A 57,671-nucleotide genomic window follows, 5' to 3' on the forward strand; every position below is an offset into this window, starting at 1 on the left:
GTCACGCTGGGGTCCCGCTTCTCGGCGTCGCGGAAATAGTTCCGGCAGAACAGAAGGTCTTCCCGGCTCATGGCAAACCCCATGGACTGATGATACTCAAAAAGCCGCCCTTCGTTCCAGGAGATGAATCCTTCCACACGAACGACATCCTCAGGCGCCTTTGCCTCGGATTCGAGTGTTTCCGGCTTGCTCATGGAAGCAAGGCGGCTTTCAACCGGGTTAATCAGATAATTTTCGATTTTAATCAGGTCCTCGTGGCGCAGACCCTTGACCGCAACGAGCTTTGCAGTGGTAACCTGAGGCCGCTCGCCCTGTGTCAGCAGCTGAACGCACTGGGCGGCGGAATCCGCCCTCTGGTCATACTGTCCCGGCAGATATTCCATCGCGAAAGCTTCGTAGCCTTCGGGCAACGGATATTCCTCTTCATATACGAGGTCCACGTTCGGCTCCGAAAGGATCGTATCCCTCGCCGCGGCGTATTCTTCTCCCTTGATTCCGGAAAGGTCGTAACGGTTGACAATTTTGACGTCCTCCACGGCGGTAAGCCCCAGGTTTTCCATCAAATCCGTCCTGAGCTGCCGTGCTTCCCCGTCAAATCCAGGCCGCTTTTCCACAAAAACACGGATGACTTCTGACATTTTTTCCCCCATTCCGCCGGACAGCCGGCTGAATTTCGATCCGATCCCTGATTCAGATTTCATACAGCTTATTTTAGCATAACCGGCGTGGATAGGAAAGGGCGAAATGCACCAATTTTCGCCTTTCGCCGTGAAAGGGATTGACGTTCCCAAGCCCGGCGGAAAACGGCCTACGAAATTTTTGCCGCCGCCTGCATCAAAGCTGAGGCGAGCTTTCCGGCGGAAGCAATGCTGGAAGATTCATTTTCGACCACGACCGCAAAGGCAAGCGGGGTTTTTGCATCGGAGGAGAAGCCGACCATCCAGCAGTTTGGTTTTTTCCCATTACCGACCTCCGCCGTCCCGGTTTTCGCACAGACCTTCATGCCGGGGAACAGGGAGTCGCCGTATTCCGAAGTGACGTTATAGCGCAGGTAGGCGGTCAGTTTCGAAGCTGTTTCGGCGCTGACCAGCGGTTCGCCCGTCTGCGCCGAACCGGTCTTCGTGTGAATACCGAGGGAATTGCTCACATTCTGGATCAGATACGGCTGTGTATAGGTTCTGCCGTTCGCGATTGCGCCCATCAGAAGCATCATATGGTAAGGGTTGGCGAGGTCTGTGAATTGCCCCACGCCGGACCAGCCGAGTTCCTGCGGCTGTGCGCCGCTTACGCTGTAAGTGCTTTTGGCAGAGGGGATTCCCTCCAGAGAGAAGGAGCGGTTGAAGCCCATTTTATTTGCCATGGCGGTCATCTCATCCGCGCCAAGCTCAATGGCGATCTGGGAAAACGCGACGTTGGAGGACTTTGCGAGCGCTTTCTTGAAGCTGAGCTTCCCGTAGGCCCTGACGTCGGTGATCTTATTCCCGTTGATGGTCACGCTGCCGCTGCAGTTCCAGGTGCGCTCGTCCAGATCCGGAATTTTTTCGATGGCGGCGGCCGAAGTCACCACTTTGAAAATGGAACCGGGCGTCAGGGAGGAGGAGAGGACCTTATTCACAAACACGCCGTTATATTTGCCCGTTTTGTCGGTCGTCAGGTCCTTCGGGGGATTCGCGGGGTCGTAGTCCGGCGTGCTGACCATGCAGAGCAGCTCGCCGGTTTTATAGTTATAAAGGGCGGCCGCGCCGTTCCGGCTGCCCAGCTTCTGCCGGGCCAGCCTGCACAGGCTGCTGTCAAGCGTCAGGCGGATGTCGCTTCCCGCCGTTTTTCCGGTGGGGGTGGCGAGGCCCGTTACGGGATTGTAGCCGGACAGCTCCGCGCGGAAGCTGTACTGCACGCCGGTGGAAATATAGCCCACGGTGTCACCGACCGCGTGCAGCATCGCCCGGCGGACGGTTTCGTCCGAGTTGTAGACGCGCTTGCCGTTTGAGGTTTCGGCGAGGACCGTGCCGTTCCGGTCCAGTACCCGCCCTTCGGCGGATACCGAGCTTTCGCCGGAAATGTGCTTGTTGAACGGCTGAACGGCCCAGTTGCCTCCGTTTACAAAAAGTCCGTAAAGAAACACGCACAGGCCGCCGAGAAAGCCGATGCACAGGAAATACAGAATGAACGAACGCGTTCCGGTCGTCCTCATGATCTTTTCCTCCTTCTCGCCGCGTAGGTGCGTTCATCCCCGGCCTTGATGAACGCGAGCAGCCCCCAGACGGACACCATGCTGGAGCCGCCCATGCTGACGAACGGGAGCGTCACCCCGGTCAGGGGAAGAACGTCGGTCGCGCCGAAGATGTTGAGGCAGGTCTGGAACAGCAGCATGCCCGCCGCCGCGCAGGAGGAGATGGAGTAAAGCGCGGAGCGGCTGCGGGTCGCGTCGGAGCGCGCGTAGAGCAGAAGGCCCGCGATCGACAGCACCACGACCAGCGCCAGGATCAGGCCGAGTTCCTCGCAGAGCATGCCGAAAACCAGGTCGCTCTGGGCGGCAAACACCGATTTCAGGCTGCCGCGCCCCAGCCCGACGCCGAACAGGCCGCCGGAAGCGGAATAGCTCAGCACCCTGGTCTGCTGGTAACCCTCGTCGCCCGCGTGTTCCCACACGTGCCCCCAGACCGCGAACCGCTGCGCGACGTAGGGCCGGAATTTCAGGATCAGAAACGCGCCGAGGCCCGCCACCGCGCAGATCAGCGCGATGGTCCGCAGGCTGCCGGAACGCATGAAAGCGATGATCAGAAACGTCACGAAGAAAATGCAGGCCGTGCCAAAATCCTTCATCAGGAACAGCGCGCCCATGCACACGGCGGAAAAGCCGATGAATCCCGTCAGGTTCTGGGCGGTCTGGAGCCTGTCCAATGTGGAGGCGCCGACAAAGATAAAGGCGATTTTGACCAGCTCCGACGGCTGCAGGGTGACCGGGCCGAGCTCGATCCAGTTTTTCGCGCCGTTATATTCCCTGCCCAGAACCAGATTGGCCGCGAACAGCAGCAGGGCCAGTACGCCGATTGCGGCGCGCCAGCGCATCGCCCGGTCGAGGTCCCCCAAAAACCAGATCATGAGGCAGAACAGCACGATCCCCGCCGCCAGCGCCGCGAGCTGGACCCAGGTGTTTTTCACGCCGGTCCCGCTCAGCAGAAGAATGCCGACGCCGCTGCTGAAAAAGGCGATGGTTTCCAGCTCGAAGCTGACCCGCCCCAGAACCTTGATCGAAAAGAAATAAAGTCCCCATTCCAGGAGCAGAAGGATCCCCAAAGGAATCAGCGGCAGAACGTCCGGCTTTGCGCCGGCAAAACAGGCCTGTCCGCCCAGAAGGAGCTGGGCGACCGTCACCGCGCGCATCAGAGAGGAAGGGGAGGCGGCCGGCCTGCGCGGGCGTTTGGACGGCTTCAGGCCGCTGACGTCCGCGGTGCGTTTGAGCATCAGGGCGGTGGAACCCATCGCGATGGAGTCTCCCGGGAGGACGGACGCGTTCTGACGGACCTTTGTCCCGTTGATGAACGTGCCCGCCTTGGAATTGGTATCGGTTACGAGCCAGCCGCTTTCGCGGCGGAACAGGACCGCGTGCGCGCGGCTGACGGTCGCGTCGTCCAAAATGATGTCGCAGCTGCGGCTGCGTCCGATGGAATTTTCCCAGTACAGGACCGGGATTACCTCATGCGTCGTCATATCTTCCAGAACAACGACGGGGTCCTCGCGCCTGCGCCCGGTCCGCAGGGAAGAAAAGCAGCGGAGCGCCACGACGGTGCCGATCAGCGCGACGGCGACCCGGGCCGCAAACAAAAGGATGGATTCTGCGCTGCCAAGTGCGGATAGAATCGAATTCAAGAAAGGACCTCCTTTCGGTTCATGAAATATTATAGCGATATTCCGCCGCAAAGTAAACGGGGAGCCGCCCGGATGCGGAATCAGAGGACGGCCCCGTGTTTTTACTGCTTCAGCACTCCAAGATGGCTCATCAGCTTGGGAAGGCAGGCTTCAAATTCCAGCCCGAAGCCGCCGTCCCTTCCGCTTTCCCTTGTTCTGCGGATGCAGTCCGCCGTAAAGTCGACGGCAAGCTGCATGGCCGCGCTTTGATGCATCCCCCGAAGCAGCCCGGCGATCATTGCGGCGCCGAACAGGTCCCCGGCACCCGGCCACTCTCCGCCGATGCGGTGTGAAAATGCATAACTGGCGTTTCCGCTTTCGGAGTCATAAACCGCGGAACCCATCAGGTCCGGGCTGAACCAGACCCCTGTCGCGACCGCGCTTTTCGCCCCCAGGGAACACACGCCGCACAGTACGTTTTCCACCGTCTTTCGGTCCCAGGGGCCCCGGTGCTCCCGCTCCCCCAGCAAAGCCGCAGCGTCCCCGACCGGAAGGATCGCAAGGCCGGCCTGCGCGCAGAACCGCCGGGCCAGCTTTGTTTCTTCCGGCGCGGGCCCGGATCTGTTTTCTCTTCCGTTCCACCCGGAAGATCCCAGCAGGACCAGATTATCCTTTTCCCGGAATGCGTTCAGAAAATGAGAAAAAACGCCGGCCTGCTTTTCCGTTTCGGGAAATCCGAAGATCACGGCGTCGAACGAATATCCCAGTTTCTTCCATTGATCCGCACAGGCGGGAAGCTCCCCGCTCAGGTCCCTCCTGAGGTCCTCCGCCGCCGGCGACGGTTCAAAACAGGCCGGAGCCAGACAGACCTCGATCCCGGCGGCGGCAAGGACCGGCAGCGCCGCCGCCATGGAACGCCTCCCTGTCCCGCATACGGTGCCGACCAGCGCCGCGCGTTTCCTTTCGTTCATCATTATCCCTCCAAACCGTAATACTTTTACAATAAACGGAGGGGAGAAGGGATTCAAGGAGAAAAATGCAGATTGACAAAAAGAAAACGGCCACCGAAAAGGTGGCCGCGCTTCATTTCCGCTCCGCAATCTCTCCCGCCCGTTTGTAAATGCTGTGCGGCGGAATCCATCCGCGCACCATCGAAAGGGGATAAACGGTCGTTTCCCTGCCGACGATCGTCCCGGGGTTCAAAACGGAGTTGCATCCGATCTCCACATGGTCGCCCAGCATGGCGCCGATCTTGCGCAGGCCCGTCTCAATCCGCTCGCTGCCCGTGTGGATCCACACGTCGGTTTTGTCGGATTTAATATTGGAGGTGATGGACCCGGCGCCCATATGCGCCTTGTACCCCAGAATGGAGTCTCCGACATAGTTATAATGCGGAACCTGAACGCCGTCGAACAGAATCACGTTTTTCAGCTCCGTGGAGTTGCCGACGACGCAGTCGGCGCCGACCAGCGCGTTTCCCCTGACGAATGCGCATTGGCGCACTTCGGTGCGGGGGCCGATGATCGCGGGCCCGTGCAGATAGGCGGAATCGAACACGGCGGCGGTCCGGTGCACCCAGACGTTCTCCCCCCGGCGTTCGTATGCTTCCGCGGACAGGCTGCCGCCGATCTGGAGGATCAGCTCCCCGATTTTCGGCAGCGCCTCCCACGGGTAGCCCAGCGTGCTCAAAAGAGGCGCCGCGGCGGTATGGGACAGATCAAACAGGCTGCAAATTTCAGCGGGTTCAAACATATTCATGATCTCCTTTGTTTCACGATCCGTCCCTATTATAATACTTTTCCGAGTCCGGTCAATCCTCAGCCGTCCCCGGACACCATCTTTTTCAGTTCCAGCAGGTCGCTGGTGGTGATGCCGCCGTCCCCGTTCAGGTCCGCCGCGCGGCGGAGATCGGATTTCAGCGTGCCGGAGCCCGTCAGGTAGCTGTAAAGCGCCCTGCAGGCCGCGCCGTTCGGGGAACCGCAGCGCGTCAGGTCCCCGGGAATGATGGCCGTGACACGGTTCTGAAGGGTGCCGTCTGGATTTTCAACGGTCAGGACATCTCCCGTGCAGACGGCTCCGCTTTGCCGGGCGCTGCCTGCGGAACTCTGAACCGTCAGCCGGGAGCCGGCTACGCCCTGTTCCGAAAGCTGGTCCTCCAGATCCGACACCGTGACGGGTCCGCTGAATTCGTAATAACCGCCGTTTCCCGGTAAGACCGTCTCCGCGGTTGAAGAAGCGGAGGACTCCGGTAAGCCCTGAGACGATTCCGGCTCGCTTCTTTCTTCTTCGGAAGAGTTTCCGGCGGAAACTTCGGAGGAGCTTCCCGCGGATTCCTCGGAGGATGGCCCCGCCGGGCTTTCCGGATTGACGTTGACGAACGACTGATACAGATTTCCCGCATGATCGTATATTCTGACGATGTCGCCGTCGTCCAGCGGCCCGGATGTTCTGGGATTGCCGTCTTTGTCCGTCACGGTCACGGACACTCCGGGGTCGAAAGCCAGCATTTCTTCCCTGACCGACTCGACCGTTGCGCCGTCCCCGAACCAGTGTTCCGTATATCCGGAGGGAACGTTCTGATTTGCAGTTTGTTGTGCGTGAATTGCAGCGGATGGAATCACGGCCAGAAAAAGGAGGATCACTAAAATGGACAAGAACCCCTTTTTTTCGATCGTTTTCTTCATAATCTCCCATCCTTCCCCGTCTGATCGTACCACTCTTTCGTTTCAGGCATAATGATTTGTGGAATACATTCACTTTGATAAATAACATATGAATTTTTTGAGATTAGATTATGCAAAAATACAGACGGAGTTTCTTATGATGGAAGGGTAAAGACGGCTGGAAGTGCGACCGGCCCTCTTGGCATGAAAGGAACTGGAACTTAATAAATCGATCCACGCGATAGAGGTATTTTGGGGGCGCGCTGTTTCCGGAGGCAGATAAGCCATGTAAAAAAGGCAAAAACCGGCATTCGCCGGTTTTTGCCTTTTTGGGGAGGAGTTGTATTGAAAAGGTGTGGCAGATCCTGCCACGAGACTTGTAATCATAGATTATGGTCGAAATCAGAAAATGAATGTGATAAATTACCATCTTTCATTTCTTCGCTTACAGTATAACGCCATGGTTCTTTGATGTCAACGGCTTTCCCGAATTCGTCAGAAGAATCTACTCTTTGTATAAAACGTAGGAATAAATAAAACATTTTTAGTAATTATTCACTACGCGCCGAATCAGGTCTGCAACGGTTTTCCGCAATCTGCAGGCGTGGCTTGTATTATGCGGCGGGCGATGGTACACTAGACGGATAAAGGAAAGCAGAACGGAGAAAAAAATGGAACTGGAAAAAAATCAGATAATTGAACTTGCGATAACGGGATATACCTCTGAAGGCAACGGCGTCGGACGGTATCGCGGTATCGCCGTTTTTGTTCCGCAGGCGGCCGCCGGGGACCTGCTGTCGGTCAAGATCGTAAAGACTGCCAAAAACTACGCGTTTGGCAGGGTGGAAAAGATCCTTTCCCCTTCCAAGGACCGGATCCCATCGGATTGCCCGCAGTTTTCCCGGTGCGGGGGATGCGCATTCCGCCACATCAGCTACGAGGCGGAGTGCAAAGCCAAGCAGCAGCGCGTTCAGGACGCGGTCGAACGGATCGCCGGATTCCACTTTGCCGTGCTGCAGCCGATTATCTGCGCGGACCGTCCGGACCGTTACCGCAACAAGGCTCAGCTGCCGGTCGGCGGCGGGCCGGGCGGAGAAATCAACCTGGGCTTTTATGCTTCCCGGAGCCACCGAATCATCGACTGCGGCGAATGTCTGCTGCAGCCGGAGGTGTTCGCGGCGGCGGAGGACGCGTTCCGAGAATGGGAAAGACAGACCCGGGAGGATGTCTATGACGAAAAAACCGGCAGGGGGCATCTCAGGCACCTTTTCCTCCGTCTGGCGGAAGCTACCGGAGAAGTGATGGCATGCGTCGTGGTAAATGGAAACGGCGTTCATCGTGAGCCGGAGCTTGTGGAACTGCTGAAAAAGAAGGTCCCGGGCCTGAAGAGCGTTGTCGTCAACAACAACCGCGAGCGCACCAACGTGATTCTCGGCCCGAAGTGCCGCACGGTCTGGGGACAGGATACGATCACGGACGAACTGTGCGGGCTGAGGTTTCGCATTTCGCCGCTGTCCTTTTATCAGGTAAACCGCAGACAAGCGGAACGCCTTTACGGGCTGGCGGCGAAATACGCGGGACTGAGCGGCGGGGAAACCGTGCTGGACCTTTATTGCGGTACGGGGACCATCGGGCTTTCCATGGCGAAGAACGCCGGAAAAGTCGTCGGGGTGGAGATTGTGCCGCAGGCTGTGGAAGATGCGAAACGCAACGCGGCGGAGAACGGGATCGATAACGCCGAATTTGTCTGCATGGATGCCGCAAAGGCCGCGGATATGCTGAAAAACCGCGGGGAAAAACCGGACGTCGTCATTCTCGACCCGCCGCGCAAAGGCTGTGACGAAGCGCTGATCGGCTGCGTGGCGCAGATGGCGCCGCAGCGCGTGGTTTACGTCTCCTGCGATCCTGAAACGCTGGCGCGGGATCTGAAGCGTTTCGCTCTTCTCGGATATAAAACCATGCAGGTTACGCCGGTCGATTTGTTTCCCCGCACCGCGAATTGTGAAGTTTGCTGCCTGCTGACGAAACAGGCGTTATGAGATGATAGACGTCTGTATGGATGAAGAGGCTGAAAGGAGACGGCCGGGTTGAAACAAATAGAAAACAGAAGGAGTATCCGTAAATATCAAAATAGAAAAGTTGAAAAAGAAAAGATTGTTCAAATACTGGAAAGTGCCAGGCTGGCACCCTCCGGAAGCAATACGCAGCCTTGGACATTCATTGTCGTGGAATCGGAGGATACGAAAGAAAAGCTGACCATTGCCGACCATAATCAAACCTGGATGATGACGGCTCCAATCTTTATTGTGTGCGTAGCGGATATTCGGTGCCGCATTTCCGCGGATGCCGGGATCAGGCTGGATGAGAACAGCGCTGAGCCGGAACTTAAGCAGATTATTCGGGATACTGCAATCGCTATCGGGCATCTACTGCTTGAAGCGGAAAATCAGGGACTGGGGGCCTGTTGGACGGCCTGGTTTGAACAGGGCGATGTCAGGCCTATTCTGAACATACCGGAAGATAAATATGTGTGCGGGATCATTACGGTGGGATATGGCGGCGAGACGCCAAAACGGCGGCCGAGAAAAGCAATGGAAGAAATCGTAAGATATGAAACATGGTGATGATACAGTTGGAAGAAGCGGCTGCGCGATTGAGTTGTACAGAAGGTCGAAGCCGCCGTGCCGTCCATGAAAACAGGTCTCCAGACCGAAAGTTCCGAAGATTGGAGAATGAGCATGGAAATTAAAAAATTGATATCCTTTATCGAAGAATCTGAAAAGCTGAAATCTGTTGTTCGGACGGCATGGACAAGCGAAGGGCGCAGAGAAAGCACCGCCGAACACTCCTGGCGTCTTGCCCTTTTTGCCGGCGTTCTGTCTGATTCTTTCCCTGAACTGGATTTGTCAAAAATTTTGATGATGAGCCTGATTCACGATATCGGTGAAATTTATGAAGGTGACATTTCCGCCGCGTCATGTCCCGACAAAAGAGCAAAATATGCGGCGGAATACCAGGCGGCCCAATCCGTTTTTGCAATTCTTCCGGAGCCGCAGGCCAGCCGGCTGATGGATATCTGGATGGAATACAATGACAACTCCACACCGGAGGCGAAGCTGGTGAAGGCTTTGGACAAAGCGGAAACGATCATCCAGCATAACCAGGGGAATAATCCGCCTGATTTTGATTATCAATTCAATCTGGAATATGGCAAGGAATATTTCCAATCCGACGATAGATTAAAGCCGCTTCGGTCAATGATCGATGAAAAGACGAGACAAAGGATGGCGATAGGACGGCCCGGCTTTTGAAAGCCTGGACAAGGTGGAGGCGGGATGAGTGAAAGAATATTCGATCGGGCGGACAAGGTACGTTCTTCGCTATCATGATCTTCCCGGCAAAGAGATGCCGATCCTTTTTATCCACGGACTCGGATGCGCGGGCTCGTTCGATTATCCCGAGGCTGCCGTTCAGGGTTCCCTGAGGGATCACCGCCGTATTCTCGTCGATCTTTTAGGCGCCGGTTACAGCGACAAGCCTGACGACTTCGGCTATGCCGTCGAGGATCATGCGGAATACCTGCTGGAATTCATCGACCATTTGAACCTTGGCCCGTTTATCCTGTTCGGCCATAGCCTGGGCGGGGCGATTGCCATTGCCCTCGCGGACAAATGCAGGGACAGGCTTCATCAGATTATTTTAAGTGAATCGAATTTGGACAAAAGCTCTCAAGGATCGACGAGCGGATACATCGCCGGGTTTAAGATGGAGGACTTTATCGGTCAGGGATTCAGCGGGCTGATAAAGGACAGCCGCGAAAACGGAAACGGAATGTGGGCGGCGTCCATGTCCGCATGGCTTCCTAAGGCGGCCTATTTGATCTCTAAATCGGCTTCCGAGGGAGGAAATCCGTCATGGAGAAGCGTATTATATTCGCTGGGGTGTCAGAAGACTTTTATTTTTGGCGAAAATTCTCTGCCTGACCCGGATGTGCAGGTCCTGAAAGAGCACGGCGTCCAAATTGAAATCGTGAAACAGGCCGGTCATTCCATGGCGTGGGAAAATCCGGGGGGATTGGCCTCCGCCATCAGCCGGGGGATTCAGTCCGCAAAATAGCCGGGTCCCGGCAGCCGCACGCGTTCTTAAATAAAAAGGCGGGCTGAAAATCATGTTTTTCAGCCCGCTTTTTTTGGTGACCGTTGCTCCCCGACGGTCTGGGGATACTGTGCTTGCAAAAGCGGCGGCCATTATCGGACTGTAACCCGATAATGGCCGTTCTTGAGGGGGCTCTTATAAACTTTTCGGGTGGAGACTGGGAGATTAAACGTCCTTGCGCACCATGTGGGTTACGCGAAGAGTGCTTTCGCTGGCGTGGTCGGTGAAAAAGGCCTCGTAGGCTTCCAGGGGCGGCTTCTTTCCGACGGCGATACCGATGGCGGCGGCGATCAGCGAGCAGCCGCAGGAAACGATGAAGACCGGAAGACCCAAAGGCGTCCCTTTAATCATGCAGAATATATAAACCACCATGCCGACGATCATGGAGGCAAAGGCGGCGAGGTTGTTCATGCGCTTCACGTACAGCCCCAGCCAGACGGAGGCGAAGAACATGGTGCCGAATGCGCCGTACACGTAGGTGAATCCGTTTGCGAGAAGGGTAAACTGGCCGATCGCGCAGAGAACGGCCAATACGCCGAGGGAGAGGATCGTGATGCGGAGCTGCTTGGTGGTTTTTTCGTCTTCTTCGCCGGAAGCCTCTTTCCCCTGCAGGACGCGCTTGATGTCGTAGATCAGCGAAGTGGAGCAGTGGAGCAGCATGGAGTTGGCGGTCGATACGGCCGCCGCGCAGATGGCGGTCAGGGCCAGCGCGCCCAGGACCGGGTTGATGTTGCTTTTAATCAGGCGCGGGAACATGTAGTCGCTTGTGATGCCCTGTGGCAGGCTGGGCATGAGCATTTTTCCTCCCATGCCGATCACGACGAGGGGAATAAAGACAAAAACGAGGAGAATCAGAACGATAAACATTTGCTCCGCGGCGGTTTTCGCATTGCGGGGCGCCATAAAACGTGAGACCCAGTGAGGCGCGACCGTGGACCCGAAGCAGTTGGATAAAAAGTAGGAAACCAGGGTGCTGGCACCGAAAGTGCCCCATGAGCTGCCGAGAATTCCCTTTTCGAGCGGAGCGCCGCCTTCCAGGGTCGGGGCGGTGGTGGTGGCGAAATTCTGGATGATATTGCCGATTCCGCCGCAGTTCTGCAGAACCGCAACCATTGCGGCGATGACGCCGATCAGAATGAGCGCGGCGTTGAGGGTATCGGTCGCCGCGACGGATTCAAACCCGCCCATGCAGGTAAAAATCAGAAGGATCATGAAAAACAGGACCGCGAAATTATATGGGATTCCCGTAATAGTTGAAAAGACGATCCCAAACCCCTGGACCTGAATGTAGGAAAAGACAAAATAGCCGATCAGCTCGATCACGGCGGAGAAAATCTGGATGGGGCTTTTTTCGGTATAGGGGTCGTAGCGCAGATGCATATATTCGGGGAAGGTGCGGCACGGAACCTCTGGGCGGCGGATCTTGTAAGCAACCAGCGGCATCAGGGCCGTGGCCAGGAACCAGCCGGCGACCCAGCCGAAAACGGCGCTGACGCCGCGGGAATAAATATTGCCGGGCACGCCCATGACGGACGCCACGGAGAGCCAGGTGGCCATCGTCGTGCCGACTCCGAGCAGAAGGCCCATTTTGTTGCCACCGGTTGTGAAATCGGTCATGGTCTCGACTTTTTTGCTGCTGACCAGGGATGTTACGATAATAAAGGCAAAATATAAAATAAATACCCAAATATAAATACTCATCGGAATTCCTCCCTCATTTTACTACACGAAAGCCTCTGGCTTATTTTTTTGTATCCGGCGCTTTCTTCGCATCCGGATTGCAGGTAAACAAATGGCCGGTTGCGCCCAGCCGGGAGAGACCTGTCCTTTCGATTACGATGGCAACGCCGAGGTAGATGATAAGACCGGCAATAAGGACAAGGATCCATGCGATGAAGGGAAACAGGGAAACCATAAGAACTCCTCTCTTTCATTCATGATTTGTTTTGCTCCGCATCGTGCGATGCAGGCCGCCGCTCCAAGCGGCCGCGGAAATGACGGTATGGTTCTGCGAATCGGAACATTGAATGTTGTTTTGAAAGGATGGCCGCCTCAAGCGTCCGGGAGGACAACCCGCCAGCCGCCTTCCTGCTTTCCCGCCTCCTTATGTTTGATCGTATTGATACACCTGACATTTAAAGCAAATTCAATGCCAGTATGTTGATTGGGGAAATTTTGATCCGATCCGATTTCAATCGATTGATTCCCAAATTGTAAATATGATATAATAATTTGCGGCAAACGGACCTGAGTTTGATGAATGTTTAAAGAAAGCGGGTGGAATGGTGGAAGTAAACGAGTTCTATGAAATGATGCTGGACAACATTCCGTATGGGATCTATATTTTGGATGCAAAGGGTAAGTACATCTATGTCAACAGCACCTATGTACGGACTCTGAACATGAGCAAGGCTGAACTGCTGACTTACAACGTGCACGACTTTCTTAAAACCGGTCTGATCACCTTCTGCATCTCGGACATTGTTTACCAGAAAAAGCGGCATGTCGCGATGTTTCAGGATATTCACAGCGTGGGAAACCAGGGGAACACTTCCTTCCGGCAGCTGGTGATTTCCAATCCCGTCCTCGGCCCGAACGGAGAGGTGCAGAACATTATCGCGCTGTGCAAATCGCTGGATTCCCTGAACGAATTCTACAATGAGGCCGCCATGAGCAACGGGGTGTCTTCCTTCGCGCGGCCTGTGCAGCCGATTCCCAGCGGCGAGTCGGTGATTGCCGAGAGCAAGGCGATGAAGGATATTCTCGCCATGGCGAAAGAAGTGGCAAATGTGGACGCCTCGATTTTGATTACGGGGGAGTCGGGGACCGGCAAGGAGGTCATCGCCCAGTATATCCACCAGAGCAGCAGGCGCTCCGGCAAAAAAATGGTTGTCATCAACTGCGCGTCTCTGCCGGAAAACCTGCTGGAAGCCGAGCTGTTCGGCTATGAGAAGGGCGCCTTCACCGGAGCGTCCCCCAATGGGAAAGCCGGGATGTTCGAAATGGCGGACGGCGGCACGCTTTTTCTGGATGAGGTCAATTCCCTGCCCTACTCCCTGCAGGGAAAGCTGCTGCGGGCCATTGAAACGAAAAATATTCAGAGGATCGGTTCCACTCACAGCAAGCAGGTGGATTTCCGCCTGATCTCCGCGACCAACGAGGACCTCTGGAAAGCCGTCGCGGAGAAGCGGTTCCGGGCCGATCTGTTTTTCCGTCTCAACGTGATCCCCCTGCCCCTTGTGCCCCTGCGGGAACGCAGGGAAGACATCGTTCCCCTAGCCCTTCATTTTTTGAATTATTACAACAATAAATACAACAAAAATAAGAATTTTACGGAAGCGACGATCGCGAATATTCTGGAATACCCCTGGTATGGCAATGTGCGTGAATTAAAGAACTTTGTGGAGCGTTCCGTTGTGATGAGCGCCGGCGACTATATTGAAATCAACGACATTGGCGCAATCGCGGCAAACTCTGACTTTTCATCGATCCATCGGCCCCTGATCCCGCTTCAGAGCGCTCCCACCCGTTTTGACACCATGATGCAGCAGGGGGTTTCACTGGAGCAGTATGTTTCTCAGTGCGAGTGCGAATACCTGAACTTCGCGATGGAACGCTTTCAGAGCACTTATGCCGCCGCCAAGGCGCTGGGAACGAGCCAGTCCGCCATTATGCGCAAGAAAAGGAAATACCATCTGAAGTGATCCGGCCGCTCCGAAGCGCGGAGGATTGATTTCAATTTCAGCGGTCGGAACAGCCCGGCTTTTGGGATATCTTGATGACGGAAAAAGAGGAACCGTGCAGAATGATCTGGAATTCTGCACGAATTTTTTATATTATTACAGATTCGTATTGTACTATGTTTCTATAAAATTAAAATTCCTTCAGGCTTCCGGCGGAGGCTGAATTTTCCGCCGGAAGCCGCCCGGCCGCATCCAATCGTCAATCCCTGACAGTCAGACGCGGATAATGCATCCGTCACCCTGCGTGAGTCCTCCGCAGATTGCGCAGGCTGCGATCCCGCCGCCTCTGCGGCGCAGCTCCATGCCGGCGTTCATCATGATGCGTGCGCCGCTGGCCGTATTTGCGTGGCCGATGGCGATTGCGCCGCCGTTGACGTTCAGTTTTTTCATGAGGGATTCGTAAACTCCAGCGTCGAATGTATCCAACGGATAATGTGCGATCATGGAGACAGCGCGGGCGTAGTCGTCCTCCAGAAATGCCTTGCAGGCCAGAAGTTTGCAGGAGACCAGTGGAACCGCGGCAAATGCCTCGTTGATTTCGATGACATCCAGGTCCTCCAGGGAGAGCTTCTGGGCATTCAGCAGCTTCTTAATGGCGAGCGCGGGAGCCACCGGCAGCAATTCCGGAGCGGCGGCGATGGAGCAGATATCGACAACCGTATAGAGAGGCTGAATGCCCAATTCCTCTGCCTTGCTCCGCTTCATCAGGATCTGGGCGGCGGCGCCGTCGTTCAGGCCGGGGGCGTTGCCCGCGGTAATCGTCGGGTTCCCGAAGATCGTGGGCAGCTTGGCCAGACTTTCCATGCTGATTTCCGGGCGGTACTGCTCATCGATCTCCAGTGTGTGGCTTTCGGCCTTTTTGCCCTTTTTAACGGTGTATTCGATGGGGAACATAACGGATTTATAAAACCCGTTTTCATATGCCCGGCCGTATTTCTGGTGGCTTGCCAGCGCCAGCTCATCCTGCTCTTCGCGGGTGACATGATAGACCTGGGCCACATTTCCGGAGTCCACGGAAACGGGAGCGTAATCCTTGTAACCCAGCGGGAACAGGGGATCTTCCAACTGCAGGCCGCCGGTCTTGACGCCGGCCCATCTCATGTTGCGGGCCAGATAGGGGACCGTGCTGAAGCTGGTGGCGCCGCCGGCAAGGGCGGTCTCGGTCTCTCCCAGAAGAATGCGGCCGGCGGCATAGTTGGCGGCGGACATGGCGGAAACGCAGGCCTTGTCCAGAGTGACGGAGGGCGTGGTCGCGGGCAGGCCCGCTTTCAGGAGCGACTGGCGCGCCACGACGGGAGTATACGGGTCTTTGCAGTTGGTCGTATCGCCGCACCCCCACCACACCTCGTCGATGCTTTCCGGCGCCAGGCCGGCCTGTTCAATTGCGGCCTTCATGGCGGCGGCGCCCAGATCGTAGATGTCCACATTTTTTAAGCTTCCCCCGAAGCGTCCGAAAGGGGTCCGCGCGGCGCTCACTACAACAATTTCTTCTTTCATTTTCATGGCTGTTTCCTCCTCGGTTTTTATTTTTGAAGCGACTGTGTGCGCAGAAAGGATTGATTTGCCGGGCGATCCCGGCGCGCTGAACACAATCTCCGTTTTATACCTCGCAAAATCCGTGCCAATTGGAGCAAATAAACCGGATCAGAATTTTTTTCCGCGGATATTTCCGCCGAAGGCCCTGTTTGGAACCTCGTTTCCCGCCCGGATGCAAGATGTTCGCGATAGCTCGGGGGATTCCGTACCACTTTGCCCGTGGAGAGCCGGCGGGCCCTGACGGCGCCGCCGGAAACCGGAATCGAATCGAATACGCCTTGACAAACTCAAATCGACTTGTTGTTAAGTCGATTCAGACTTAAAAGCCCGGACGAGACGCCTGAATCGTTTTCCCTCATCCGCGATTCGAGACGGGTCCGGGCAGGGAAAAGAAAAGCAAGAACGCGCTGTGGCCGGCAAATTGAAATTATTGCTTGGATCCGGGGCACTGAAAAATAAAAAAGTCCGTTCCTTATTTGCAATTGGCACGGTATTTGCAGGTTGTTTTCACTGTAGAACGGATTTGGCGGACAGCCAGTTCTCAATTCAATTTTTTGAAGGAGGATTTTACGATGGGTAAACTGAGTGGAAAGTATGCTGTTGTAACAGGCGGAGGACAGGGAATCGGCAGGGCGATCGTGGAGGCCTATCTGAAAGAGGATATCGCGGGGCTCGTGATCATCGACTACAACGTCGAAGTGGCGAACAAAACGAAAGTGGAAATCGATCCCGACGGGAGAATCACCGTTGTCTCCTGCGATATTTCGTCGAGGGAGAGCGTCGAAACGGCGTTCCAGGAAGTTTTCAAAGTGCTGCCGCAGGTTGATATCCTTGTCAACAACGCGGGGATTACGCGCGATGCCATGCTTCATAAGATGAAGTATGAGGATTTCGCGCGCGTTCTGCACACCAATCTTTTCGGCGGGTTTTCCTGCACGCAGATGGTCGCCCCCGGGATGCGCGAGCGCAACTACGGCAAGATCGTCTTTATCGGGTCCATCAATTCCTACGGACAGATCGGGCAGTCCAATTACGCCGCTTCCAAAGCCGGCATCCTGGGACTGGCCAAATCAAACGCGAAGGAGCTTGCCAAACACAACGTCACCGTCAATGTGATCGAACCCGGCTACATCAAGACGGATATGCTGAAGACGGTTCCCGAAAAGATCATCAGCACCTGGCTTGACCTGATTCCCATGCACCGCATGGCCGATCCTTCCGAGCTGGCGCCGGTGGCCGTGTTCCTGGCAAGCGACGACTCGAGCTTTGTGACCGGCAATGTCATCCGTGTCTGCGGCGGAGCGAAAATGTAAGTTGGCGCGGACTGCCGGCAGGCAGCGGCGAAATCATTGAAAGACATTCAAAAAGGGTGATAAAATGGCGAAAATAGTATCGGTAGAAGAGGCGGTTTCCCATGTCAAGAGCGGGGACACTGTCGCCGTCAACGGGATGATGTGGGTCGGCGGCAGCAAAAAGTTTTACGAGGCACTGGAAAACCGTTTCCTTGAAACAAAAAGCCCGACGGACCTTACGCTTTTTTCTTCCTGCGGCATCGGACATACCATGGCATCGGGCACAACCCCAGAGCTTGCCAATCGTCTGGCTCATCCGGGGATGGTCAAAAGGATTGTTACCTCACATATCCAATCCTTTGTTGATTTTCTGCCGATGATCAGCAACAATCAGATCGAGGCATACATCATTCCTCAGGGGACCATCGCCGAAATGTTCCACAGCGCCGCCCGGCGGTCCGCCGGAACCTTCACAAAGATCGGCCTGAAGACTCATGCCGATCCCCGCTACCAGTGCGGAGCTTTGAATGAGATCTCGAAAGACAAGCTGTGTGAGCTTGTGACCTTTGACGGGGAGGAATATCTTTTTTACAGAAATATTTATCCCGACGTCTGCCTGATCCGCGGAACGACCGCCGATGCCAATGGGAACATTACCTTTGAGCATGAGGCGGCGATTTACGATCCCTTTGCCACAGTTCAGGCCGTGAAAAATAACGGCGGCATTGTCATCGTGCAGGTCGAGCGCATCAACGGAGGCTTTGCCAGTCCGCAGCTTGTCAAAATTCCCGGCCGGCTGGTCGATTACGTCTATGTTGATCCGGACCAGATGCAGACGGCAAACGTGGTTTACAACGGGATTTACAGCGGTGAAATCCGCGCCCCGCTGAACGCGATTGATTCCTCTATCACCGAAGATACGAAGAGCGCTTCCGACCGTCCGCCGGCAGTCAGGGTCATCACCCGCCGCGCGGCGATGGAACTGAAAAAAGGAGATATTGTCAATTTGGGAATCGGCATGGCCTCTTCGATCGGCCTGGATGCCCAGGAGATGAATCTGATCGATTTGAACGATATCACCTTCACCATTGAGCTCGGGCTGTTCGGGGGTGTTCCGGCAGGCAGCGCTTCCTTTGGGGCGACTCTGAATCCGGACGCGATGTACGACCAGGCGTCCCAGTTCGAGTTTTATGAGGGAGGCGGCCTTGACATCGCGTTTGTGGGTGCGCTGGAAGTGGATCGGCACGGCAACGTGAACGTGATTCAGTCCGGGAAAAAAGCGATCGGCGTGGGCGGATTCAACTATGTCACCGCTACCCCGAAAACAGTTGTTTACTGTACGAAATTCATGAGCCGCTCCAATTACAGCAAAGGCGAGGATGGGCGGTTTGTCCCTGTCAACGGAGGCTTCAAGAAGATTGTCGGCGAAGTGGAATACATCAATTTTAACGGTGAAATCGCCACGAAAAATCACCAGAGAGCGCTCTATATCACCGAGCGGTGCGTTTTCGAGCTGCTGGACGGCGAACTGGTGCTGACGGAAATTTCCCCGTTCGTGGATCTGCAGAAAGACATTCTTGATTTGCTGCCGTTCCGGCCGAAGATCAGCGAACATCTGAAAAAAATGCCGAATCTTTGTTTCGAATTTTAAGGTTCGCAGGAAGTGCGGGGTGACTTATGACAATTGATGAGCTTAAAATCGGAGATTCCGCCAGCGTTAGCAAGACGGTCTCGGAGAGCGATGTGTATCTGTTCGCGGGCATCACCGGCGATTTCAATTCCGCCCACGTGAATGAGGAGGCTGCCAAAGAGGGCGTTTTTCACAGACGCGTCGCCCACGGGATGCTGACGGCCAGTTTTTTCTCCACGGTTCTCGGCACGAAACTTCCGGGACCGGGGAGCATTTACCTGGGGCAGGAGGTCCGATTCGTGAAACCCGTCTATCTGGGAGATACGATTACGGCCTCCGTGACCGTGTCCGAGATCAATCCCGAAAAGCGAATTGTAAAGCTGGATACCGTATGCAAGAATCAGGAGGACGTCGTCGTGGTCGAAGGCCGTGCCATTGTTCGCCCGCCGAAAAAATGAACGGCTGAACGTTCCTTGAATCCCCCTGACCGGGCGAGAATCGGTTGGTCTGACGTGCGGTCCGGGGGAAGATTTATAAAAAGGAGGAAAAACATGAGACTGAAAGACAGAGTCGCGGTCATTACCGGAGGCTCTAGAGGAATCGGTAAGGCGATTGCCAGGCGGTTTCTAGAGGAGGGCGCGGTCGTAATCATCACCTCCACCAACGAAGACACGCTCCGCAAAACGGCTGAAGAGCTGGGCAAACTGGGTAAGATCGAAGCCATCCGTATGGATGTTTCTCAGTTTGACGTTGTTCAGGAAACATTCAAAAAAATCATTGAAAAGTACGGACGGGTGGATATCCTTGTGAACAATGCGGGGATCCCCTCCGGACCGAGAGGCAGCGGCGCTTCTTTCCTGCAATATAACGTCACCTCGACCTCGGGCGCGCAGCTGATCGATATGCCGGAAGAGCGCTTTGATCAGGTGATCTCCGTGAACTTAAAAGGCGTGTTCGCATGCTCCAAAGCGGTGGTGGGGAGCATGATCGAGCGCGGATCAGGCCGGATCATCAACATGTCGTCGGTAACGGCGCATAACGGCAGTTTCGGACAGACCAACTACGCGGCGTCAAAGGCGGGAATCATCGCCATGACGCAGACGTGGGCAAAAGAGCTCGGCCGGTACAACATTACGGTAAATTCGGTCGCGCCCGGATATACGATGACGGAAATGATTCAGGCAACGCCTGAAAAAGTCCTCAATATCATCAAAGAAAAAACTCCGCTCAAGAGGCTGGGCAAACCGGAAGAGATCGCCGCCGCATGTGTCTATCTGGCCTCCGACGAGGCGGGGTTTGTCACAGGAACAGTGCTGAAGGTGGACGGCGGAATCGTGCTGTGATGCGCCGGCCGATTCGGTTTCTTTTAGTCGGATATGGCCATATAGAAATAAGCGGGAAGAATGGCCTTCGGATGAACTGATTTGACATTGAGACCGCGCCGGATTTTGCGTAAGCCCCCAGACTGATGGAAAAAGTATCAGTCTGGGGGCCTTTTATATCCGGTTCCCGCATCCGCTGGGAAAACCCAAAACGGCGATTTAATAAAAATCAGTTATAATCTGTGTAGTAGAACCATATTTTGGTTTAGAATGACAAGAACAATGTACAATATAAACAATAAAGTCAGAGCAAACGCAATTATTATGCCAATTTACGCGCACCGCATGAAGTGATATAATTATTTTGTACAGAGGAGGTGAGGGAATATGGAAATTATTCAGGACATTCATCTTGCGCAAAAGCAGGTTCTTGCGCCTGCGCTTCGGCAGTCGCTTGAAATTTTGGGGATGAACAATCAGCAGCTTGACGAATTCATCGAAAATCAGCAGCTTGAAAATCCGGTTCTCGACCGGGGGGAGTCTGCGGCGTTTTCAGAACAGTGGAACTCTTTTACGGCGCAGTGTCATGCCTCGGGGCGGAAAAAAAACACGAACTCATGCGAGGATATTCTTTACAGCGACATACCGGCGGAGCAGCCGGAAACCCTCGAAAAGTATCTGACCGAACAGCTTGTCGCCGGCAAGATGACCGACATGGAGTATCGCCTGGCAGTCTATATGATACGCGGGATCGATTCCAACGGGTATCTTGGGGCAACGCTCCAGGACATATGCAAGGCCACCGGTGCCGGGCTGCGGCAGGCCGAGAGGTGCCTTGCGATCATACAGGGGATGGAACCCGCCGGGGTCGGCGCCAGGAATCTGGAAGAATGCCTTCAGCTCCAGCTCAGGCGCTCCGGTCTGCTGGATCGTGATCTTGAGGAACTCATCGCACACCATCTCAGGGACGTGGCAAACTGTCATATCAATAAGATCACGCGCGAAATGCATCTTTCGCGGGCCAGGACCGAAAAGCTGATCGGGATTCTGAAAACGTTGAACCCACGGCCTGCAAGCTGCATCGAAGAGAGCGAGATCCAGTACATTATTCCGGATGTCATTGTGAAGAAGGAAGAGGACGGGCTGAAAATATCGTTGAATGACAGATGGATGCAGCCGCCGGCTCTGAACGGTTATTACTTATCCCTGGCCGCTTCCTGTGACGACCCCGAATTGAAGAGCTATTTAAATGAAAAGATTTTTCAGGCGAAATTTGTCCTGAGCAACATAGAGCGGCGCAGAAACACCGTTATTTCCGTCATGCGGATCATTCTGGAACAGCAGTATAACTTCTTCCGAAGCGGCGGAAGCCTTGCGCCTCTGAGCATGCAGTTTGCGGCGTCCGCGCTGGGAGTTCACGAATCCACGATCTGCAGGGCGGTGAAAGACAAATATGTCCAGTGCGGCAATGGCACTTTTCCCATGCGCGCCTTTTTTGTGCGGCGCGTTTGCAGAGAGAGCGGATCCGAGGGAAAAGAAGAGGTTTCGAACTCCGGCATTAAAGAGGTGATTGACGGAATCGTCCAAAAGGAAAACAAACAGTCTCCGCTGAGCGATGCGGACATATCCGAGCGCCTGAAAGATATGGGTATTTGCATATCGCGGCGCACGGTTGCAAAATATCGGGAGGAAATGGGGATCCCCAATGCCTTTGTCCGAAAGAGCCTTGGAAAAGACGGGCCTTCCCAGGAAGATCCGCTTTGCGAAGAAAGTTCCGTTTTGACGATCCTTCCCCGGATGTCCCAGAAAAACAGCGGAAAAGCCCAAAAAGCTGCGCAGTATGGCCGTACATAGCTTGCCGGGCCGATGGATCGACATAAAAGACCGTTTTGGAAAAACAAGGGCATCAGGCAATAGTCCTGATGCCCTGTCGCTATATGTAAAGGCCAAATTGAGCAGTCTGCGGACGGAGGGCTGTTCCCCGTCGCGGCCGACGATCGCCCGAAAGCTTATTCTTCTCCATAAACAAACCGTTTGCCGCGCAGGAACGACGCCACGGCGGCCACGGCGGAGAGCGCCGCGGAAATATAGAAAGCTAGCCGCAGGCTGGACATCACGGCGGGAGCAATGGCATTCGGGAAGAAATCGCTTCCCAGTATCAGGGTTTTGGTCGCATTCGGCAGGCTTGCCAGAGTCGCCGGGTCCACCAGGGAACCCATGGGATTGTAACCGAGAAAGGCGGCGAACAGGGCGGAAGTGGGCGGAAGGGAAGCGATCTGCCGCGCGATTGCCTGCGGAACCCCCGCGCCCACCAGGCCCTGATAGAGAATGGGAGGCAGGTTATGCGCCAGGCCGACAATGATAATCGCAAAGTACAGCGTCATGCTCAGGGCCATTCCGGTATTCTGAAAAGTGGCCCGCATTCCGGACGTTGCGCCGCGCTGAGCGGGGGGGACGGAGTTCATGATCGCAGTGGTGTTCGGCGCGGCGAACATGCCCATCCCACAGCCTAAAAGGACAAGGATCACGGCGAAGGAGGCATATCCGAAGTTCGCCGGAAGAAGGGTGAGAAGCAGAAAGCCCGCTACGGAAAGCAGCATTCCGCCGGTTGAGAACCATCTGGCGCCGTAGCGGTCGGAAAGCTTCCCGCTGAGCGGCCCCATCACAAAGAACCCCGCCATCATAGGAATCATGTAGATACCGGCCCAAAGAGGCGTTTCCTCAAAGCTGAAGCCGTGAAGAGGCAGCCAGATACCCTGGAGCCAGATGATCAGCATGAACTGCAGGCCGCCGCGGGCGACGGAGGAAAGGAACAGGCTGATATTGCCGAACGCAAAGGCCCGGATGCGGAACAGCTCCAGGTGAAGCATGGGCATCTTGACCCGAAGCTCAATAAAAACAAAGGCCACAAGCAGAAGTACGCCGAGAGCGAGGCCGAGGAGGACGAGAGGGTTGGCCCAGCCCATGTTGGAGCTGCCGTAGGGCATAATTCCGTAGGTCAACGCCAGAAGCAAAAGAGTCAGTCCCACGGCAAAGGTCCCGTTCCCCAGCCAGTCGATCTTCTGGGTCTTGTCCGGCATGGTCTGCTCTTTCAGCTTCACGTAGGCCCAGACGGTGCCAAACAGGCCGACGGGCACGCTGACCAAAAAGACCAGCCTCCAATTGATGTCCGCGAGCAGCCCGCCCAGGATCAGTCCCAGCAGAGAGCCGCCGATCCCGGCAATCTGATTGAGCCCCATGGCCGCGCCGCGCTCGTTGGCGGAAAAGGCATCCGTCAGGATGGCCGTGCTGTTGGAAAACAGGAATCCGGCGCCGACGCCCTGAAGCAGCCGGAAAATAATCATGATGAAGATGCCGGACGAACCGCTGCTGGGGGTGAAATAGAGCAGGATAGAGGCCCCGGTAAAGACGGCAAAGCCCAGGTTGTACAGGCGCACCCGCCCGAAAATATCGGAGATTCTTCCAAAAGAGACCAGCAGCGTGGCGGTCACCACGGTGTAGCCCATCAGCATCCAGAGCATGTAGGAGACCCCGCCCGGGGCCATGGGGTCCACGTTCATCCCGCGAAAGATGGCGGGGAGCGAAATCAGAATGATATTGCTGTTCAGAGCGGCCATCAGAACTCCCAGCGTCGTATTGGAGAGCGCGACCCACTTATAGGGGAAATTTTTCTTCCCTTTTCTTCCGGCTTCTTCGGCCGTCTGGTTTTCCGTTGCATCCGACATATTGAAACATCCTTTCACCTTATTGCTGAAGCGGGCTGATTCGCCCGGCCCGGCTCAGCCGACTTCCTATTGACAAAAAGCGCTGGAAAGCGCAAGATATATTATAAAATGAAATAGTTGAGTATTCAACTTATTTTTCGATTTTTTTCATCGGCGGAAAGGATAAGGAAGATTGCATAAGGGAGTCAGTTCAATTGGGAAATGGATCTCTGTTCTCTATCGCTGCAGAAAAAGCTTTGCCGGCAGAACGCTGGAACCCTGCGGGATCGCGGGATGCCAGTATCTCTTTTTGCTGACGCTGAACTGTGAGGACGGGGCAAGTCAGGAAAAAATCTCCGACGATTTGAAGATCGATAAGACCACGACGGCAAAATCCATCAAAGTACTGGAAAAGAACGGATTCGTCACGCGGGTGACCGACCCCGGGGACAGGCGGGCTTACCAGGTGTTTCTGACTCAAAAAGCAAAAGAGATTCTGCCGCGCATCCAGGAGGCCATGGCCCAGTGGGATGAGTTTATTCAGGCTGATCTGACGGAGGAAGAACGCCGCCTGTTGGAGGGTGTTCTGGCAAAAATGGCCGCAAAGGCATACCAGAGCGAGTATCACCGCAATTCCGCCGCGTCCCGTTGCCGGGGCAAGAGCAAGTAAAAACTGCGAAGAATCCGGAAAGCGGGAAAATTTGGAATGAGCATTTACGGCAAATACTTTCAGAAATATAAGCTTCTGTTTCTTACAGGTGTGAGCTGCGTCGTCATGGAGGCTTTTTGCGACTTGATGCAGCCTGCGATGATGGCCCGCATCATCGACGACGGAGTAAAGAACGGCAAATTTGACACCGTCGTGAGATTCGGGCTGCTGATGCTTTTGATCACGGCGTTCGGGGCGTGCTTTGCGACTGCGAGGAATGTTCTGGCGAGCCGCGTTTCCCAAAACATGGGCGCCGACCTCAGAAGCGATCTGTTCGGGAAGATCATGAGATTTTCCGAAACGAGCGCCGACAAGATCCAGAGCGGTTCGCTCATCACCAGAATGACCAACGACACTTCACAGGTGACGCAGTTTGTCAACGGGTTGATGAGGATCTATGTGAAAGCGCCGATTACCTGCGTCGGCAGCATTGTTCTTGCGGTCATGCTCAGCCCGAACCTCAGCGTGATTTTACTTTTTGTCGTTGCGATTGTCACCGCTCTGATTGTAATCAGCATGAAAATGAGCTATGCCCGCTTTGCCAAGGTGCAGTACGCGATCGATCAGGTCAATACCGTCGTTCAGGAGTACCTGATGGGAGTGCGGCTCGTAAAGGCCTTCGGGCGCTTTCGGAACGAAGAGGGCAAATTTGAGGCGGCAAACGACAATCTGGCGGGCAGAACGGTGTCGTCCCAGCTTGTCATCTCCTATTTTTCACCGCTGATGTCGCTCACCGTCAATATCGGGGTCACAGTGATTATTTACTTAGGCAGCGTGCTTTTCCAGCAGGGAAATGTCGAGGTCGGCAGGGTTTCCGCGTTTATCAACTATATGGCGCAGATTCTTTCCTCGCTGATCATGATCACGAATATATTCAATACGCTTGTCCGCACGAAGGCTTCCACCGAGCGGATCAGGGAGATCCTGGCGAGTGAAGAGGATTTAACGGCACAGGGGCTTTCCGACGGGAAAACGGAGCCGGCCGTCGGATTGAGATTCGAAAATGTGACTTTTGCCTATCCGAACGGGAGCGGGCTTCCCGCTTTGAAAAATATCTCTTTTCAGGTAAACGCAGGGGAGACGCTGGCGGTCATCGGCCCGACAGGCTCCGGAAAATCGACCCTTGCGTGGCTGTGCCTCAGGTTTTACGACCCGGATTCGGGCAGAATCTTCATAGACGGCCGCGACGTCAAAGCGCTCGACAGCGGTTCGCTCCGGCAAAAAATTGCCCTGGCTCCGCAGAAAAGCATGCTGTTCGGCGGAACGGTCATGGAGAATATCTCCTGGGGAAATCCCGGGGCTTCCCGGGAAGAAATAATCGCGGCGGCCCGGGCGGCCCAGGCGGACGGCTTTATCAGTGAAATGTCCCGGAGCTATGACAGCGTGCTCGACCAGGGCGCGATCAATCTTTCCGGCGGGCAGAAGCAGCGCATTTCCATCGCAAGGGCGCTGGTGAGCCATGCGCGGATCCTGATTCTTGACGATTGTACGAGCGCTCTGGACGCGGTCACGGAAGCGAAGGTCCGGCAGGCAATATCGGCCAAGGGGGGCGGAGAGGGCAGAACGGTTGTTCTCATCACGCAGAGGATCGGGACGGCAAGGGGCGCCGATCGGATTCTGGTGCTTCAAAACGGGGAGAAAGCCGGTTTCGGGACGCACGACGAATTGATGTCCTCCTGTGGAATTTATAAGGAGATATACGACTCGCAGATCGGCGGCGACGGGGAGCGGAAATGGCGGAAATAAAAAGCAGTTCGACCATGCCCACTCTGGGCCGCCGGCCCGGCGGCGGCGCGCGGCGCTTCGCCCCGAAGGAAAAAGCCAAGAACGCGAAGGGCGTGCTGAAAAGGCTGCTCAGGCTGATGCTGCGGTTTCGAAAATCGCTGGTTATCGCCATGTTGTTAACGATCGCCACCTCATCGATTGCCGTTGTGGGGCCGCTGCTGATCGGGAACGCGATCAACACGTTTGACACAAAAACCGCAAGTGTGAATTCGCGGCTTCTTTTTGTCATCCTCGTTTCACTCGTCTCGTGTTATCTGGTCGGCTGGGTCATCGATACGGTCAACGGCGTTTTAATGACGAGGCTGACGCAGAGATTCATTAAGGATCTCCGCCGTCAGTTTTTTGCGAAACTCCAGAAGCTGCCGCTCAATTTCTATGATACGCGCCCGCACGGCGACACCATGAGCCGGATTACGAACGACGTGGACAATGTCAGCAGCACCATATCCCAGGCGACTACTCAGCTGATCGCGAGCGTTTTCACGATCTGCGGGACGTTTGTGATGATGCTTGTCCTCAGTCCTTTGCTGACCGCCGTCGCGATGGTCGCGATCCCGCTTTTTACCCTGCTTTCCAAAACGATCGCCGGCAGAAGCAGGCGGTATTTTCTCGCGCAGCAGCGGGAGCTTGGAACGCTCAACGCGATGATCGAGGAGAGCGTCGTCGGGCTTAAAATGGTGAAGGCTTTCAACCGGCAGGAAACGGTGCTGTCCGAGTTCCAAACCGTCAACGGCAGGCTCCGCGACGATTCCGCCAAAGCGCAGACCTGGGCGGGCTTCATGATGCCGTTCATGAACGTGATCAACAATCTGAATTTCGCGCTGATTGCGGGCGTGGGCGGCGTTCTGACGATCAAAGGGATGGCGACGGTCGGCCTCGTCGTGAGCTTTCTCACGTATTCCAAACAGTTTGGAACCCCGCTGAACAATCTTGCGGGTATGTTCAACAACATTCAATCCGCCCTGGCAGGCGCGGAAAGGGTCTTTGAAATCATCGACGAGACCGAGGAGCCGCCTGACCAGGAAACGGCGAAAAATCTGGAAAACGTGCGCGGAGCGGTCGAGTTTCAGAATGTGTCGTTTTCCTATCTGCCCGGGAAGCCGGTTTTGAAAGACGTCAGCTTTTCCATACAGCCCGGCGAGGTGGTTGCGCTTGTGGGAGAGACCGGAGCAGGCAAGACGACGGTCGTCAACCTGCTGACCCGCTTTTACGAGCTTGACAGCGGAAGGATCCTGATCGACGGAAACGATATTGCCGGCGTCGCGCGGGGGTCGCTGCACGACTGCTTTTCCGTTGTCCTGCAGGATACCTGCCTGTTCACGGGAACAATTTTTGACAATATCAGGTACTCCAAGCCAGCGGCGGCGGATGAAGAAGTCGTCCGGGCCGCGAAGCTCGCCCACGCGGACGAGTTTATTACCCGGCTGCCGCAGGGATACCAAACGGCTGTGACCGGCAGCGCAGATAATCTCAGCCTCGGCCAGCGCCAGCTGATCGCGATCGCGCGGGCTGTTTTATGCGGCGCGCCGATTCTGATCCTGGACGAGGCCACAAGCAGCGTGGATACGAAAACGGAAAAAGAAATACAGAAAGCGCTGCTTACACTGATGAGGAACCGGACCAGCTTCCTGATCGCCCACCGGCTTTCGACCATACGCGACGCAGACCGGATCATGGTCATAGACCATGGCAAAATCCTGGAAATGGGCAACCACAGCGAGCTGATGAGAAGGAGAGGCTTATATTATGATATGGTGATAAGCCAGCTTGGGTAACATGGCCTGCGGATCGCTTTTAAAGCCGTCAGCGCCCGCTGTCCCCGAAGTCCTGACCAAACGGCAGTCTCTCTGAGGATACCGGCTTTATGGATGATCGAAAAGAAAATTCCGTATTTTCGCCATTGGGAACTTGACTTGCAGCCGGCTCATAGTATTATACTTTTTGGAGGGGAACAAGAAAGCCGCGTTCTTTTCAGAAACAAAAAAATCGTGGGGCAGGGAGAAAAATATATGAATACCGTAAAATTGGGAAAAACAAATCTTGTTGTCAATAAAAACGGATTCGGGGCGCTCCCCATCCAGCGGGTGGACAAAAAGAATGCCGTCCGTATCCTGCGGAAGGCATTCGACGGCGGCATCAACTATTACGACTCGGCGCGGGCGTATTCCGACAGCGAGGAAAAGCTCGGCGCCGCCTTTTCCTGGGTCAGGGACCAGATTGTCATCAGCACAAAAACGGCGGCTGGCAATGCGGAAGGGTTCTGGAAGGATCTGGAGCAGAGCCTTAGGGATCTTCGGACGGATTACATCGACATCTATCAGTTCCACAACCCGGATTTCTGTCCGAGGCCGGGCGATGAATCCGGTCTCTACGATGCCATGCTCAAAGCGCAGGCACAGGGAAAAATACGGTTTATCGGCATTACAAACCACAGGCTGTCGGTTGCGAAGGAGGCGGCGGACTCCGGCCTGTATGATACGATCCAGTTCCCTTTCAGCTATCTTTCCACCGGCGCGGACCTGAAAATCGTGGAAGCCTGCAGGGACAACGGGATCGGCTTTATTGCCATGAAAGCCCTGTCGGGCGGCCTGATCACGGATTCCGCAATGGCTTACGCCTATCTGGAGCAATTTGACAATGTCGAGCCGATCTGGGGGATCCAGCGCGGAAGCGAATTGGATGAATTCCTTTCCTATCAGGACCGTCCTCCGGCCCTGTCGGAGGAGATGAAGCGGCGGGTCGAGTCCGACAGAAAAGAGCTTGCCGGAGAGTTCTGCCGCGGATGCGGCTATTGCATGCCGTGCCCGGCGGAAATATCCATCAATACCTGCGCAAGGATGAGCCTTCTGCTTCGGCGCGCTCCGCAGGAATCGTATCTGTCGGAAAAATGGCAGAAGGAAATGAAAAAAATTGAAAACTGTCTCCACTGCAACCAATGCATGAGCAAGTGCCCTTACGGATTAAATACACCGGATCTGCTGAAAAAGAATTATGAGGATTATCAGACATTTTTAAAGCCTGTTTGTCAGTAGTAAAGGAGAAAGCGGATATGGTTATTTCCAAAAGCAGAAGCGAAAATTACTGTACAGAAATTTCGAATCAGACCGCGATAATCTTCTCGGATGTCAAAGAGGACAAGGGCGGAAGCGGGCGGTACTTCCGGCCGGATGAACTGCTGTGTTCGTCGCTGGCCTCCTGCCTCAATATGACGATCCGGATGGGGCTGGATCACCGGAAAATAGAATATGATCAGATCGTCGTCAAAGTCGATTTGGACCAAAGCGACGAAAATAAAACGAAATTTCTGATCGATGTGGATGTTACCGGCGGCATTTCGGAAGAGACAAGACAGCTTGTCAAAAGACTGGCCGGCGCATGCCCGATCAGAAAGGCCCTGTCAAAGCAGATCGAATTTGAAGCGATGCAAAAATAATACAAAAGACCTCCCGCCGCATTATGACTGTGGCGGGAGGTCTTCTCGTTCTGGAAATCCCGCTTTTCCGGGGGTTCAGCATCCGTACATTGCCTCAATGGAACGCAGAAGCAAAAGCAGCACATGGTTGACCGGGGTCGGGACGTTCAGCTTTTTCCCCAACTCTTCCACTGTCCCGGCGAAATAGTCAACCTCCGTGCGGCGTCCCGCTTCCACATCCTGCAGCATGGAGGTTTTTCCCTGCGGTGAAAAATTCCCCATTGCCCCCTCGAATTCCAGGACGTCCTTTTCATCCAGATGAATGCCGGAAGCCTTCGCCAGCGCGACGACTTCCATCATCGCTTCGCGGAACAAGGCCAGGGTGGAGGGGACCGTGGTGATCTTTCCATAGGGGGAACGGGTTGCCGCGGATACCTGGTTGACGCCGACGTTCAGCATCCACTTTTTCCAGACCGCGCGCACCATATCCTCGCAAACCTCCGCCTGAATCCCCGCGTTGACCAGATAGCCGCGCACGGCGGCAACCTCGGGCGAAAGCGCGGCGTTCGCGGCTTCCCCGAACTGAATGACGCCGTCTTTGGTATGTGCGACTCCGTCTTCCGTGCGAACGGCGTCGATATAAATGGCAAGCCCGTAAAAAACCCTGTTCTTCGGAAAAGCTTCCTTCAGACGCTCCCGCGCGGTCACGCCGTTCAGGAGCGGAAGCAGCACCGTCCCGGGGCCGACAAATCCGCGGATATCGCGGATTGCCTCGTCAAGCTGGTAGTTTTTGACACACACAAGAATCAAATCGGCTGCAAAGTCCATGCCGGGTTCTTTGACCTGCGGAAAAAAAGGAACGCCGTTGACCTTTACGCCGCTTTTTCTCAGGCGCTCCGCGCGCGCGCCGCCGGCGACGGCCGCGAAATTCCGGCCGTAAGCCCGGTGAAGCAGATTGCCATAGACCGACCCGATCGCTCCCAGGCCGATAATTGCGGCATTTTTGATTTCCATAGTAACCCTCCATAGCAGTACTTCGCCGGGCTGAAGGCAGGCCCGCCCGGATGCTTTTCAACGTGGCCGCCTGAAATTTTCACTGCATCCATTATATCCCGATTTTCGAAGCGATGCAATGCGAAAAGACCGGCCCGGACCGCATCGACTCATCTCATCCGCATCCAGCCGGATTAAGCGCCCTGGCCTTCGCCGCTTTGGATGTTCAGCTGGAATTTGCCGACCAGCGATTTCAGAACCTGAGCCTGCCCGGACAGTTCCTCGCTTGCGGCGGCGCTTTCCTCCGCCGTGGCGGAATTGGTCTGTACCACATCCGAAATCTGCGTGACGCCTGAGGATACCTGGCCGACCGCGTCGGACTGCTGCAGGGTAGCGCCGGAGATGCTGTCGACCCTCTCCGAAACAGTCTGGATGCTTTCGACAACGGCGGACAACGATTCCGCGGTCTGGTTCGCAATCTTTGAACCTTCTTCCACCAAATGCATGGTGTTCTCGATCAATACGGTTGTGTCTTTAGCCGCCTCCGAGCTTTTGCCGGCCAGATTTCTGACTTCATCCGCCACGACCGCAAACCCTTTGCCCGCATCGCCGGCCCTGGCGGCCTCGACCGCGGCATTCAGGGCCAGAATGTTGGTCTGGAAAGCGATATTCTGAATAGTTTTGATGATCTTTCCGATTTGATTGGAGGATTCGCTGATCCGGTCCATGGCGGAGACCATCTCCCCCATGTGCCCGTTGCTCGCTTCGATCTCAGACCTGACACGGCCCATATTGCCGCTTGCCTCCGCGGCGTCCCGCGCGTTTTGTTTCACATGGTTCGAGATTTCGGCAATCGTCTTTGACAGCTCCTCAATGGAACCCGCCTGTTCCGAGGAACCCTGAGCCAGCGCCTGCGCCCCGGCGGAAACCTGTTGGGAGCCGCTCGCAATCTGATCGGAGGAACCGTTGATCTCGGACAGGATGCCGTTCAGAGCTTCTATGATAAAGGCAAGGGATTTCTGGATGGGAATAAAATCCCCCTCAAAATTTTTTTGGGCCTGCACGCACATGTTCCCGTAAGCGACCTCGTGAAGCACGTGAGAGATTTCCTCAATGTAGCCGCGCAGCCCCAATACGGTTTTGTTCAGCGAAGAAGCCAGAACCGCCGTTTCATCCCTGGCTTTGACTTCGACGGTGTCAGTATGCAGATCTCCGGCCGACAAAAGCTTCAGCCTGTCGCATACGGTCAGAATCGGGTTGGCGATCGACCTTGAGAGCACAGTGGAGAGGACGATCCCAAGAACGATGCACAGCAGCGACGCCAAGCCGAGGCCGAAAACGGACAGCCAGATCGGCGAAGTCATTTCTACGATCGGCGCCACAACGCCGAAAGCCCAGCCGTCCGTATCCTTGATGGGGGCATAATAGCAGATCCGGTCTCCCGTCTCGTATGAATAGACTTCCACTCCGCTTTTGCCCTGAGCCATATGCTGGTAAACGACGGCGGCGGTGGCATACGTGGAGTCGGTCTTGGCCATTTGAATGAAGTTCGTCCGGCTTTCCACCAGCGCGGGCCGGATGTTTGCGATCAGGGTCCCTTCCTTGTCGGTGATAAAGACATTCCCGGTTGTTCCGATCACGATATTTTTGATAATGCTGCTGTAAACCTGCGGGTCGAGGGTGGCCATGACGATCCCCTGATAATCATTGTCGTTGGAAACCGGGGCGCAGGCGATTACGCAGAGTTTTTTGTTGATATCGTACGTGGTTCCGGAAAGATAGGTTTCCCCTGAGAGCGCCTTTTTGAAATATTCCTGATCGGCGATGTTTTTGCCGTTCAGCGAAGCGTCGTCGCTGAAAATTGTTCCGCTGCCGTTCACAAGGCTCAGTGTCTGGTAGCCCATCTGCTGTTTTTTGGTGTCGAGCATCTTCAGGAGATCGGACGGGGAGACACCCGATTTTCCGATTTCGCTGGATTCCGCGACGGACCGGATGTTGAGCTTCATATTGTTCAGAGAGGTATCGATTGCGATGTTTGCCGTCTGGCCGATGGATTTCAGGTCGCTCTCCACGTTTTTCGTGATGCCTTTGTAACTTGCGTAGATTCCGACGGCGAGATTCAGTACGGAAGTCACAAATATAATTCCAACAATGCATACAATCAGCTTTTTCTTCAGCGATTTAAACCTTTTCATACAGATACTTCCTTTGATTAGATTTTGCAGCGCTGCTCCTGCTTGGAATTTCATTGCTGAAAATAACCCTATATTTCCTATATCGTCAGAATTTTACAATAATTTAATATTTCTTCGACAAATACTACAATTAATTTTACGAATAAGTTTGATATTTATTTAAATTTTCCAGACGCCATCGGACATAATAAATACATATTTGCCTCCGGCGCGGCGGCAGACAAAAAGCCGCCCCGTCATGAATTCGTCATGGCGGAGCGGCCGAGCCGGATCGTACTATGGAAAAATTATTTTTTCGGCAGACCGGGGAAATCGAGCGTCGCGAAATAGTCGGCGGGGGTTTCGGCGCGGCGGATCAGGTCAAAGGAACCGTCTTCGTGAAGAAGAATCTCCGCGCTGCGGAGCTTTCCATTGTAGTTGTAGCCCATGGAATGCCCGTGCGCGCCCGCGTCGTGGATGACGAGCAGATCGCCCATGTCGATTTTCGGCAGCATCCGGTCTACGGCGAATTTATCGTTGTTTTCGCACAGGCCGCCCGTCACATCGTACTTGTGGTCGCAGGGCGCGTCCTCCTTGCCCATGACCGTGATGTGGTGGTAAGCCCCGTACATCGCGGGGCGCATCAGGTTGGCCGCGCAGGCGTCCAGCCCGATATATTCCTTGTAGATGTGCTTTTCCCGGATGGCTTTTGCGGCTAAAATACCGTAGGGGCCCAGCATGAAACGGCCCATTTCCGTGTAAATCGAGACGTCGCCCATGCCCGCGGGCACCAGGATCTGCTCGTAGACCTTTTTGACCTGGCGTCCGATTTTCAGAATGTCCGGAGGGGTCTGGTCCGGGCGGTAGGCAACGCCGACGCCGCCGGACAGATTGATGAAGGAAATATGAGCGCCGGTTTCCCGGTGCAGGTCGACCGCCAGCTGAAACAGGATCCCGGCGAGGGCGGGATAGTATTCGTCCCCGGTCGTGTTGCTGGCGAGGAATGCGTGGATACCGAAATGCTCTGCCCCCAGCCGCATCAGCTTTTTGAACCCTTCCGCCATTTGCTCGCGGGTGAAACCGTATTTCGCCTCGCCGGGGTTGTCCATGATCGCGTTGCTCGCCTTGAAGACCCCGCCGGGATTGTAGCGGCAGCTGATGGTTTCCGGGATGCCGGCGAGACGGTCCAGAATGTCGATGTGGGTGAAATCGTCCAGATTGATGGTCGCGCCCAGCTTCGCGGCGAGGAGAAAGTCCTCGTCCGGCGTGTCGTTGGAGGAAAACATGATTTCCCGCCCTTTCAGGCCGGCCGCGTCGGACAGCATCAATTCGGTCAGGGAGGAACAGTCCGCGCCGCAGCCCTCTTTTTTCAGCAGCCGGAGCAGATAGGGATTCGGGGTGGCCTTGACCGCGAAATATTCCCGGTAACCCGGATTCCAGGAAAACGCCTTCCTGATTTTTCTCGCGTTTTCCCGGATGCCCTTCTCATCGTACAGATAAAAAGGGGTTGGGAACTCCTTCTCGATTTCTTTCAGCTTTTCCAGTGTGACAAAAGGCTTTTTCATCCTGTTTACTCCCTTCCCTTGGTCAATTCGATCAGCCTGATCTCGTTTTTCAGGTCTTCCTTGAACAGGCTGACCAGGTTATCTTTGCTGGAATAGAGACAGGTCGAGTTTTCGCCGTCGTCCAGGTCCCCGGTCAGGACGCTGCCCGAATCCACGATCAGCCGGATCTGTCTCTGCTTTCGCTCCGTGCAGTAAACGGTGGCGCCGGGCAGGTCGAGAGGCCGGTCGGTGATGACGACGACTTTCAGTCCGCGCCCCGCCATATCGCGCAGCTCCGGCAGAATCCGTTCCGTCAGTTCCGCGGACATGGAGGCGTAGACCCGCTCCCTTGCCCCATGCAGAAGGTTCCTCATTTTCAGCAGAATCTGTTTTTCGCCTGCGATGGTGATGTATCCTCCGGAGTCCTTCCTGCGCTTCGGCTGCATTTGGCCCAGTTCTCCGGCGTCTTTCTGCAGGTTGTAAATGCAGTTGCCGCAGAATTCCTCGAGGGGAACCGGCGCGTACCGGGTCGCGGCGCCTTCCACCAATCTGGCCGCCCCTTTTTCCACCAGCCCGGACAGCGCCGAATAAGTGTTGGAGCGGGAGATTCCCGTGACCTTTGCGGCTTCATAGCCGGTCAGGTCGCCCTGCGAGAGCAGAGCCAGGTAAATTTTTGCCTCCTGCTGCGTCAGGCCGAAATGGGTCAGAAGTGAAACCGATTCCGTATCGTCGCCCCCTATAGTATTCCTTTATAGGAACACTATAGTTAAATATGAGGCGATTGTCAAGCCAAGTGTGGAAAATAAGGAAAGATTTTTTCATTTTGTGTGATTTTGTCACATACAAATTCTGCGGGAGTGGTTATAATAATACCAACAAAGAGTAAAAGAGGAAAGGAAGAATCCAAATGGCAGTTGTAACAGTGACACAGGACAATTTCGAATCCGAAGTTTTAAAATCCGATAAGCCGGTCCTTGTGGATTTTTGGGCGTCATGGTGCGGCCCCTGCCGCATGGTTTCCCCAATTGTCGACGAAATCGGCAACGAATCCGATGGAAGATACATGGTGGGGAAAGTCAATGTGGACGAACAGCCGGATATCGCGGCAAAGTACAATATTATGAGCATTCCGACGCTGATTGTATTCAAAGACGGCACGCCCTCGCAGACCTCGGTCGGAGTGCGCAGCAAACAGGACATTCTGTCCATGCTGGATTAAAGCTCCCGCTGACGGAATGAAAGATCCGAAGGAACCGGAAACCGCCGGCTCTTGCGGGTCTTTTCCCTTTTTACGACGAAACGGAGGGATTGCCATGCTGAACGTCATCCTGGGGGATATCACAAAACAGAAAGCCGACGCGATCGTCAACGCCGCCAACTGTTCGCTGCTGGGCGGCGGGGGAGTGGACGGGGCGATTCACCGGGCGGCCGGGCCAGGGCTGCTGGACGAGTGCCGCGCGCTTCACGGCTGCGAAACGGGGAAGGCGAAGATCACCGGCGGATACCGTCTTCCCGCGAAATACGTCATTCATACCCCGGGACCGGTCTGGCGGGGCGGAACCGCCGGGGAGGAGGAGCTGCTGGCGGGATGTTACCGCGAAAGCCTGTCCCTGGCCTCACAGTACGGCTGCAGGACCGTCGCTTTCCCCTCGATCAGCACGGGTATTTACCGTTTTCCCCTGGAACGCGCAGCCCGGATCGCGGTCCGGGAGATCCTGTCCTTTCTGCGGTCGGACCGGGTGGTGAGCTCTGTTACCATGGTCTGCTTTGACGCGGGCACCAGGGCGGCCTACGACGCGGCGCTGACGGAGCAAAACGGCTGAACCTTTCCCGCCGCAAAGGCGCCGGAGCCCTGCCTTCCTGTAAAAAATCTGCTTTCTTTTGGAACGGTGTCCGAAAGGAAAGGCCGGATGCGCTTGCCGCCGTCGAGGACGGACAGTTCATCGACCTAAGCTAAATCTCTGCCACATCGTCTAGTGGTGAATTCGAATTTATCTGCAATCCGTATGAAAAGAGCTGTGCCCTGTACTGAACTGCACCCCAATTGTTAGACAGTATGATATACTGAATAACAAATGGGGTGTTTTTCTATGCCAAGGGGGATACCGAACAAGCGATACACAGCAGAATTCAAGCAAGCAGTGATTGAAACCATGCAACGTGAGCATTTGAATTATATAGAAACGGCCGAACGATTTCAAATTAGGCACAAAAGAGTTCAGGATTGGGAACGCATTTACCTGACCTACGGGACAGAGGGCTTCTGTATGGAACGCCGTGGGCGTGGAGGTAAAGGTCAACCGGCAAAGCTGCCAGAGGACGTAGAGGAAGACTTACTAGCAGAAGTACAGCGCCTTAGGGCAGAGAATGCATACTTAAAAAACTTGCAGGCCTTGGTTTTGAAAGACGAGCGACGCCAACACAAAAATCGTTGGTGATTCAAGGGCTAAGGCAAACATTTTCGCTGGATATTCTTCTTGAGATCGCTCAACTTCCGCGCTCAACCTACTACTACCATACCAAGCGGTTGGCTAGGCCGGACAAATACTGCAAAGCGAAAGAAGCTATTGATACTATCTACCATGAGAACAAAGGCCGCTATGGCTATCGCCGGATTACGGCTGCACTTCGGCAACAGGGTTCGGTGCTGAACCATAAGACGGTTCAACGGCTAATGAAGGAATTAGGGCTGATCTGCCGTGTACGGATGAAAAAGTATCACTCCTACAAGGGTGAAGTGGGTAAAATCGCGTCAAACTTGCTGAACCGGAACTTTGAAGCTGAAAAGCCGAATCAAAAGTGGGTGACGGACGTGACAGAATTCAATCTTTTCGGGCAAAAGCTCTATCTGTCACCGATCCTTGACCTGTGCAGTCGGGATATTGTGAGTTACTCGGTCTCAGATAGACCGGTGCTCTCCATGGTGGCACAAATGCTGGACAAGGCTTTCGCTAAAATACCGGATGGAACAAACCTTATTCTGCATTCCGATCAGGGCTGGCATTACCAGCACAAGCAATACCAAAGAATGCTACGCAGAAAAGGAATCCGACAGAGCATGAGCCGTAAGGGAAACTGTCTGGACAACGCCGTAATTGAAAATTTCTTTGGTCTGCTTAAAAGCGAGCTTCTCTATTTGCAGGAGTTCGACTCAATGGAGCACTTCAAACGGGAGTTGATGGACTATCTTGATTATTACAACAACCATCGCAGCAAGGCTAAGCTAAAGGGCCTGCCGCCTGCTATTCACAGACAACAAGCCCTCTCTGTCGCTTAATTCAAAATATTTGTCTAACTTTTTGGGGTCAATTCAGTACCTGGACGCAGCTCTTTTCAATTTCTTTCAGCAATTCCATTTCAATTTGCGAAACAAGACGTGTTCCTCCCCCGCCGATGGCGGGGGAGGAACACAATCACACTTGCATAATCAACTGAGATGCTGCAATATCTAATTTCTAATTCGTTTTTATGATCAATATTTCTGTTCTTATCGTCATAATCAGCTCGCAAAGTAATAAAGCATAAACGTTTCCGGATCATTCATGTTTGCTTGCCAAATACGCCAACCGGAACCGGAGCCAACCGTGTAAAAATAGATCGTTTTTGAATTTACGTCGACCAGTGTGGGATATGGACCCTGATACAGTGCGTAACGCCCGACATTGCCGACATAATAAGTGTTATTGATATCATCGGCGATTTGCGAAAAGGCCGGGTCGTTTGGGCCGGTATCTTCCAGAATCGCACCCCGATACTTTTTCAGGCTTGTCAATGCCTGATTCATCTGAGCCTTAAGCCATGTCAGCGTTGCGTCCGTGGGCTTGGCAGCATTCGTTTTTTCAGAGTCGTCGACCCAAACAATTGGGTTAAAGGCCAAACTTTTGGCGGATTTCGGGTCGCCGGCATCTTGGCCCGCGGGCAGAGAACCGATCACTTTACCGAAGCAGTCACAGACAAAGCGAAGCGGAACATACGCCGTGTTGTTCGCAATCACCGGCGGGGTATCAAGCGCTTCCGTCTTGCCATTTACATCGGCCGAGGTCTGCCCCACGGTCATCTTGATGTCCATGCTTCCGTCTTTGTTATGGATTTTTATAATCGGAGGCAGATTCGATGAACCGTTATTGGAGCCATAAGAAATGATATCGCCGTTGCCGGCCTGATAGCCCCAGAGAACGTCTGCTCCGCAGGTCTGCCGGATCACACTCACCGGTACAAGCGCACGGTCGTTCTTCATGATCACGTGGGCGTCTGAAAACTCCCCGTTTAACATCAATAAATAGTCCCCCGGTGCCGCATCCACGGAACCGTCCGCAAATGTATAGATGTGATTATCCGTGAGTCCGTTTTCATCGAATTTCGAAAAGGCTTTGTAGGTCGGGTCAGTCGTATTGATAATGGGAAAGACCGTCTTGCCGATCTTGTCTATATCGGCTGCTAATTTCTGATATCCGGCCTTCGACGTGTCGGTGTATTCGACGCCGGACGGATAGGCCAAAACATAAGAATATTCGTTCGTCTGCGCAGCCAAATACCTTTTTCCGGCGCCAACCACATCCTTCGCCGCTGATTTTCCGTCATATCTTATGATGCTGAACAGCACACCCGTTTTGCTCCCGTCCTCCTCAGATTCCCTGTGAAGAAACGAGACGGAGGCTGCTGAGGAGATGATACGGTATTGCCCCGCCCATGATGCGGGCAGGGTCAGGGAAAAGCGCACCTCGCTGTTTGTATAACCGATTTCATCCGCTGACTCGGGCGAAGCCGCGGCCGACACCATCGTTTGGGGGCCAAGAATGGTTGTTGCTAAAATCAATAATAGGGACAGTGCTTTTTTCATGTAGACCTCTCCTCGTTTTCGTTAACATAAAGATCTATTACAAATCGTTCATTGGTGGAGAAAGTGATTCGGCTCACCTTCAGATGATGATCCTTATAGTCATACGTTTAAAATCCCAAAATCTTTCGGGCGTAATCTGTTCATCGGCTTTTGCCGTGATGTTATTGCCTGCGGCGTGGATCGGCCTAAATTAGCCTATACCACGGAAAATAGCTAAATGAATGGTGGAATCGGCCATCCGAGGGCGATTTGGCTGATCCTTCAATCAATATTATTATACTAGCACGATAGCTTCCTAATGTCACGCTATGCGTATTACATACCGCGCCTGCGGCGGCGTTCCCACCTGAGAGGCAATCTGACCGACCTGGCTGTCCACGTTGTCGAACATACCCGACAGATTATTCATGATGCCGCCGCCCGCCATGAGCTGTTGAATCCCTTGCGATTTCCCGGAGGGCTTCCGGTATGAAAACATGCGATTGAAATTTAACTGATTTTGGTCTATAATGAAAATACTGGAAAATATGGAAAAGGGGGATCCTATATGGAAGCAACCATTTTCGCACCGATCGGGGCGGTCGCAGCGCTGGTTTTCGCGTGGTTTCTTGCGGCCGGCGTGCTGAAGGCGGATGAGGGCAGCGAACAGATGAAAAAGATTTCGCTGGCGGTGCGCAGAGGGGCGAATGCTTACCTGAAACGGCAGTACACCGGCGTCGCGCTGTTTTTCGGCATTATGTTCGTCATCCTGCTGGCAATGTCCATCGGCGGTTACCTGACGATCTTCGTACCGTTTGCCTTCATCACGGGCGGTTTTTTTTCCGGGCTCTCGGGCTTTATCGGGATGAAGATCGCGACGAACGCGAACGACCGCACGGCCAACGCCGCGCAGCATAGCCTGAACTCCGGCCTGCACGTCGCGTTTTCAGCCGGAGCCGTGATGGGCTTCGTGGTTGTCGGCCTCGGCATCGTACATATTTCTCTGTGGTATTATCTTTTGAAATTCTGGTTTTCCGATCCGGCGCACCTGACCCTTGCGGCGGGGCAGACGCTTGAGAACGCGCAGATCGAAGCGATTACTTCAGCGCTTCTGACCTCCGGCATGGGCGCCTCCTCGATGGCGCTGTTCGCGCGCGTGGGCGGAGGGATTTTCACCAAGGCCGCCGATGTCGGGGCGGACCTGGTCGGCAAGGTGGAGGCGGGCATCCCGGAGGACGACCCGCGCAACCCCGCCGTGATTGCAGACAACGTCGGAGACAATGTTGGCGACGTGGCGGGGATGGGCGCAGATCTGTTTGAATCCTATGTCGGTTCCATCGTCTCCACCGCCTCCCTTGCGGTTGCGGCCGGTCTGGGCTTCGCGGGCGTGGGGCTGCCGATGATTCTTGCCGCAATCGGAATTTTCGCCTCCATCATCGGCTCCTTCTTTGTCCGGACGAAAGAGGGCGCGACTCAGAAGAACCTGCTCTCCGCGCTGCGGCGCGGAACCTGGATCAGCGCGCTGCTGATTGCGGTGGCGTCCTATCCGCTGATCCGGTACAGTCTTGGAAGCGGCCAGACGGGCCTGTACTTCGCCATCCTGTCCGGGCTGCTGGCCGGGATTCTGATCGGCATTTCCACCGAATATTTCACTTCCGACACCTACCGGCCGACGCGCGCGCTGGCGGAGGACTCCTCCGGCGGCCCGGCCACGGTGATCATCGGCGGGCTCGCGCTCGGAATGCAGTCCACCGTCCTTCCGGTCGTCATCGTCGGCGCCTCGGTGCTTGTCAGCTACTTTGCCTCGGGCGGAGCCGCCGACTTTAACCACGGCCTGTACGGGATCGGCCTTTCCGCGGTGGGCATGCTCTCCACCCTGGGCATCACGCTTGCGACCGACGCCTACGGCCCCGTCGCGGACAACGCCGGCGGCATCGCGGAAATGTCGGGATTGGGCGAAGAAGTGCGGGAGAGGACCGATGCGCTCGATTCCCTGGGAAATACGACGGCTGCGACCGGCAAGGGATTTGCCATCGGCTCCGCCGCGCTGACAGCCCTGGCGCTCATCGCATCCTTTATCAACCAGGTCAAGATCCTGAAGCCGGACTACGCGTTCGACCTCAGCATTACGAATCCGACGGTGCTGACCGGCCTGTTCATCGGCGGCGCGCTTCCGTTCCTGTTTTCCGCGTTTACCATGAACGCGGTGGGGAGGTCCGCGCAGAGCATCGTCAACGAAGTCCGGCGGCAGTTCCATGAGATCACCGGCCTGATGGAGGGAGAGGCCGAGCCGGATTACGAGACCTGCGTCGATATCTGCACGCGCTCCGCCCAGAGGGAAATGATCCTTCCCGCCGTGATCGGCATTCTGTCGCCGATTGTCGTGGGGCTGGTTCTGGGCGTTAACGGCGTGGCCGGGATGCTGGCCGGCGCCACGGTGACGGGCTTTGTGATGGCGGTCATGATGGCGAACGCCGGCGGAGCCTGGGACAACGCGAAGAAGTACATCGAGAGCGGGCAGCTTGGGGGAAAGGGCAGCAGCGCGCACAAAGCCGCCGTGGTCGGCGACACGGTCGGCGATCCGTTCAAGGATACGTCCGGGCCTTCGCTGAACATCCTGATCAAGCTGACCTCCATGGTGGCCATCGTGTTCGCGGGCCTGATCCTCTCTGTTTCCGTATTTCATTGAAAAAACGGGATCTTCCGTGTTGACATTCCGTTTTAGAATGTTATAATACAATCGTTTTGGCGGATTTACGGAGACCGCGGAAGATTCCGATGCGTAGGATAACGGTCTGCTTGAAAAGCAGAGACCATTTTCCATTCCCCGGCCCGGTTCGGCGGCATTGACGATTCAATGTCGGCCGGCGATGCGGGTCGGAAGACGACGAACCGTGATTTCCAAGTGCCGTGGACGCCACAGCAGCGCGAACCGGATGGATAAAATTCCAATCCTGTTTTTTCCGCGCAGCCGGCATGGCGTCCACGATTTTGCTTATTTTGTATCTCCGGGCGGGGAAACCCGAAGCCCGGACAGGAATCTTTGCAATGCTGCTGACAGATGAAAATTTGCTTTTGGAAAGGTTGGAATTCATGATCCGGGCGGTCATTTTTGATATGGACGGTTTGATGTTCGACACCGAGCGGCTGACTCACGTTGCCACGGCGCAGGCGGGAAGGGAATTGGGGTATCCGGGTATAGCGGATTTCGCCCGTGAAATGATAGGGAGGAACGAAAAGGAATGCAGCGGGCTGTACACCCGGTATCTCGGCGGCGATTTTTCCTATCGGGGCTTTTCCGCCCGCAGGCAGGAGATCATCGGCGCCTTGATCCGGGAGAACGGCGTGCCGGTGAAGCCCGGCCTGTTTGAGCTGCTGAGTTTTCTGAAACGGGAGGGATTCCTTCTGGCGGTCGCCACGTCAACTTCCCGGCGGCACGCGCTTCCCTATCTGGAGCAGGCCGGCGCCGCCCGGTATTTTGACCGGATGGTTTTCGGCGACATGCTGGAAAAGAGCAAGCCGGCCCCGGATATTTACTTAAAAGCGGCGGCGGAGCTTGAGGTTCCTCCCGCGGACTGCACGGCGCTGGAGGATTCGCCGCTCGGGATCCGGTCCGCCCACGACGCGGGGATGAAAACCGTGATGGTTCCCGACCTTCTGGAGCCGGACGAGGCGCTGAAAAAAACCGTCGATTTCTGCGTGCCTTCGCTCTTCGAAGTGATCGAACTCATCCGGAGCGAACGAAAGGAGAGCGGAACTTGAAGATCCTGGTCGACGCGGACGCCTGCCCCGTGAAGGAGATCATTGTGAGAATCGCGAAAAGTCATGGGATTCCGGTGACGATGCTGATGGACACCTGCCATGTTTTGGACGACGGGTACAGCACGGTCATCATCGTCGACAAAGGCAGGGACAGCGCGGATCTCCGGCTTGTCAACCTGATCGAGCCGGGGGATCTGGTCGTGACGCAGGACTACGGCGTCGCGGCGATGTCGCTCGGCCGCGGCGCGGCGGCGCTGAACCAGAACGGTATGGTTTACGGCGCGGATAATATGGACCGGCTGCTGTTTGAGCGCGCCCTGGGGCAGAAGATCCGACGCGCGGGCGGCAGAGCGGGAAAAAACAGAAAACGGACCGGGGAAGACGATCAGTCGTTTGAACGGGAACTGGAAAAAATGATTCGGAAAACGGAGAAATCGGAGGAAAAGTTTTCATATGGACCGGATTTATGATGTCATCGTTGTGGGGGCAGGTCCCGCCGGGATTTTCACCGCGCTGGAACTTGACCGGCTGGCGCCGGAAATGAGCGTCCTTGTGGTTGACTCCGGCAGTTCGCTGGAGCGCCGCACCTGTCCCGCGCGCACGGGCGGCCGGTGCGCGCACTGCCCGACGTGCAGCATTATGAACGGCTGGGCGGGCGCGGGGGCGTTTTCCGACGGGAAACTCTCCCTTTCGGAGGAAGTCGGCGGCAACATCACCGATTACATGACGGTCGATCAGGCGAGGGAACTCATCCGTTACGTCGACGGCGTCTACCTTCATTACGGCGCGCCCGATCAGGTCTACGGAAAAAGCGATAAGTTCGCGGACAAGATCGCCTACGAGGCGCGCCGGGAGAATATCCGCCTGATCCCGTGCCCCGTGCGGCACATGGGGACGGAGTACTCCTATAAAGTTTTGATGGGGATGTACCGTTACCTCAGCTCGCGCCCGAGTTTTGAATTCCGCGAGCAGACCACCGCAGAATCCGTTCTGATCGAAAACGGGAAGGCCGGCGGGGTCCGCCTTTCCGGGCCGGACGGCGGCCGGCTGGTCAGGGGGCGGCATGTGGTGCTGGCGCCGGGACGCGGCGGCGCGGAATGGCTTTCCCGCGTCGCGCAGGAAACGGGACTGAACATTACGAACAACGAAGTGGATATCGGCGTCCGGGTCGAGGTGCCGAACGCGGTGATGGACCCGCTGACCAAACACCTTTACGAGGCCAAGCTGGTTTATTATTCGGATACGTTTGAAAACCGCGTGCGCACCTTCTGCATGAATCCGGGGGGCATCGTCAGCGAGGAGCATTACGACGTGGGCTCCGGGATTGCCGTCGTCAACGGGCATTCCTATGCGGAGGAGGAGCGGCACACGGAGAACACGAATTTCGCCCTGCTGGTCTCCACCAAGTTTACGGAGCCGTTTCATCAGCCGATCGAGTACGGGCGCTACATCGCGCAGCTCGGCAACATGCTGACCGGCGGCGGGATCATGGTTCAGCGGCTCGGCGATTTGCTGCTGGGCCGCCGGACCGACGCGGCAAGGCTCGGCAAATCGACGACGATTCCGACTTTGAAGAACGCGGTGCCGGGGGACCTGTCGTTTGTCCTTCCGCACCGGCATCTGACCAGCATCGTCGAATCGCTGCGCGCGTTCGACAAGCTGGCGCCGGGGCTTTACTCCAAAAACACGCTGCTCTATGGGGTGGAGGTCAAATTCTATTCCTCCAAAGTTTCGGTTCAGCCCAATTTTGAGACCGCGGTCGGGCATCTTTACGCCATCGGCGACGGCGCGGGCATCACGCGGGGATTGATGCAGTCCTCCGTTACCGGCGTCGTGGTGGCGCGGGACATCGCGGGGGAAAAGGATTCCGTCTGAGCGTGATTGAAAAGGCCGCTGTGGATTTTCCACAGCGGCCTTTCGCCGTTTTTACGCCGTAGCGGTTTGAAGCTGTTTGATGGTGTTGCCGATCACGGCGGAAATCAGGCGGTGCCCTTTTTCGTTCGGGTGAATGCCGTCGTCGCAGAGAAGGTCCTGATAATGGTGCCGTTCCAGAAACGCGCTGCTGATATCGATCAGCGGAACGCCGCATTCTTTGGCGACCCGGCAGACGGCCAGATTGTACCGCTCGTGCCAGCGGTAAATGTGTTCTATATCCCCCAGCCATTTCAGAATCGCGCCCGGATTCAGCCCCTTTGAAATCCATTCGAAATACCGCTTTGCGTCGATCGGCGGGAGGGTGAGGAGGACCGGCCGGCTTCCGCATTTTTTAACCTGCTCAATCAATTCTTCGTATTTCTGCTCAAATACTCCGACCGGGGTTTTCGGTTGATGATCCTGCTCCGGATCCGCGGAAACCTCAGCCCAGTCAAAGTCGCAGTCGTTTCCGCCGAACTCCAGAACGGTGTAATCGTAACCGGATAATTCGTTCTTGTGCCGGCGCAGCAATTCCATTCCTCTGGTGACGGTGCAGCCGAATTTGGAATAATTCTTGATGATGACCGGGAAGCTGCCTCTGATTCTGTTGGCAAAGCAGTCCCGCAGCAGGATGTATTTTTTCAGTACGCTGTCGAAAACCACGCCTTTCGACACGGAATCGCCGAATACGCAAACGGACAGATTCATTTTATATCTCTCTTTCCTGCTATTCATAAACATCTCATTATCTGCTTATTAAAACTATATCGCGTAATTTTTGATATGTCAATAGGATATGCAGAAAAGAAAAAAAGATACCACACCGCCCACGGCTTTGCGCGATAAAAGTTTGGATCCGGGAGGAAAGCAGGCGGGCGAAATGTCGGAAAATGAAAAGGAAACGGGCGTCAAAAACATTTCAAATGTCTATTGACAAAAGACCTGTGGAGGCATACACTATTATTGTTAGCATAGACTAACTTATCGGACGCCCGCCGCATGAGGGGGATTCATGGAGAAAGGAGGGGCAAATTTGACGCTTGACCAGTTGAAAATCGGGAAAAATTCCAAAATTCTGGAGGTTCGGGGAGAGGGGGCCCTGCGCCGCCGCCTGCTGGATATGGGACTGACGCCGAACACGGACGTGATGGTCCGGAAGATGGCGCCGATGGGGGACCCGATTGAAATTCATTTGAGGGGCTATGAGCTGACGCTTCGTATGGAAGACGCGAAAAACATTGTGATCGAGGAGGTCTAAGTCTATGATTCTGGGGCTTGCGGGTAACCAGAACTGCGGCAAAACAACGCTTTTCAACCAACTGACCGGCTCCAACCAGCACGTCGGGAATTTTCCGGGAGTCACGGTCGCGAGGAAGGACGGGCAGATTCGCGGGCACAGGGACGTGACGGTTGTCGACCTGCCGGGCATCTATTCTCTTTCTCCCTATTCGAGTGAAGAAATCGTGACGCGCGATTTCCTGCTGAACAGCAATCCGGACGCGATTATCAACATTGTGGATGCGACCAATATTGAGCGAAATCTCTATTTGAGTATGCAGCTCATCGAACTGGATATTCCAATGGTGATTGCTCTCAACATGATGGATGAGGTGCGCGCAAACGGCGGAACCATCAAGATCAAAGAATTTCAGAAGCAGATCGGCGTTCCGGTCGTCCCGATTTCCGCGAGTAAAAACGAGGGCGTGGGCGAGCTGATCGATACCGTGCTAGAGGTTGCCGAGGCCAAACGCCGGCCCGTGCGGCAGGACTTTTGCTCCGGGGCGGTACACCGCACGATTCATTCCATCGCTCACCTGGTGGAGGACCACGCGCAGCGCATCCATGTTCCGCCCCGGTTCGCCGCCACAAAGCTGGTGGAGGGCGACGAGCCGATGATGGAGGCGCTCCGGCTTTCGGACAATGAAAAAGATATGGTGATGCACGACGTGACGGAGATGGAGCGGGAGCTTGGCACCGACCGCGAAGCCGCGCTTGCCGACATGCGCTATTCCTTTATTGAAGGCCTCTGCGCGTCCACCGTTGTCAAAATGGGAGAGTCCAGAGAACATAGAAGGAGCGTCGCGATCGACAGCGTGCTCACCGGAAAATATCTGGCGATTCCGATTTTTCTTTTGATCATGATGCTGATCTTCTGGCTGACGTTCGGCGTACTGGGCAATGTGCTGAGCAATCTGCTTTCCGATGGAATCACATTTGTAACCGATGCGGCGCAAGCAGGGTTGACCGCTTACGGGATCAATCCGATCGTCGAATCTCTGATTATCGACGGCGTGTTCGCCGGTGTGGGGAGTGTTCTCCAGTTTCTGCCGATTATCGTGGTATTGTTCTTTTTCCTCTCTATTCTGGAGGACAGCGGCTACATGGCGCGGGTCGCGTTCGTCATGGACAAACTTCTGCGCCGGATCGGCCTTTCCGGCCGGAGCTTCGTTCCGATGCTGATCGGCTTCGGCTGCTCCGTGCCCGCCATCATGTCAACCCGCACCCTGTCGAGCGAGCGGGACCGCAAGATGACGATCCTCCTGACGCCGTTCATGAGCTGCAGCGCAAAGCTGCCGATCTACGCCGTGTTTACCGCTGCGTTTTTCCCGCGTCACGCCGCGCTGGTCATGATCCTTTTGTATGTCATGGGAATCCTGATGGGGATCGGAAGCGGTTTTCTGATGAGGGGGACGGTCTTTCACGGCAATCCCGTCCCGTTTGTAATGGAACTGCCGAACTACCGTCTGCCGAGCGCGAAAAGCGTGCTGCTGCTGATTTGGGATAAAGCGCGCGACTTTCTGGTCCGCGCGTTTACCGTGATTTTTGTGGCCACGATCATCATCTGGTTCCTGCAGACGTTTGATTTGAGATTTAACCCCGTTTCCGACAGCTCTGACAGCATGCTGGCGCTGATCGGCCGCTGGATCGCGCCGATTTTCGCGCCGCTGGGCTTCGGGGACTGGCGGTCTTCCACCGCGCTGATCACCGGCTTCACCGCGAAGGAGGCGGTCATCAGCACGCTGGCGGTCCTGACCGGCACGGACGTATCCGGCTTGCCGCAGGCGCTTGCCGGAATGTTCACCCCGCTGACGGCCTTCACCTTCCTGACGTTCACGTTGCTGTACACGCCCTGCGTCGCCGCCGTCAACGCGGTCCGGCAGGAGATGAACAGTGCCCGCAGCGCGGCCGGGGTCGTCCTTTACCAGTGCGGAGTCGCTTGGCTTGCCTCCGTTTTAGTGTATCAGGTCGGCCGTCTGATCGTCGGCTGACGGAAAAGGAGATGGTTTCGTGGGCCCGCTGGACCTTGTACTGGTACTGATTGTGGCGCTGCTGTTCTTTCTCGCCGCGCGCTATGCCTGGCGTCACAGGAACCATTCCTGCGGCGGGGACTGTTCCGCGTGCCCGTATCATGGGCAGTGCGGCAGAAAAGAGAAAAAATAAAGACGTCCCCGGTTTGCAGCGATGCATTTCCGGGGACGTTGAAGGAGAAGCCATGATACGAAATATTGTGTTTGATATGGCCTGGGTGCTGTTTCGCTATGAGCCGATGCGCTTTACGAAAAAATATGTGCCGGACGCATCGGACGCGGAGCTGATCCACCGGGAGCTTTTCTGCGCGCCGGAATGGCTGGAAACGGACCGCGGAACCTTGAGCGACGAGGACTATTTTGCGCTGGTTTCGGAGAGGATTCCATCGCGGCTGCATGAAACGGCGCGTTACCTGTACGAGCATTGGCACGACGTGCTGGTCCCGATCGACGAAATGGAGCCGGTCGTGTCCCGTTTGAAGGAAAACGGCTATGGGATTTATCTGCTTTCCAACATGAGCCGGCGATTCTACCGGTTCTATCAGAATATTCCCGCAATGCGGTATTTTGACGGTATGGTTGTTTCCGCGGATGAACGCTGTGTGAAGCCGGAAAAAGAAATCTATCTGGCGCTGTTCCGGAAATATGACCTTTTGCCGGAGGAGTGCTTCTTTATCGACGACCGGCCGGAAAATGTGGAAACGGGCCGGATGCTGGGGATGAGCGGGTTCTGCTTTGAGCAAAATGTTCCGGCGCTTTGCGCCGCGCTGAAGAAAACGGGCGTGCGGATCTGAATCCGCGCGCCCGTTTGGCTCGGCCAAAATATTCAGGACTCGTTGAAACGGGAGAGAAAACTTCTGGCCCTCTCGCTCTGCGTATTGCCGAACACCTGGTCCGGCGTACCCTGTTCGACGATGACGCCGTCCGCCATAAAGACGACGCGGTCGGCCACGTCGCGCGCAAAGGCCATTTCGTGCGTGACGACCACCATGGTTCTGTGTTCCGCGGCAAGTTCCCGGATGACCTTCAGAATTTCTCCGGTCAGTTCCGGGTCCAGCGCGCTGGTGGGCTCGTCGAAAAGCAGGAGATCAGGATTCATGGCAAGCGCCCTCGCGATGGAGACGCGCTGCTGCTGACCGCCGGAGAGCTGGCAGGGGTAGGCGTCGGCTTTGTCGGAAAGCTCCATCTTTTTCAGCAGTTCTCTGGCGGAGGCTTCGGCCTCCGCTTTCTTTTTGCCCAGTACGTGGACCGGCGCCTCCGTGATATTCCTCAGGACGGTAAAATGCGGAAACAGATTGAAATTCTGAAAAACCAGCCCCAGATGCAGGGCGATCCGGTTGCAGGCCGCCCGGTCGGAGTAGACGGCGGCACCGCTTTTCCCATTGCTGACCAGTGTTTCTCCGCAGATGGAAACCTCGCCCCGGTCAATATCCTCCAACTGCGTGATGCAGCGCAGGAGCGTGCTTTTACCCGATCCGGACGGGCCGATGACGGTCAGGACCTCGCCTTTCTCCACATCGAGGGAAATCCCTTTCAGTACTTCGGTACCGTCAAAGCTTTTATAAAGATTGTTTGCGGTCAGGACCGGCATAAGATTTCCCTCCTTAACGGTAATAATTCAAACGGTTTTCCGCTACGGTGAAGCAGCGGGTGACGACGGCGTTCATCGCCAGGTAGAAGACGGCGGCGACGGCGAACGGCGCCATGCTGACGGCGGAGGAGACCCAGTCCGACGTGACGCGCAGCAGCTCCGTCACGCCGATCACCTGCGCCAGCGACGTGTCCTTCACCAGATTGATAAATTCGTTGCTCATGGGCGGCAGGATCATTTTGCAGACCTGCGGCAGAATGATGCGGAAAAACGTCTGCCGTCTGGAAAAGCCAAGCACCTTGGCCGCTTCCTGCTGACCCCGCGGCACCGCGTCGATTCCTCCACGGAATATTTCAGCAAAATATGCCGCATAGTTTAGAATAAAGGCGACCTGAGCCGCAATAACACGATCCAACTGAATTCCGGTCAGCGGCTTGAGACCATAAAAGATGAAGAGGAGTTGAAGCATCAGCGGGGTTCCGCGCATCAGCAGGATGTAGAACCGCACGGGCAGCTGGATAAACTTTACTTTTGTCCGGCGCCCCGCCGCGACGAGCAGCCCCAAAGGGAGCGAAAACAGCAGGGTTGAAATGAAAATGCGCAGAGACATCAGGGTTGCCTGCAGCATTTGCGAAAGCAGCACGGAGTAATTCATGAGGGAGCATTCCTCCATTGTGATTGAAAAGGCGGAAGTAAAGTATGAATTTTGCGAATCGGCAATGCCGGCCTATTATTTGCCGATGATCGTAACGTCGGTGTCGAACCATTTTTTGGAGATGTCCGCCATGGTTCCGTCTTTTGCCATGTCCTTTAAAGCACCTTCAATCTTTTCCCTGAGGGAGAGATCGGATTTGCGGAACGCAACCACATAGTCCTCGGTCGCCAGCGACGCGTCCTTCCCGTCCTTGTCCTGAAGGATGGCATAGGCACCCGGATTTTTCGTCAGATAGTAGCGCGCCACGATTTCGTCGATAGCGATGGCGTCGATCGTGCCGTTTTGAATTTCCAGAACCGCTTTGCTGTAGTCGTCGATCTTCACGACGTTTTTCAGCGAATTTTTGAAATCCGCGTTGCCGTTCAGCGCCGTTTCGGCGCTGGAATCCGCCTGCACGCCTACGGTTTTGCCTTTCAGACCGTCGAGGCCCCGATAGTCTGATCCGGATTTCACCAGAATGATCTGGTTGTTTTTCATGTAAGGAATGCTCAGGGCAAATTCCTGATCCCGCTCCGGCGTTTTGGAAAAGCCGTTCCAAAGGCAGTCCACATTGCCGTTGTTCAGCTCCGCGGTTTTGTTGTCCCAGTCGATCGGCTGGAGCGACAGCTCAACGCCCAGGCGTTTGCAGGCTTCCTTCGCCAGGTCGATATCGAAACCGACCAGCTCGCCGGTCTGCGTGTCGACATAGCCCATGGGCGGAAAAGCCTTGTCAAGGCCCAGAACCATTTTTCCGGCGGATTTCACTTTGTCCCAGGAGCCGTCCGGCGCGGAGGAAGCGCTTTGAGAGGAGCCGCCGGAGGCGGCGGAAGACGTCTGCTGTGCGGCGGAAGAACAGCCGGCCAATGAAACAGCCATCGCGGCGGTGAGCAACAGGCTCAAAATCTTTTTCATGGTGATCCATCCTTTATCTTGCTTTTTACGTTACAGTATAGTAATATATTAACGAATTAGCAGAATAAAGTAAAGGGGCGCCGGGAACTTTTTTATGCTATTTTTTATAAAATGGACTGATCTATCCCGTCCCGAGATTTTTCAGACAAAGGAAAACCGCTGTGGAATTTCACTTTGGCACGGGGTCCGCGGCGCTGTTCAAAATAATTTCACAGATTTTTCCTGTATTCTTCATCAACCCGTAATGTTTTGTCAACATCGCCCGGGTATGATAAAGCCATAGAAACAAAAACACTGCGTTACTTCCGGCGGAAACGACGGAATACCGAACCGCCGGACGGCAGACTAATTACAAGCTCCTCGGGATGAGGATTTTCATAAACTTTTTCATAACACTTCCCCTTCCGGGCTGTCTGGAAACAGTGCGGCCCGACAAAGAAGCCCGGCGAAAGCCGGGCTTCTTTGTCGGATTGAACTGATTCTTAAAGAACTGTTTTTTCATGTTTCCAACGGTGGGAATACAACCAGCAGCAGCATCTTAAAGGCATCCTGCGCAAAAACGGCATGAGGCTTTCGGGAAGGCATAAGAAGAGACTCGCCGGCCTTCAGCGCATGTTCCGCGCCGTTTATGGTAAAACGGCCGGTCCCTTCCAGCACCGTTACAAGCGCGTCGCCTTCGGACACGTGGGTGCCGATTTCCTCTCCTTTGTCAAAGGCGAACAGCGTGACGCTCAGTGCCGCGTTTTGCGACAGTGTTTTGCTCACAACCTGACCCGGCAGAACTTCCACCTGTTCCGTCAGCCTGAAAACCGTTTCCTGCGCAATGTTTTTTATCAGAGAATTCTGCATGGCTTTTCTCCTTTCTATTCTTCCAGGACGCGGCCGTCCGTGGAAAGAACCACGACCTGCCAGGGGATCATTTTTCCGCTGTTGAGGAAAGCCTGCCGGACCGCGTTTTCAATTCCTCCGCAGCAGGGGACCTCCATCCGGACAACTTTTACGCTCCGAATGCGGTTCTCCTTAAGTATTTCCGTTAGCTTCTCCGAATAATCTCTTTCGTCCAGCTTGGGGCAGCCGATCAACGTGACGCGGTTTTTCATAAACTTGCGGTGAAAACCGGCGAACGCATAAGCGGTGCAGTCCGCCGCCACCAAAAGATCGGCGCCGTCAAAATAAGTGGCTTTCACCGGGACCAGCTTGATCTGTACGGGCCACTGCATCAGCTCGTTTCCGGCCGGCTCAGCCTCCTCGGGTCGCGCGGCGATAGGAGCCGGATGTTTCAGCATTTTCGCCATGCTTCCGGGGCATCCCTGTGGAATCGCTTGTTTGGGTTCGGAATGTTTGGAGGCGGCCTCCGCGTCAAAAGCGGGGGCTTCCCGCTCTTCAAACGAAATGGCGCCGGCGGGACACGCCGGAAGACAGTTGCCGAGCCCGTCGCAATAATCCTCGCGGACCAGTTTTGCCTTGCCGTTTACCATCTCGATCGCCCCTTCCTGACAGGCGTTCACGCACAGCCCGCAGCCGTTGCACTTTTTCTCGTCTATTTGAATCAATCTGCGTATCATCTGTTTTTTCCTCCCATATCTTGTGTTTCTTGATTTTCTGCTTTGATTGTACTATACTGATTTCAACAAGTCTGTTGTTTTTGCAACATAAAAAGAGTTTATAAAAATGAAAAATTATTTGTCTCTGCTGAAAGATTCTCCGCTGTTTTCTGGAATAGGGGAGGAAGATTTAACAGAAATGCTTCAATGCCTGAACGCAAGCACCTCCGTTTACCGAAAGCAGGAGATTCTTCTGCTGGAAGGACAGGAGATTTCCATGGTGGGTATCGTGCTGGAGGGAAAAGTCCAGATCATCAAAGAGGATTATGAGGGCGGCCGGACCATCCTGACGGAAATCGGGCCGGGGAATCTGTTCGCCGAGGCGTTTGCCTGCGTACCCGCACAGCGCCTTCCCGTCACGGTGGTCAGCGTGGAAGAGAGCAGAGTGATGTGGCTGGATTATCGCCGAGTGACGTCCGTCTGTTCTTCCGCCTGCCGGTTTCATACAAAGCTGATTGAAAACATGCTGACAGTCCTGGCCTCCAAAAACATCCTTCTGAATCAAAAGATCGAGCATCTCTCGAAACGCTCGACCCGCGAAAAGCTGCTTTCCTATCTGTCCGATCAGGCGGCGGAGAACGGATCGAACGAATTTGATCTTCCGTTTAACCGGCAGGAGCTGTCCGATTATCTCTGTGTGGACCGCAGCGCGATGTCCGGCGAACTTTCCCGGATGCAGAAGGAAGGAATCCTGAGCTTTCACTTGAATCACTTTGTGCTTCACAGAGAGAACAGGCCGTGACGGACGGGCAATATTCTGAGATTCGGAGGAACTCAAATGGAACCGGACAGACAAATCTATCCTGAAGATCCCCGCGAACGGTACCGGCTGCTGCATCGGCAGATGGAAGCCCTGCTGGACGGGGAGGCCGGCTGGACCGCAAACCTTGCGAACGCCGCCGCGCTGCTGAACGGCGCGCTTGAGCAGATCAACTGGGTCGGTTTTTACCGGCTGAAAAACGGGGAGCTTCTGCTCGGCCCGTTTCAGGGCAGGCCGGCCTGCATGCATATTGCGGTGGGAAGGGGCGTGTGCGGCGCGGCTGTCTCGCAAAACGCGACCCAGATCGTCCCGGACGTGCATCGGTTTCCCGGGCATATCGCCTGCGACTGCGATTCCGCGTCCGAGCTGGTGATTCCTCTGCGCGAGGGCGGGAAAATCGTCGGCGTGCTGGACATCGACAGTCCCGTTCCCGGCAGATTCTCCGAAGAGGATGCGTACGCGCTGGAGAGAATAGCGGAACTGATTTCTCAGACCCGCTCGCGGATGGACTAGAACAGAAAAACAGCGTGTCCGTGCGGATTGCATGGACACGCTGTTTTTTGATGCCCGTCCTTACGCCGGGGTGGAAACGCCGTTTGTTTTGACAAAATTTTGTGCGGATGAACCTTCGTCATACATATGGCAGGAAACGCAGTGCCCGGGCATGATCTCCCGTTTTTCCGGCGCCTGCTCCGCGCAGATTTTCATCGCGTAGGGGCACCGCTCGTGAAACGTGCAGCCAGAAGGAGGATTGATCGGGGAGGGCAGATCGCCCTGCAGAATGATTCTCTCTTTTCTGGTGTGCGGGTCCGGAGACGGGACCGCCGACAGAAGCGCCTGCGAATAGGGATGTAGCGGCATTCCGAAAAGGTCGTCGGTCGCGGATTCCTCCACCAGGTGCCCGAGGTACATGACTCCGACGCGGTTGGAAATGTAGCGGATCACGCTCATGTCGTGAGAAATGAAGAGATAAGTCAGATTTTTCTCCTTTTGAAGGTCCAGAAGCAGATTGATGATCTGCGACTGGATGGAAACGTCCAGCGCGGAAACCGGTTCGTCGCAGACGATCAGCTTCGGGTCCAGGATCAATGCCCTGGCCAGCCCGATCCGCTGCCGCTGCCCGCCGGAGAACTCGTGCGGATACCGGTAAAAATGCTCCGGGCGTAGCCCGACCTTGGACAGAATTTTCATGGTCCGGTCCATCCGTTCGGTCTTATCCTTCACGCCCTGAATCTCGAGCGCCTCCATCAGGATGGAGCCGATTTTTTTTCGCGGATTCAGCGCCGTGTACGGGTCCTGAAACACCATCTGGATTTTCTGCCGCATGGTGTTCATGTCTCTGTTGTTCAGTCCCATAAGATTCTGACCGTCGACTAGGATTTCTCCGGAGGTCGGCTCCAGAAGGCGCAGCAGGCTTCTGCCCAATGTGCTTTTGCCGCAGCCGGTTTCGCCGACGAGGCCGTAGGTTTCGCCCTCGTACAGGGAAAGGGAAATGTCGTCCACCGCCTTGACGGTGTTGACCACTTTGCCCAGCGTCCCTTTGACCGGAAAGTATTTTTTCACATGGCTGGCTTGTAAAAAGACGTTTTTTTCCGCCATTGCGAAGATTTCACCCCACTTCGGACGCCGCAGGAACGGATTCGCTCGAAACCGCGTGCCAGCAGCGCACTTTCTGTTTTTCGTTGACCGGAATCAGGTCCGGCATTTCCCTGGCGCATTGTTCCGTTGCGTAAGGACACCGGGGCGCGAAGCGGCACCCGTTCGGGATCTGGCTGAGGAGGGGAACCATGCCTTTGATCATATACAGCCGCTCATCGCGTTTCCCGCTGATTTTCGGTATGGATTTCATCAGTCCCAGCGTGTAGGGATGGGACGGGTGGTCGAAAATCTGATTGACTTCCGCTTCCTCCACGATCTGACCCAGGTACATGACCACGACGCGGCTGCAGGTTTCGGCCACTACCGAAAGGTCGTGGGTAATCAGGATGACCCCCATGTTCAGTTCACGGTTCAATTCCACGATCAGGTCCATGATCTGGGCCTGAATGGTCACGTCCAGCGCCGTGGTCGGTTCATCCGCGATCAGCAGCTTCGGCCGGCAGGCCAGCGCGATGGCGATCATCACCCGTTGCCTCATCCCGCCGGAAAGCTCGTGCGGGTATTGGTCGATCCTTTTTTCCGCCGCCGGGATTCCGACCAGCCGGAGCATCTCCAACGCTTTTTCGCGGGCCTGCCGTTTTGCCATTTTTTGATGGATGCGGAGCGGCTCCGTGATCTGGTCCCCGATTTTCAGCACGGGATTTAACGAACTGAGCGCGTCCTGAAAGACCATGGAAATCTGGCCGCCGCGGATGCTCTGCATCGTGGACTGCGGAAGCCTCAGGATATCCCGGCCGTCAAACAGAATCTCGCCTTCGTAGCTCGCCGTGTATTTTTCATCGTACAGCCGGAGTATGGATTGGGAGGTGACGCTTTTCCCGCAGCCGGACTCTCCCACGACGCCCAGAATCTCGCCCTTGTTCACGGAGAAGCTGACTCCGTCCACGGCTTTCATCTTTCCGCGCTCCGAGTTAAAACTGGTGCATAGATTTTTCACTTCAAGTATTTGATCCTGCCGCATGATCAGTCCCCCTTAATTGGAAAGCGGATCGAGAACGTCCCGGAGCCCGTCGCCCAGAAGATTCAGGCCCAGGACGGCCAGCGCCATGAAGATGCCCGGAAAAACGATCATCCACCACGCCTTGTAAATGACGGTCGCGCCCTCGTAGAGGATATTTCCCCAGCTCGGCGTGGGAACGGGAACTCCGGCTCCCAGAAAACTGAGAGCCGCTTCCGTGACGATTGCCGTGGCGAAAATGAAGGAAACCTGAACGATGACCGGGGAAAGCACGTTGGGCGCGATGTGCCTCCAGATAATTCTGGCGGGGCCCGCGCCAAGAGAGTGCATGGCTTCGATATAAGTCTGTTCTTTAACGCTCAGGGCGGCGGAACGGGCAATTCTGGCGATGTCCGGCGTGTAGACGATGGCGAGGCTGACGATCACGTTCTGAATGCTTGGGCCGAGTACGGCCATCAGCGCGATGGCGAGCAGAATGGCGGGAATCGTTTTCAGGCCGTCGCAGATTCTCATCAGCACGTTGTCGAGAAATCTGTAATAGCTGGCGTACAGGCCGATGACCATGCCGAAAACCAGAACCAGCGCGCCGACTCCTGCGCCGACCCCCATCGAAATTCGTGTTCCGTAGACCACGCGGCTGAACAGGTCGCGGCCAAACGTGTCCGTTCCCAGCAGATGGGCGGCGGAGGGGGCCATGAGCCGCTGGTCGACCACCATGGAGTAAGGGCCCTGGTTTGAAATGACCGGCGCGAAAACGGCGAAAATCACCATGATCAGGGTGATGGCCGTTCCGGTCAGGGCAAGCTTGTTTTTTAAAAACTTTCTTATCTTAAGCTGCCGCTGCTCTTTCAGGAGGCTTTTCCGAATCTGCCTCATTCCCTCCGGGTTTGCGGCGGAAGTCAAAACTGTAGTATTTTCCATCGTGAAATTCTCCTATTCTTCCAGTCTTACGCGGGGATCCGCAATTCCGTAAAGAATATCCATGATCAGAGTGACCGCGACATTGATGACGGCGATGACCAGAATGACAGCCTGAATGACCTCGTAGTCCCTTCGGCCCACGGAGTTCACCACGAGCTGGCCGGCGCCCGGGATGTTGAAAACCGTTTCCGTTACCGTTGCTCCGGACAGCAGCGCGATGAAGCTTTGGCCGACGGTGGTGATGATCGGCAGCAGGGA

General features: G+C 55.3%; 54 protein-coding genes and 1 pseudogene (2 of these 55 running past the window's edge). 29 read left to right on the forward strand and 26 right to left on the reverse strand.

Annotated features, from left to right (window positions below; translation table 11 throughout):
* From VA597_RS02820 to VA597_RS02845, 6 genes are all read right to left on the reverse strand, one after another.
* Positions 1-650 carry the start of a phosphoribosylformylglycinamidine synthase gene (locus tag VA597_RS02820; protein ID WP_326975649.1) on the reverse strand. 3,118 nt of this gene lie to the left of the window's left edge, so only the first 650 of its 3,768 coding nucleotides appear in the window; it begins with the start codon at positions 648-650; the stop codon falls past the left edge of the window.
* 158 nt (positions 651-808) lie between these two features.
* Complete coding sequence (locus tag VA597_RS02825; RefSeq protein ID WP_326975087.1) at positions 809-2,191, reverse strand: penicillin-binding transpeptidase domain-containing protein; 1,383 nt, start codon at positions 2,189-2,191, stop codon at positions 809-811.
* Positions 2,188-3,870, reverse strand: coding sequence for an FtsW/RodA/SpoVE family cell cycle protein (locus tag VA597_RS02830; RefSeq protein WP_326975088.1), 1,683 nt, complete (start codon positions 3,868-3,870; stop codon positions 2,188-2,190). The genes VA597_RS02825 and VA597_RS02830 overlap by 4 nt, the downstream gene beginning before the upstream one ends.
* A 101-nt stretch (positions 3,871-3,971) precedes the next feature.
* Positions 3,972-4,823 (reverse strand): hypothetical protein, encoded by an 852-nt coding sequence (locus VA597_RS02835; protein ID WP_326975089.1) that lies wholly within the window; start codon positions 4,821-4,823, stop codon positions 3,972-3,974.
* A 109-nt stretch (positions 4,824-4,932) separates the two neighbouring features.
* Positions 4,933-5,601: an acyltransferase gene (locus VA597_RS02840; RefSeq protein WP_326975090.1), complete on the reverse strand. Its 669-nt coding sequence runs from the start codon at positions 5,599-5,601 to the stop codon at positions 4,933-4,935.
* Between the two features lie 65 nt (positions 5,602-5,666).
* Entirely contained in the window at positions 5,667-6,533 is an 867-nt protein-coding gene (locus VA597_RS02845; RefSeq protein WP_326975091.1) for a dockerin type I domain-containing protein, read from the reverse strand.
* 650 nt (positions 6,534-7,183) lie between these two features.
* Between VA597_RS02845 and rlmD the strand changes: the two genes are divergently transcribed.
* From rlmD to VA597_RS02865, 4 genes are all read left to right on the forward strand, one after another.
* A complete protein-coding gene (rlmD, locus tag VA597_RS02850) occupies positions 7,184-8,551 on the forward strand; it encodes a 23S rRNA (uracil(1939)-C(5))-methyltransferase RlmD (RefSeq protein WP_128741561.1) in 1,368 nt (455 codons plus the stop codon).
* A 48-nt stretch (positions 8,552-8,599) separates the two neighbouring features.
* Complete coding sequence (locus VA597_RS02855) at positions 8,600-9,136, forward strand: nitroreductase family protein (RefSeq protein ID WP_128741562.1); 537 nt, start codon at positions 8,600-8,602, stop codon at positions 9,134-9,136.
* A gap of 114 nt (positions 9,137-9,250) precedes the next feature.
* The gene (locus VA597_RS02860) at positions 9,251-9,823 is read left to right on the forward strand and encodes an HD domain-containing protein (protein WP_326975092.1); all 573 of its coding nucleotides are present in this window, start codon (positions 9,251-9,253) and stop codon (positions 9,821-9,823) included.
* 28 nt (positions 9,824-9,851) lie between these two features.
* Positions 9,852-10,628, forward strand: a complete 777-nt coding sequence (locus VA597_RS02865; protein WP_326975093.1) for an alpha/beta fold hydrolase — start codon at positions 9,852-9,854, stop codon at positions 10,626-10,628.
* Positions 10,629-10,832: 204 nt separating this feature from the next.
* On the opposite strand, the gene VA597_RS02870 is transcribed toward VA597_RS02865, so the two are convergent.
* Entirely contained in the window at positions 10,833-12,368 is a 1,536-nt protein-coding gene (locus VA597_RS02870) for a sodium:solute symporter family protein (protein WP_128741565.1), read from the reverse strand.
* 40 nt (positions 12,369-12,408) lie between these two features.
* Positions 12,409-12,582 (reverse strand): hypothetical protein, encoded by a 174-nt coding sequence (locus VA597_RS02875; protein WP_164918943.1) that lies wholly within the window; start codon positions 12,580-12,582, stop codon positions 12,409-12,411.
* A 367-nt stretch (positions 12,583-12,949) separates the two neighbouring features.
* On the opposite strand from VA597_RS02875, the gene VA597_RS02880 reads away from it, so the two are divergent.
* Positions 12,950-14,371 carry a sigma-54 interaction domain-containing protein gene (locus VA597_RS02880; RefSeq protein WP_128741566.1) on the forward strand — a complete coding sequence of 474 codons (1,422 nt, stop codon included), beginning with the start codon at positions 12,950-12,952 and terminating at the stop codon, positions 14,369-14,371.
* A gap of 252 nt (positions 14,372-14,623) precedes the next feature.
* Here VA597_RS02880 and VA597_RS02885 read toward each other — a convergent pair whose 3' ends face one another.
* Positions 14,624-15,913 carry a thiolase family protein gene (locus VA597_RS02885; protein ID WP_326975094.1) on the reverse strand — a complete coding sequence of 430 codons (1,290 nt, stop codon included), beginning with the start codon at positions 15,911-15,913 and terminating at the stop codon, positions 14,624-14,626.
* 605 nt (positions 15,914-16,518) lie between these two features.
* Here VA597_RS02885 and VA597_RS02890 point away from each other — a divergent pair.
* The 5 genes from VA597_RS02890 (at position 16,519) to rpoN (ending at position 22,044) form a co-directional block, all read left to right on the forward strand.
* A complete protein-coding gene (locus tag VA597_RS02890) occupies positions 16,519-17,259 on the forward strand; it encodes an SDR family NAD(P)-dependent oxidoreductase (RefSeq protein ID WP_326975095.1) in 741 nt (246 codons plus the stop codon).
* Between the two features lie 64 nt (positions 17,260-17,323).
* Positions 17,324-18,889, forward strand: a complete 1,566-nt coding sequence (locus tag VA597_RS02895) for a CoA-transferase (RefSeq protein WP_128741569.1) — start codon at positions 17,324-17,326, stop codon at positions 18,887-18,889.
* 26 nt (positions 18,890-18,915) lie between these two features.
* Positions 18,916-19,326: a MaoC family dehydratase gene (locus VA597_RS02900; RefSeq protein ID WP_128741570.1), complete on the forward strand. Its 411-nt coding sequence runs from the start codon at positions 18,916-18,918 to the stop codon at positions 19,324-19,326.
* A 93-nt stretch (positions 19,327-19,419) separates the two neighbouring features.
* On the forward strand, positions 19,420-20,211 hold the full coding sequence (locus tag VA597_RS02905; protein ID WP_326975096.1) for an SDR family NAD(P)-dependent oxidoreductase: 792 nt from the start codon (positions 19,420-19,422) through the stop codon (positions 20,209-20,211).
* Between the two features lie 366 nt (positions 20,212-20,577).
* Positions 20,578-22,044 carry an RNA polymerase factor sigma-54 gene (gene rpoN, locus VA597_RS02910; protein WP_128741572.1) on the forward strand — a complete coding sequence of 489 codons (1,467 nt, stop codon included), beginning with the start codon at positions 20,578-20,580 and terminating at the stop codon, positions 22,042-22,044.
* A 155-nt stretch (positions 22,045-22,199) separates the two neighbouring features.
* On the opposite strand, the gene VA597_RS02915 is transcribed toward rpoN, so the two are convergent.
* Positions 22,200-23,915, reverse strand: a complete 1,716-nt coding sequence (locus VA597_RS02915) for an MFS transporter (protein WP_128741573.1) — start codon at positions 23,913-23,915, stop codon at positions 22,200-22,202.
* A 172-nt stretch (positions 23,916-24,087) separates the two neighbouring features.
* Between VA597_RS02915 and VA597_RS02920 the strand changes: the two genes are divergently transcribed.
* From VA597_RS02920 to VA597_RS02940, 5 genes are all read left to right on the forward strand, one after another.
* Positions 24,088-24,564, forward strand: coding sequence for a MarR family winged helix-turn-helix transcriptional regulator (locus VA597_RS02920; protein ID WP_128741574.1), 477 nt, complete (start codon positions 24,088-24,090; stop codon positions 24,562-24,564).
* 36 nt (positions 24,565-24,600) lie between these two features.
* Complete coding sequence (locus tag VA597_RS02925) at positions 24,601-26,349, forward strand: ABC transporter ATP-binding protein (RefSeq protein WP_326975098.1); 1,749 nt, start codon at positions 24,601-24,603, stop codon at positions 26,347-26,349.
* Positions 26,337-28,163, forward strand: a complete 1,827-nt coding sequence (locus tag VA597_RS02930; protein ID WP_326975099.1) for an ABC transporter ATP-binding protein — start codon at positions 26,337-26,339, stop codon at positions 28,161-28,163. The genes VA597_RS02925 and VA597_RS02930 overlap by 13 nt, the downstream gene beginning before the upstream one ends.
* Before the next feature lie 234 nt (positions 28,164-28,397).
* The gene (locus VA597_RS02935; RefSeq protein ID WP_326975100.1) at positions 28,398-29,420 is read left to right on the forward strand and encodes an aldo/keto reductase; all 1,023 of its coding nucleotides are present in this window, start codon (positions 28,398-28,400) and stop codon (positions 29,418-29,420) included.
* 17 nt (positions 29,421-29,437) lie between these two features.
* Complete coding sequence (locus VA597_RS02940) at positions 29,438-29,821, forward strand: OsmC family protein (RefSeq protein WP_128741578.1); 384 nt, start codon at positions 29,438-29,440, stop codon at positions 29,819-29,821.
* Between the two features lie 75 nt (positions 29,822-29,896).
* Here VA597_RS02940 and VA597_RS02945 read toward each other — a convergent pair whose 3' ends face one another.
* From VA597_RS02945 to VA597_RS02960, 4 genes are all read right to left on the reverse strand, one after another.
* Positions 29,897-30,814: a ketopantoate reductase family protein gene (locus tag VA597_RS02945; RefSeq protein ID WP_326975101.1), complete on the reverse strand. Its 918-nt coding sequence runs from the start codon at positions 30,812-30,814 to the stop codon at positions 29,897-29,899.
* 173 nt (positions 30,815-30,987) lie between these two features.
* Positions 30,988-32,988: a methyl-accepting chemotaxis protein gene (locus tag VA597_RS02950; RefSeq protein ID WP_326975102.1), complete on the reverse strand. Its 2,001-nt coding sequence runs from the start codon at positions 32,986-32,988 to the stop codon at positions 30,988-30,990.
* Positions 32,989-33,275: 287 nt separating this feature from the next.
* Positions 33,276-34,532, reverse strand: coding sequence for a diaminopimelate decarboxylase (locus VA597_RS02955; RefSeq protein WP_326975103.1), 1,257 nt, complete (start codon positions 34,530-34,532; stop codon positions 33,276-33,278).
* A gap of 5 nt (positions 34,533-34,537) precedes the next feature.
* Positions 34,538-35,251, reverse strand: a complete 714-nt coding sequence (locus VA597_RS02960; RefSeq protein ID WP_128741582.1) for a TrmB family transcriptional regulator — start codon at positions 35,249-35,251, stop codon at positions 34,538-34,540.
* A 167-nt stretch (positions 35,252-35,418) separates the two neighbouring features.
* On the opposite strand from VA597_RS02960, the gene trxA reads away from it, so the two are divergent.
* The 4 genes from trxA (at position 35,419) to VA597_RS02985 (ending at position 37,788) form a co-directional block, all read left to right on the forward strand.
* Positions 35,419-35,730 carry a thioredoxin gene (gene trxA / locus VA597_RS02970; protein WP_128741583.1) on the forward strand — a complete coding sequence of 104 codons (312 nt, stop codon included), beginning with the start codon at positions 35,419-35,421 and terminating at the stop codon, positions 35,728-35,730.
* A gap of 94 nt (positions 35,731-35,824) precedes the next feature.
* The gene (locus VA597_RS02975; RefSeq protein ID WP_442872786.1) at positions 35,825-36,334 is read left to right on the forward strand and encodes an O-acetyl-ADP-ribose deacetylase; all 510 of its coding nucleotides are present in this window, start codon (positions 35,825-35,827) and stop codon (positions 36,332-36,334) included.
* Between the two features lie 318 nt (positions 36,335-36,652).
* The gene (locus VA597_RS02980) at positions 36,653-36,949 is read left to right on the forward strand and encodes a helix-turn-helix domain-containing protein (RefSeq protein WP_326975105.1); all 297 of its coding nucleotides are present in this window, start codon (positions 36,653-36,655) and stop codon (positions 36,947-36,949) included.
* Positions 36,943-37,788: an IS3 family transposase gene (locus VA597_RS02985; RefSeq protein WP_326975106.1), complete on the forward strand. Its 846-nt coding sequence runs from the start codon at positions 36,943-36,945 to the stop codon at positions 37,786-37,788. The genes VA597_RS02980 and VA597_RS02985 overlap by 7 nt, the downstream gene beginning before the upstream one ends.
* Positions 37,789-38,010: 222 nt before the next feature.
* Here the strand turns inward: VA597_RS02985 and VA597_RS02990 are convergent, their stop codons facing one another.
* Together VA597_RS02990 and VA597_RS17715 are read right to left on the reverse strand one after the other, a co-directional pair.
* Positions 38,011-39,351, reverse strand: coding sequence for a copper amine oxidase N-terminal domain-containing protein (locus tag VA597_RS02990; protein ID WP_326975107.1), 1,341 nt, complete (start codon positions 39,349-39,351; stop codon positions 38,011-38,013).
* A gap of 325 nt (positions 39,352-39,676) precedes the next feature.
* A pseudogene (locus VA597_RS17715) lies at positions 39,677-39,778 on the reverse strand (VirB6/TrbL-like conjugal transfer protein, CD1112 family); the annotation flags it as partial.
* Between the two features lie 120 nt (positions 39,779-39,898).
* On the opposite strand from VA597_RS17715, the gene VA597_RS02995 reads away from it, so the two are divergent.
* The 4 genes from VA597_RS02995 to VA597_RS03010 all read left to right on the forward strand — a co-directional run bounded on the left by VA597_RS02995 (position 39,899) and on the right by VA597_RS03010 (position 44,967).
* Positions 39,899-42,019, forward strand: coding sequence for a sodium-translocating pyrophosphatase (locus VA597_RS02995; protein WP_128741585.1), 2,121 nt, complete (start codon positions 39,899-39,901; stop codon positions 42,017-42,019).
* Positions 42,020-42,378: 359 nt separating this feature from the next.
* The gene (locus VA597_RS03000; RefSeq protein WP_326975108.1) at positions 42,379-43,092 is read left to right on the forward strand and encodes an HAD family hydrolase; all 714 of its coding nucleotides are present in this window, start codon (positions 42,379-42,381) and stop codon (positions 43,090-43,092) included.
* The gene (locus VA597_RS03005; protein ID WP_128741587.1) at positions 43,089-43,562 is read left to right on the forward strand and encodes a YaiI/YqxD family protein; all 474 of its coding nucleotides are present in this window, start codon (positions 43,089-43,091) and stop codon (positions 43,560-43,562) included. The genes VA597_RS03000 and VA597_RS03005 overlap by 4 nt, the downstream gene beginning before the upstream one ends.
* Positions 43,546-44,967 carry an NAD(P)/FAD-dependent oxidoreductase gene (locus tag VA597_RS03010; RefSeq protein ID WP_326975109.1) on the forward strand — a complete coding sequence of 474 codons (1,422 nt, stop codon included), beginning with the start codon at positions 43,546-43,548 and terminating at the stop codon, positions 44,965-44,967. Before VA597_RS03005 ends, VA597_RS03010 begins: the two co-directional genes overlap by 17 nt.
* Before the next feature lie 51 nt (positions 44,968-45,018).
* On the opposite strand, the gene VA597_RS03015 is transcribed toward VA597_RS03010, so the two are convergent.
* Positions 45,019-45,714 carry an SGNH/GDSL hydrolase family protein gene (locus VA597_RS03015; protein WP_326975110.1) on the reverse strand — a complete coding sequence of 232 codons (696 nt, stop codon included), beginning with the start codon at positions 45,712-45,714 and terminating at the stop codon, positions 45,019-45,021.
* Between the two features lie 304 nt (positions 45,715-46,018).
* Here VA597_RS03015 and VA597_RS03020 point away from each other — a divergent pair, with 304 nt between their 5' ends.
* The 4 genes from VA597_RS03020 to VA597_RS03035 are packed head-to-tail and all read left to right on the forward strand — an operon-like array spanning position 46,019 to position 49,108.
* Positions 46,019-46,264, forward strand: a complete 246-nt coding sequence (locus tag VA597_RS03020) for a FeoA family protein (RefSeq protein ID WP_128741590.1) — start codon at positions 46,019-46,021, stop codon at positions 46,262-46,264.
* Between the two features lie 4 nt (positions 46,265-46,268).
* A complete protein-coding gene (gene feoB / locus VA597_RS03025; protein ID WP_326975111.1) occupies positions 46,269-48,275 on the forward strand; it encodes a ferrous iron transport protein B in 2,007 nt (668 codons plus the stop codon).
* Between the two features lie 19 nt (positions 48,276-48,294).
* A complete protein-coding gene (locus tag VA597_RS03030) occupies positions 48,295-48,447 on the forward strand; it encodes a FeoB-associated Cys-rich membrane protein (protein ID WP_326975112.1) in 153 nt (50 codons plus the stop codon).
* 52 nt (positions 48,448-48,499) lie between these two features.
* Complete coding sequence (locus VA597_RS03035) at positions 48,500-49,108, forward strand: HAD family hydrolase (protein WP_326975113.1); 609 nt, start codon at positions 48,500-48,502, stop codon at positions 49,106-49,108.
* A 32-nt stretch (positions 49,109-49,140) separates the two neighbouring features.
* On the opposite strand, the gene VA597_RS03040 is transcribed toward VA597_RS03035, so the two are convergent.
* The 5 genes from VA597_RS03040 to VA597_RS03060 all read right to left on the reverse strand — a co-directional run bounded on the left by VA597_RS03040 (position 49,141) and on the right by VA597_RS03060 (position 53,076).
* Positions 49,141-49,905: an amino acid ABC transporter ATP-binding protein gene (locus VA597_RS03040; RefSeq protein WP_326975114.1), complete on the reverse strand. Its 765-nt coding sequence runs from the start codon at positions 49,903-49,905 to the stop codon at positions 49,141-49,143.
* Between the two features lie 13 nt (positions 49,906-49,918).
* Positions 49,919-50,560, reverse strand: a complete 642-nt coding sequence (locus VA597_RS03045) for an amino acid ABC transporter permease (RefSeq protein ID WP_128741595.1) — start codon at positions 50,558-50,560, stop codon at positions 49,919-49,921.
* 75 nt (positions 50,561-50,635) lie between these two features.
* Complete coding sequence (locus VA597_RS03050) at positions 50,636-51,511, reverse strand: amino acid ABC transporter substrate-binding protein (RefSeq protein ID WP_326975115.1); 876 nt, start codon at positions 51,509-51,511, stop codon at positions 50,636-50,638.
* A 498-nt stretch (positions 51,512-52,009) separates the two neighbouring features.
* Complete coding sequence (locus VA597_RS03055) at positions 52,010-52,360, reverse strand: cupin domain-containing protein (RefSeq protein ID WP_326975116.1); 351 nt, start codon at positions 52,358-52,360, stop codon at positions 52,010-52,012.
* 14 nt (positions 52,361-52,374) lie between these two features.
* Positions 52,375-53,076, reverse strand: coding sequence for a 4Fe-4S binding protein (locus VA597_RS03060; RefSeq protein ID WP_326975117.1), 702 nt, complete (start codon positions 53,074-53,076; stop codon positions 52,375-52,377).
* A 106-nt stretch (positions 53,077-53,182) separates the two neighbouring features.
* On the opposite strand from VA597_RS03060, the gene VA597_RS03065 reads away from it, so the two are divergent.
* Positions 53,183-53,857 (forward strand): Crp/Fnr family transcriptional regulator, encoded by a 675-nt coding sequence (locus VA597_RS03065; protein WP_326975118.1) that lies wholly within the window; start codon positions 53,183-53,185, stop codon positions 53,855-53,857.
* Between the two features lie 36 nt (positions 53,858-53,893).
* Positions 53,894-54,388: a GAF domain-containing protein gene (locus VA597_RS03070; RefSeq protein WP_326975119.1), complete on the forward strand. Its 495-nt coding sequence runs from the start codon at positions 53,894-53,896 to the stop codon at positions 54,386-54,388.
* 60 nt (positions 54,389-54,448) lie between these two features.
* On the opposite strand, the gene VA597_RS03075 is transcribed toward VA597_RS03070, so the two are convergent.
* The 4 genes in view from VA597_RS03075 to VA597_RS03090 are tightly spaced (at most 12 nt apart) and all read right to left on the reverse strand, a layout consistent with a single transcriptional unit that may run on beyond the window.
* The gene (locus VA597_RS03075) at positions 54,449-55,474 is read right to left on the reverse strand and encodes an ABC transporter ATP-binding protein (RefSeq protein ID WP_326975120.1); all 1,026 of its coding nucleotides are present in this window, start codon (positions 55,472-55,474) and stop codon (positions 54,449-54,451) included.
* A gap of 10 nt (positions 55,475-55,484) precedes the next feature.
* Positions 55,485-56,495, reverse strand: a complete 1,011-nt coding sequence (locus VA597_RS03080; protein WP_326975121.1) for an ABC transporter ATP-binding protein — start codon at positions 56,493-56,495, stop codon at positions 55,485-55,487.
* A 12-nt stretch (positions 56,496-56,507) separates the two neighbouring features.
* A complete protein-coding gene (locus tag VA597_RS03085; RefSeq protein WP_326975122.1) occupies positions 56,508-57,413 on the reverse strand; it encodes an ABC transporter permease in 906 nt (301 codons plus the stop codon).
* Between the two features lie 12 nt (positions 57,414-57,425).
* Positions 57,426-57,671, reverse strand: partial view of an ABC transporter permease gene (locus VA597_RS03090; protein WP_326975123.1) — the 3' portion only. The gene runs 702 nt beyond the window's last position; 246 of the gene's 948 nt are visible here — the last part of the coding sequence; the start codon falls outside the window, past its right edge; the stop codon is at positions 57,426-57,428.

The sequence above is a fragment of the Caproicibacter sp. BJN0012 genome (assembly GCF_035986805.1).
In the GTDB taxonomy this organism is placed as follows: Bacteria; Bacillota; Clostridia; order Oscillospirales; family Acutalibacteraceae; genus Caproicibacter.

Bases quoted from the DNA above. Each gene is read 5' to 3' on its own strand.
- VA597_RS02825 (WP_326975087.1), bottom strand. From the start codon at position 2,191: ATGAGGACGACCGGAACGCGTTCGTTCATTCTGTATTTCCTGTGCATC.
- VA597_RS02835 (WP_326975089.1), bottom strand. From the start codon at position 4,823: ATGATGAACGAAAGGAAACGCGCGGCGCTGGTCGGCACCGTATGCGGG.
- VA597_RS02840 (WP_326975090.1), bottom strand. From the start codon at position 5,601: ATGTTTGAACCCGCTGAAATTTGCAGCCTGTTTGATCTGTCCCATACC.
- VA597_RS02845 (WP_326975091.1), bottom strand. From the start codon at position 6,533: ATGAAGAAAACGATCGAAAAAAAGGGGTTCTTGTCCATTTTAGTGATC.
- rlmD (WP_128741561.1), top strand. From the start codon at position 7,184: ATGGAACTGGAAAAAAATCAGATAATTGAACTTGCGATAACGGGATAT.
- VA597_RS02860 (WP_326975092.1), top strand. From the start codon at position 9,251: ATGGAAATTAAAAAATTGATATCCTTTATCGAAGAATCTGAAAAGCTG.
- VA597_RS02870 (WP_128741565.1), bottom strand. From the start codon at position 12,368: ATGAGTATTTATATTTGGGTATTTATTTTATATTTTGCCTTTATTATC.
- VA597_RS02875 (WP_164918943.1), bottom strand. From the start codon at position 12,582: ATGGTTTCCCTGTTTCCCTTCATCGCATGGATCCTTGTCCTTATTGCC.
- VA597_RS02880 (WP_128741566.1), top strand. From the start codon at position 12,950: ATGGTGGAAGTAAACGAGTTCTATGAAATGATGCTGGACAACATTCCG.
- VA597_RS02885 (WP_326975094.1), bottom strand. From the start codon at position 15,913: ATGAAAATGAAAGAAGAAATTGTTGTAGTGAGCGCCGCGCGGACCCCT.
- VA597_RS02890 (WP_326975095.1), top strand. From the start codon at position 16,519: ATGGGTAAACTGAGTGGAAAGTATGCTGTTGTAACAGGCGGAGGACAG.
- VA597_RS02895 (WP_128741569.1), top strand. From the start codon at position 17,324: ATGGCGAAAATAGTATCGGTAGAAGAGGCGGTTTCCCATGTCAAGAGC.
- VA597_RS02900 (WP_128741570.1), top strand. From the start codon at position 18,916: ATGACAATTGATGAGCTTAAAATCGGAGATTCCGCCAGCGTTAGCAAG.
- VA597_RS02905 (WP_326975096.1), top strand. From the start codon at position 19,420: ATGAGACTGAAAGACAGAGTCGCGGTCATTACCGGAGGCTCTAGAGGA.
- rpoN (WP_128741572.1), top strand. From the start codon at position 20,578: ATGGAAATTATTCAGGACATTCATCTTGCGCAAAAGCAGGTTCTTGCG.
- VA597_RS02915 (WP_128741573.1), bottom strand. From the start codon at position 23,915: ATGTCGGATGCAACGGAAAACCAGACGGCCGAAGAAGCCGGAAGAAAA.
- VA597_RS02925 (WP_326975098.1), top strand. From the start codon at position 24,601: ATGAGCATTTACGGCAAATACTTTCAGAAATATAAGCTTCTGTTTCTT.
- VA597_RS02930 (WP_326975099.1), top strand. From the start codon at position 26,337: ATGGCGGAAATAAAAAGCAGTTCGACCATGCCCACTCTGGGCCGCCGG.
- VA597_RS02935 (WP_326975100.1), top strand. From the start codon at position 28,398: ATGAATACCGTAAAATTGGGAAAAACAAATCTTGTTGTCAATAAAAAC.
- VA597_RS02940 (WP_128741578.1), top strand. From the start codon at position 29,438: ATGGTTATTTCCAAAAGCAGAAGCGAAAATTACTGTACAGAAATTTCG.
- VA597_RS02945 (WP_326975101.1), bottom strand. From the start codon at position 30,814: ATGGAAATCAAAAATGCCGCAATTATCGGCCTGGGAGCGATCGGGTCG.
- VA597_RS02950 (WP_326975102.1), bottom strand. From the start codon at position 32,988: ATGAAAAGGTTTAAATCGCTGAAGAAAAAGCTGATTGTATGCATTGTT.
- VA597_RS02955 (WP_326975103.1), bottom strand. From the start codon at position 34,532: ATGAAAAAGCCTTTTGTCACACTGGAAAAGCTGAAAGAAATCGAGAAG.
- trxA (WP_128741583.1), top strand. From the start codon at position 35,419: ATGGCAGTTGTAACAGTGACACAGGACAATTTCGAATCCGAAGTTTTA.
- VA597_RS02975 (WP_442872786.1), top strand. From the start codon at position 35,825: ATGCTGAACGTCATCCTGGGGGATATCACAAAACAGAAAGCCGACGCG.
- VA597_RS02990 (WP_326975107.1), bottom strand. From the start codon at position 39,351: ATGAAAAAAGCACTGTCCCTATTATTGATTTTAGCAACAACCATTCTT.
- VA597_RS02995 (WP_128741585.1), top strand. From the start codon at position 39,899: ATGGAAGCAACCATTTTCGCACCGATCGGGGCGGTCGCAGCGCTGGTT.
- VA597_RS03000 (WP_326975108.1), top strand. From the start codon at position 42,379: ATGCTGCTGACAGATGAAAATTTGCTTTTGGAAAGGTTGGAATTCATG.
- VA597_RS03010 (WP_326975109.1), top strand. From the start codon at position 43,546: ATGGACCGGATTTATGATGTCATCGTTGTGGGGGCAGGTCCCGCCGGG.
- VA597_RS03015 (WP_326975110.1), bottom strand. From the start codon at position 45,714: ATGAATCTGTCCGTTTGCGTATTCGGCGATTCCGTGTCGAAAGGCGTG.
- VA597_RS03020 (WP_128741590.1), top strand. From the start codon at position 46,019: ATGGAGAAAGGAGGGGCAAATTTGACGCTTGACCAGTTGAAAATCGGG.
- feoB (WP_326975111.1), top strand. From the start codon at position 46,269: ATGATTCTGGGGCTTGCGGGTAACCAGAACTGCGGCAAAACAACGCTT.
- VA597_RS03035 (WP_326975113.1), top strand. From the start codon at position 48,500: ATGATACGAAATATTGTGTTTGATATGGCCTGGGTGCTGTTTCGCTAT.
- VA597_RS03040 (WP_326975114.1), bottom strand. From the start codon at position 49,905: ATGCCGGTCCTGACCGCAAACAATCTTTATAAAAGCTTTGACGGTACC.
- VA597_RS03045 (WP_128741595.1), bottom strand. From the start codon at position 50,560: ATGAATTACTCCGTGCTGCTTTCGCAAATGCTGCAGGCAACCCTGATG.
- VA597_RS03050 (WP_326975115.1), bottom strand. From the start codon at position 51,511: ATGAAAAAGATTTTGAGCCTGTTGCTCACCGCCGCGATGGCTGTTTCA.
- VA597_RS03055 (WP_326975116.1), bottom strand. From the start codon at position 52,360: ATGCAGAATTCTCTGATAAAAAACATTGCGCAGGAAACGGTTTTCAGG.
- VA597_RS03060 (WP_326975117.1), bottom strand. From the start codon at position 53,076: ATGATACGCAGATTGATTCAAATAGACGAGAAAAAGTGCAACGGCTGC.
- VA597_RS03065 (WP_326975118.1), top strand. From the start codon at position 53,183: ATGAAAAATTATTTGTCTCTGCTGAAAGATTCTCCGCTGTTTTCTGGA.
- VA597_RS03070 (WP_326975119.1), top strand. From the start codon at position 53,894: ATGGAACCGGACAGACAAATCTATCCTGAAGATCCCCGCGAACGGTAC.
- VA597_RS03075 (WP_326975120.1), bottom strand. From the start codon at position 55,474: ATGGCGGAAAAAAACGTCTTTTTACAAGCCAGCCATGTGAAAAAATAC.
- VA597_RS03080 (WP_326975121.1), bottom strand. From the start codon at position 56,495: ATGCGGCAGGATCAAATACTTGAAGTGAAAAATCTATGCACCAGTTTT.
- VA597_RS03085 (WP_326975122.1), bottom strand. From the start codon at position 57,413: ATGGAAAATACTACAGTTTTGACTTCCGCCGCAAACCCGGAGGGAATG.